Raw genomic sequence first — 57,671 nt, 5'->3', positions numbered from 1 at the left:
GCTCATCGCGTTGACTACGGACATCCGCTGCTGGGCGGCGTAGGCGCGGAGTTCCTCGGTGCTGCCGGCGGTGCGCGCCACCAGCACGTCGAGCATCCGGGAGAGCACCTCGGCGGTGTCCTCGGTGGTCTCGCCGGTGTTCTCCTGGAGGTCGTCGGGACCGTAGGTGATCAGCCGGGCGCCGAGCCGCAGCGCGCCGGCGGAGAACGCCGTGCGGGTGCGGGTGGAGGTCTTGCGGAACAGCACGCCGACGACGGCGTCGGAGAGCGGCCGGGCGCTCTCGCACTCGCCGGCGGCGTACTGGGCGCCGCGGTACGCGATCCAGCGCAGCTCGCGGTCGGAGAGGTCGTCCAGGGAGACCAGGTGGCGGCGGGGCGGTCGGGGCATCGGGGGTTCCTCCTCGGGTGACTCGGTGACTCGGTGACTCGGGTGGCGGACCGTCAGTTGGCGCGCAGGGCGTCGTGCAGGACGCCGAGGCCCTCGTCCAGCAGCTCGGGCGCGATGGTCAGCGGGGGCATCACCTTGAGGACCTCGTCGTGCCGGCCGCAGCGCTCGATGATCAGGCCGTGGTCGAAGGCGTACCGCTGGACGCGCTCGGCGCGGTCGGCGCCGCCCGCCGGGGCGGTGTCGATGCCGAGCACCATGCCCCGGCCGCGCAGCACCAGCTCCGGGTCCAGCGCGGCGAGCTCCGTCCGGAACCGGTCGAGCCGGGCCGAGTTCCGCTCCAGTCCGGTCAGGAAGGCGTCCTGCTGCCAGAACTCGCAGGCGGCGGTGGCCGCGACGAAGGCCAGCTGGTTGCCGCGGAAGGTGCCGGTGTGCTCGCCGGGCTGCCAGAGGTCCAGCTCGCGGCGGAACAGCGTGAGCGAGAGCGGCAGCCCGTAGCCGCTGAGCGACTTGGAGACGGTGACGATGTCCGGCACGATCCCGGCGTCCTCGAAGCCGAAGAAGGTGCCGGTGCGGCCGCAGCCGGACTGGATCTCGTCGAGGATCAGCAGCACGCCGTACTGCTCGGTGACGCCGCGCAGGCGGCGCAGCCACTCCCGGCTCGCCGGGTAGACGCCGCCCTCCATCTGCACCGGCTCGACGACGACCGCCGCCGGCGGCTCGGTGCCCGAGGACGGGTCGGCCCAGAGCCGCTCGATCAGGTCGATCGAGTCGAACGGGCCGAGCGGGCCGTCCTCGAAGGGCACGAAGGTGACGTCGCCGCCGGTCACCGCGCCGGCCCGGCGGGCGCGGCGGCTGCCGGTGACCTCCAGCGAGCCGCGCGACATGCCGTGGTAGGCGCCGGTGAAGGCGGTCAGCCCGGTGCGGCCGGTGGCCCGGCGGGCCAGCTTGAGGGCCGCCTCCACCGCGTCGGTGCCGGTCGGGCCGGTGAACTGCACCTTGAAGTCGAGCCCGCGCGGCCGCAGGACGATCTCGTTGAAGCGGGTGAGGAACTCGCGCTTCGCGACGGTGTGCATGTCCAGGCCGTGCATCACGCCGTCGGCGGCGAGGTAGTCCAGGACGCGCTGCTTGACCGCGTCGTCGTTGTGCCCGTAGTTGAGGCTGCCGGCGCCGCAGAAGAAGTCGATGAAGGCCCGGCCGTCGTCGGTGTGCAGCAGCGCGCCCTTGGCGCGCTCGAACACCACGGGGAAGGTGCGGCAGTACGACCGCACCTCGGATTCGAGCTTCTCGAAGACGGAGGTGTCGGTGGTGGTGGCGGTGGTCATGGGGGTTCCTTGGGGCGAGGAGGGCAAGGAGGGGTCAGCGGCCCGCGGTCGCGCGGTCCCCGCGCGGGCGGGCGGTCAGCCGGGGCAGCGGGCCGTCCGCGGCCGTCCGCGGGTAGCCGTCCAGGGCCGCGGCGAGGGCGGCGACGGTGGGGTGGTCGAAGAGCGCCCGCACCGGCACGTCCACCCCGAGGGCGGCGCGCAGCCGTACGGCCACCCGGGTGGCGAGCAGCGAGTGCCCGCCGAGCCGGAAGAAGTCGTCGTGGGCGCCGATCCCGGTGCTGCCGAGGACCTCCTCCCAGACCGCGGCGACGGCCCGCTCCCGCGGGGTGCGCGGGGCGGCGGAGGCGGCGGCGGCCGTGCGGGGCTCCGGCACCGGCAGCGCATGCCGGTCGACCTTGCCGCTGACCGCGGTCGGGATGGCGTCCAGCAGCACGAACGCGGCCGGGACGAGGTGGTGCGGCAGCGAGTCGAGCAGGGCGGCGCGCAGCTCCTCGCCGGTGGGCGGCCGTTCGGCGTCCTCCGCGACCAGGTAGGCGGTGAGCTGGCGGCCGCCGGAGCCGTCCGGGGTCGGGTGGACGACGGCGGAGCGCACGCCGTCCAGGGCGAGCAGCGCGGCCTCGATCTCGCCCGGCTCGATCCGGTGGCCGCGGATCTTCACCTGGTGGTCGCTGCGGCCGAGGATCTCCAGCGAGCCGTCCGGACGCAGCCGGCCGAGGTCGCCGGTGGTGTAGAGCCGGCCGCCGGGGACGGTGGCGTGCGGGTCGGGGAGGAAGGCGCCGGCGGTCTGGCCGGGCCGCCCGCGGTAGCCCCAGGCGAGGCCGTCGCCGCCGATGCAGACCTGCCCGGTGCCGCCCTCGGCCACCGGCTCCAGCCGGTCGTCGAGCACCCGGACGCTGGTGTTGTCCACCGCGGCCCAGGTCAGCACCTGTCCGTCGGCGCCGTGGCGGGCCACGCTGGTCCAGATGGTGGCCTCGGTCGGCCCGTAGAGGTCCCACACCGGGGCGCCGCCGGCGGCGAGCGTCGCCGCCAGCTCGGTGTGCAGCTTCTCGCCGCCGGAGAGCACGGTGAGGCCGGGAGCGGGCAGCCAGCCGGTGTCGGTCAGCATCCGCAGCATCGAGGGGGTGGCCTGGACGACGTGCGGGCGGGCCTCGCCGATCAGGCGGATCAGCCGCTCGGGGTCGCGGGCCTGCTCGGTGTCGGCGAGCACCAGCCGGGCGCCGGTGAGCAGCGGCAGGCAGAGCTCCAGCATCGAGGGGTCGAAGGAGGCGGTGGTCAGTCCGAGGACGGTGGCGTGCGGCGGCAGCTCCAGCCGGGCGGCCATCGACCGGAGGAAGTTGGTCAGCGCCCGGTGCGGGATCTGCACGCCCTTGGGCATGCCGGTCGAGCCGGAGGTGTGGAAGACGTAGGCGAGGTCGTCCTGGCCGGTGGTCCGGTCGAGCCGGTCCGGCCGGGTCACCGGGCCGGTCTGCGGGCCGTCGCCGTCGAGCAGCAGGGTGGTCGCGGCGGTGTCCGCCACCCGGCCGGCCAGCGCGCCGGTGGTGACCACCACGGCCGCCCCGGTGTCCTCGACCAGGTAGCCGATCCGCTTCACCGGGTGCATCGGGTCGAGCGGGACGTAGACGCCGTCCGCCTTGAGGACGGCGAGCAGCGCGGTGAGCAGGCCGGTGCCGCGCTCCAGCAGGACGCCGACCCGGACGCCGCGGGCGACGCCGAGGCCGCGCAGCCGGTGCGCCAGGCGGTCGGCCCGGGCGTCGAGTCCGGCGTAGCTCAGCTCGCCGTCCGTGGAGCGGACGGCGATGGCGTCCGGGGTGCTGCGGGCCTGCCGTTCGAAGAGGTCGGTGACGGTGGGGGAGGGCACCTCGCGGGCGGCGCCGAGGCCGAGCGCGAGCCGGCGGCGGCGCTCGCCGGAGGGCAGCGGCGCCAGCCGGGCGGTGGCGAGGGCCAGCGGTTCGTCCGGGGCGGCGAGCACCTCGCGCAGCAGCCCGACGTAGTCCTCGGTGAGGCGGGCCGCCGTCTCGGGGGCGAACAGCGCGGTGGCGTACTGCAGGCGCAGGCCCAGGCTGCCGTCGGGGCGGCCGAGCAGGTCCAGCGCCAGGTCGAACGGCGTCCCGGCGACGGGGGTGGGCACCAGCTCGACGTCCAGGCCGGGCAGCGCGGGCGGTTCGGCCTGGGAGTCGAGGGTCAGGAAGGAGACCTGGAAGAGCGGGTTGCGGCTGAGGTCGCGGTCCGGGGCCAGCTCGGTGACGACGCGTTCGAACGGCGTCTCGGCGTGCGAGAGGTCGGCGAGGGAGCCGCTGCGGACCCGGTCCACCAGCTCGCCGAAGCTGGGCCGGCCCGACAGGTCGGCGCGCAGCACCACGGTGTTGACGAACGGGCCGATGAGGTCCCGGGTGGCGGCCTGGCCCCGGCCGGCGACCGGGGTGCCGACGGCGAAGTCGCTCTGCCCGCTGTACCGGCCCAGCTGGGCCTGGAAGGCGGCCAGCAGCACCATGAACCGGGTGGCGCGCCGGGACCGGGCCAGCCGGTCGGCGCGTGCCACCAGCTCGGCGGGGAGGGTGAACCGGGCCACCGCGGCGGCGCCGTCCCACTCGGCGGGCCGGGCGCGGTCGGTGGGCAGCTCCAGGGGCGGCAGCCCGGCCAGCCGGGAGCCCCAGTAGCCGAGCTGCCGGGCGAGCCGGGGTCCGGTGGTGCGCTCGTGCTGGCGGGCCGCGAAGTCGGCGTACTGGAGCGGGAGGTCCGGCAGGCCGTCGGGGCCGCCGGTGGTCGCCGCGCGGTAGGCGGCCGCCAGCTCGCGGGTGAAGACGTTCCAGGAGGAGAAGTCGAAGGCGATGTGGTGCACCACGACGACCAGCAGGTGGTCGTCGGCCGCGAGCCGGGCCAGGGTGGCCCGCAGCGGCGGCGCGGTGGTCAGCTCGATCGGCCGGTGCAGCACCAGGTCGAGGACGGCGGTGATGCCGGCTTCGCCGGGGGCGGGCGCCTCGACGGTCTCCAGCGGGACCTCGACGGCGGGCGCCACCCGGGCCACCGGCTCGCCGTCGGCGGCCGCGTACCGGGTGCGCAGCACCTCGTGCCGGGCGACCACGGCGGTCAGGGCGGCGGCGAGGGCGGCGGCGTCGACGCCGCCGCGCAGGCGCAGGGCCAGCGGCAGCAGATGATCCGCCGTACCGGGCCGCAGCTGGTCGAGGAACCACAGCCGTTGCTGCGAGAACGATGTCGTCCGGACGTCACCGCGGTCCACCGGCTCACCTCCAAGGGATAGTCAGAACGTCGCGCGCCCCGGGTGGTCGGGGCACAACCGGAGCTTGCCGGTCGGGTGCGGCGGGGGAGTAGGGAAGGAGCGGCAGCGCGGGGCGCCGCTTTTGCTGCGTCAATGTCTCTGTTCGGCGGCTCCGGCCGCGGCGGGCCGGGGCGCCGCCGGGTCAGATCAGCCCGGTGCGGACGGCGTGGGCCACCGCGTGGGCCCGGTTGCGGACCTGGAGCCGGGCCATCAGGTCGTAGATGACGTTCTTCACGGTGTGCTCGGAGCAGGAGAGTTCGCGGGCGATGGCCGCGTTCCCGTGGCCCTCGGCGACCAGGCCGAGCACGGCGGTCTGCCGGGCCGTCAGCGGGGATTCGGGGGCGGGCCGGCGTGGGGCGGGCGCGCCGTCCTCCGCCGGGCCGAGCAGGCCGACCAGGACGCCGTAGGGCATCCGGCCCTCGCCGTGCCGGGCGCAGCGGACGGCGGTGAGCAGGCGTTCCGGGGTGGCCTCGGCGGACTGCAGCATGGCCACTGCCCCGGCCCGGACGGCCCGCCGGACCCCGTCGGCCGTGAAGGTGTCGGCGACCAGCAGCAGCGGGCGGCCGTCGGGCTCCGGCCAGCCGTCCAGCGCGGCGCCGGGCGTCGGCCCGGCGGCCACCCGGACGGTGGCCCCGGAGTGGCCGGCCGCGAGTTCGATGCCGGCCCGGCGCAGGTTGGCGGCCACCTTCTCGCGGGCCGGCCCGCCCGCCGGGCCGAGGTGGACGCGCAGGGCGGTGGCGGGCCGCCGCTCGGTCTCGGGCCTGGTGGCGAGGGCGAGGGCGCTCACAGCAGACCCGCCCGCAGGGCGTAGGCCACCGCGTGGGCGCGGTTGCGCAGCCGGAACCGCTGGGTGATGTCGCGGACCACGGTGGTGACGGTCCGTGCGGAGTAGCAGAGCGCCCGGGCGATCTCGTCGGTCTCGTGGCCGTCGGCCACCAGCCGCAGGACGGCGCGCTCCCGTTCGTCCAGGCCCCAGCCGGGGCCGTGGCCGCGGGCGCCGGGGTGCGGGTCGAGGTCGGTGCCGTGGTCGAGGAGCCCGTCGATCAGGTCGGGCGGCACCGTGCAGTCGCCGCCGGCCACGGTGAGCACCGTCCGGGCCAGCCGGTCGGCGTTGACCTCGCGCCGGCGCAGCAGGCCGCGGGCCCCGGCGTTGATGGCGTCCGCGGCCTCGGCCGGGGACAGGTCGGCGGCGATCACGACGACGGCGGGCCGGTGCGGTCCGGTGCGCGTCGCGGTCACCAGGTCGAGCTCCTGACGGTCCACCCGGTCGACCAGGACGACGGCGACGTCGGCCTTCTCCTCGGGCTGGACCAGGGCGATGTCCGGGTTGCCGGACAGCGCGCTGACGGCGCCGGCTTCCAGCACCGGGTCCAGGGCTACGACACAAAGCGGCAGGGGGTTGCCCATGTGCACTCCTCGGTCAGCGGGGTGAGCCTCTCGGCGAGGAGTCTTCGCTTCCGGTGCGCCGCGCCGCATGGGGCGCGATCACCCGCATTCCCCGCCGCGGGGGGCGCCGGGGCCGGTCCGGACGGCCCCCGTCGCGCGGACGGCGCCGGGCGCCCCGTCCGGATCCGCCGGGGAATCGTCCCGGTCCGTCCGGTACGGGGCGGCGGGCCCGAAGGGTGGGGGCGGCCCGCTGCCGCCCACCGGGGGCGGCGCGCCCGTGCGACCGCGGACCCCCGCCCCCGGCCGCCCCCGCCGCCGCCCCGCCGCGACCGGGTGCGGCGGGTGGCGCCGCGGGTGGCCGCGGGACCGCTCCGCCGCAGCTCCGCGCGGTCCCGGCGGCCCCCGGGGCCGACCCGGCGCCCGCCCCCGCGACCCGTCCGACCACCCGGGCGCGCAAAGCTGGGGCACGTCGGGTACGGCGTCTGGGTAGTCCGCGGCGAAATCTACGGGTGGTGCTCCCCTGTACGGAGGGTCGCGCCGCTGGAAGGGTGGCGGACGTGACCACAACCGACACCGCTTCCCGGGCCTCAGGGCCGGCGCCCTCCTGGTGGGCGCCGGCCGCGACGCTGCGCGAACGGCTGTCGGCCCCGCACCCGCCGGTGGCGCCGGCGGCGGGCCCGACGGCCGGGGCACGCACCCGCTCGGCGGTCGAGCAGGCCTGCGAGGCCGCCCGGCTGGCCCGGCTGGGCGTCGACCCGGGGCTGGCCGCGGCGCTCGCCGCCGAGGCGCCGGAGCGCCTGGCCGGCCGGCTGGCCAAGCCGTCGTGGGCGGTCTTCGCGGAGCGGGCCGTGGCCGGCGCGCCGGAGCACCCCGGGGGCGTGCCGCTCGAAGCGGGCGAGGGGGCGACGGTGTTCGCACCGCTGCTGCGCCCGCTGGTGGCGGCCGCCACCGCCGAGCTGACCGCGCGGGCGCTGGCGGGCGGCGCCGAGCCGGCCGACCTGGCGGTGTTCGCCCCGGCGTACTCGCGCTGGCTGGCCGAGCGCCTCGCCGGCGAGGCGGCCCGGACACTGGTCGTGGAGCTCGCCGCCGCCCGGGACGCGGGCGGCCTGGCCGGCGCCACCGGCGCGGACCGGTTCGCCGACTTCGCGGCCCGCACCGGCACCCGGGCCGGACTGGCCCGGCTGTTCACCCGCTACCCGGTGCTCGCCCGGCTGATGGCCCGGACGTCCCGTCACACCGCCCGCTCCGGCGCGGAGCTGCTGACCCGGCTCGCCGCCGACCGGCCGGCGCTCACCGCGGGGCTGTTCGACGGCCGGGACCAGGGCCCCCTGGCCGCCGTCGAGCTGGGCCGCGGGGACCTCCACCAGCAGGGCCGGTCGGTAACGGTGCTGCGGTTCGCCGCCGGCGCCACCGCGGTCTACAAGCCCCGGCCGATCGGCCAGCACGCGCTCCTGGACGCCATGACGGACTGGCTGGACGCCAAGGTGCCGGGCCTGGCGCCGCGCACCCCGCGCTGGGTCGGCGGGGACGGCTACGGCTGGCTGGAGTTCATCGAGCACCGGCCCTGCCGCTCGCTGGTCGAGATCGACCGGTTCCACCGCCGCCAGGGCGCCCTGCTCGCCCTCGCCTACACCCTCGAAGGGGTGGACCTGCACTGCGAGAACCTCCTCGCGCACGGCGACCAGCCGGTGCTCGTCGACGTGGAGACGCTGCTGCACCCCGTCCTCGGCGAGGGGAGCACCACCCTGCCGGACCCGGCGGCCGCGGCCCACGCCGCCTCGGTGCACCGCACCTGCCTGCTGCCCCAGCTGCTGGTCGGTGAGCTGGGCGCGGTCGACGTCTCCGCCCTCGGCGCCGCGCCGGGCGGGGAGTTCCCCAACACCCGGATGGTCTGGGAGGACACCGGCACCGACGAGATGCGCCTGGTGCGCCGCGGGGCGCCGTTCACCGGTGCCAAGAACCGGCCGTACGGCGTCGTGCCGGGAGCCGGCAGCGCGGACCGGCTCTCCGCGACGCTGGCCGGGTTCCGCGCCGGGTACGACGCCGTCGTCCGGCACCGGGCCGAACTCGCCGACCCGGCCGGGCTGCTGGCCACCGGGGCGGCGGCCGTCGGCCGCCTCGTGGTCCGCCCGACGATGCTCTACGCCACCCTGCTGGCCGAGGCGACCCACCCGCAGCTGCTGGGCGACGGGCTCGACCGCGACGCCCTGTTCGCGGTGCTCTGGGCCGAATCACAGGGCGACCCGGCCCGGCAGGCCCTGATCGAGCACGAGATCGCCGACCTGTGGGACGGCGACGTCCCGGTCTTCTTCCACCGGCCCGGCGAGCCCGCGGTGTTCGCCTCGGACGGGAGCCCGGTGCCCGGCGTCCTGGACACCTCCGGCCTCGCCACCGCGCGGGCGAAGCTCGACGGCATGAACACCGTCGACCGCCACGACCAGGAATGGATCATTTCGGCCACGCTGGCTTCCGTCGGGCCGGACGCCACCGGCCCCCGGCACCGGACGGGTGGGCGCACCCGCCCCTCGCCCGCCGCCGTCCCGGAGCCGTCCGCGCTGCTCGCCGCCGCCTCCGGGATCGCCGACGAGATCGCCGGCCGCTCCGTGAGCGGCCACGGGCGGGTCAACTGGATCGGCCTGGAGGCCGTCGACGAGCACTGGACGGTGCTGCCGATGGGCGCCGGGCTGGCCCAGGGCTACTGCGGGGTGGCGCTGTTCCTGGCCCAGCTCGGCGCGCTGACCGGCTCCGCCCGCCACACCGGTCTGGCCCGGGCGGCGGTCGCCCCGCTGCCCGACCTCGTCGCCGCGACCGCCGGCGACCCGGAGCTGAGCCTGGCGGTGGGCCCGGGCGGCTTCGAGGGCCTGGGCGGCCTCTGCTACTCCCTCGCCCGGCTGGCCGGCCTGGTCGACGAGGGCCTCGCCGACTGCCTGCCGGCCGCTCTGGACGCGCTGGCCGTGGCGGCGCTCGACGAGGAGGCCCGGCCCGGCGTCTCGGCGGGCCTGGCCGGGGCGCTCGCGGCCCTGCACGCGGTGCACCGCGAGCGCGGGCTGGAGCGGGCCGCCGAGCTCGCGGACCGGATCGCCGAGCGGCTGCTCGGCCTGCCGCCGCCCGGTCCGCTCGGCGCCGCGGCGCCGGACCGGGTCGGCTTCGCCTTCGGGGAGGCCGGGATCGGCTGGGCGCTCACCCGGCACGCCCGGTTCACCGGCGGCCCGCGCGGCGCGCGGTTCGCCGCCGCCGGCCGGGCCCGGCTGACCACCGCCCTGGCGGCGGACCGGCTCACCGGCGGCTGGTGCTCCGGGACGGCCGGCACCGTGCTGGCGGCGGCCGACGCGGGCCTGTGCGCCGAGCAGCCCGACAGCCCGCTGCGGGACGCCGTGCACCGGCTCACCGGACAGCCGCCGGTGGCGGACCTCAGCCTCTGCCACGGAGAGCTGGGCACCGCGGAGGCGCTGGCGGCGCTCGCCGAGCGCGGCCACCGCGGCGCGCGCAACAGCCTGACCGGCCGGGCCGGAACGGTCCTCGGACAGCTCCACGACTGGGGACCCCGCTGCGGGACCCCCGGACAGGTGCCGACGCCGGGGCTGCTCACCGGGCTCTCCGGGATCGGCTACGCGCTGCTCCGGCTGGGCTTCGCCGACACCGTGCCCTCCGTCCTGCTGCTGGACGCGGCCCCCGGCCCCCCACCGGCCCCTCCGACCATCTGAAGAGAACCGAAGAGAACCGAAGAGAACCAAACAGGACCGAATAGCACAAGACCACCTGAAACGAAAACAAAACAGCAGAGAACAGCGCCACTTATCACCACGCACCGCTTCCCGAATGGAAAGGAAAGCCCCATGTCCCACTCCCTGTACAACGGTGCTGTCCGCAGCGAGGCCACGAACCAGGCCGCGACCACCCCGGACCCGGCCGGCGAGATCCGCCTGGTCCGCCGGAACGGTGCCTGCGCCCGGACCCGGGCCCTGGCCGGAATGAGCCTCGGCAGCGGCGTGGTCGTGGGCCTCGGCTCCATCACCACCACTGTCTCGGTGCCGTTCTGACCTGCACTCACGTAGGGCCGATCCGAACATGAACACGACGCTCCGCGGGGAGAGCGACTACTATCCGGGGCTATGCGTGTGCGGGCAGCCCATCTCATCGGCCGTGATGCCGAAGTCGCCGGACTCGGCGAATCACTGCGGGATCTCCGCCGCTCGCGCGGCTGTACCACATTCCTGGTCGGCGAGGGCGGAATCGGTAAGTCGCGACTGGTCGCCGAGCTGATCGGCGAGGCGGTCGACGCAGGAGTCCGCGTCCTGCGGGGCCGGAGCAGCACCATCGGACCGATGGTGCCGCTCCGGCCGCTCACCGAGGCGCTGATGCCGCTCTCACGCGGCGGGGAGACGCCGGACGAAGCGAGCCTCGGCCCCTACCGCCCGGTGCTCGGCCGGCTCATCCCGGACTGGAGCACCGGCACCCCGGACCAGGGATCGACCGTGGTGCTCGCCGAGGCCGTCCTGCGGCTGCTCGCCTCCGCGGGCCGCGACCAGGGCTGCCTGCTGGTCCTGGAGGACCTGCACGACGCCGACACCGAGACGCTGGCCGTCGTCGAGTACCTCGTCGACAACCTCGAACAGCAGCCGGTCATGCTGGTGGCGACCGTCCGGTCGGAACCGGGCGAGGCACTCCTGCTCGCCGAGTCGGCCGGGCGCCGCCGCAGCGGAACGGTCTTCCGGCTGGCGCCGCTGGACGACGACGAGGTGAACCGCCTGATCGCCTCCTGCCTGGACACCGAGCCGGGCCTGGTGCCCGCCGAAGTGCTGACGCAGATCCGGGAGGACAGCGCCGGCATCCCGTTCCTGGTCGAGGAACTCCTCCAGGGCGCCGTCACCGGCGGCGCGCTGGTCCGCGAGAACACCGCCTGGCGGGTGGCCGGGAACCTGCGCCGCAACGTGCCGAGGGCGCTCCTCGAAGGCGCCATCCACCGCATCGACGAACTCGGCCCGCAGGGGCAGACCCTGCTCTCCGCCGCCGCCGTGCTCGGCCGGCGCTTCCCCCTGTCGGTGCTCCAGCTGATGACCGGCGCCGACGACCGCAGCCTGCTCAGCCACCTGCACGCCGGTGTCACCGCCCGGCTGGTCGCGGCCGACGAGCCCGCCCCCGACTGGTACGCCTTCCAGCACCCGCTGACCGCCGAGGCACTGCTCGCCCAGCTCACCCCGACCGCCCGGGCCGCCCTGTCCCACCAGGCCGCCGACGCGATCGAGGCCCTCCACCCCGACCTCCAGGGCGACTGGTGCCCGCTGGCCGCGACCCTGCGCGCCGACGCCGGCGACCCCGTCCGGGCCGGCCGGCTGTTCACCGAGGCCGGCCGCCGGGCCCTCGCCAACGGCACGGTCGGCTCCGCGGTCACCCTGCTCGACCGGGCCGAGACCCTGCTGGCCGGGGGCACCGACTCGGCCGCCCGCGCCGAGGCCCTGGAGGCCCTGCTGCCCGCCCTCGCCGAGACCGGCGAGCTGACCCGCGCGCTCAGCCTCGCGAGCAGCCTGCGGGAGCTGGTCGGCGCCGGTCTGGGCGCGCCCCGGCTGGCGGCCCTGCACACCCGGCTGGCACAGGTGGCCTACATGGCGGGCCGCTGGGCCGACGGCAACAACCAGATCGAGCGGGCCCGCGCCCTGCTCGGACCGGACCCGGACGAGGCGCACACCGCGCTGACCGACGTGGTGGAGGCCTACCTGTGCCTCGACACCCCCGGCCAGGACCGCACCCAGCGGGCCGAACGGCTGGCCCGCGCCGCGATCGACACCGCCGAGAGGCACGACCAGCCGCTGGTCGCCTGCCAGGCCTGGGAGCTGCTGGGCGTCGTCGCCCGCGAGCGCGACCCGGCCGAGGCGGTCACCTACCTGGAACGGGCCATGAACACCGCCGAGCGGCACAGCCTGCCGCTCCAGCGGATGTACGCGCTCACCCGGCTCGGCGGCAGCCGCTGGCTGGCCGACGGCGGCACCGCCACCCTGGACGAGGCCCGGACCGAGGCCCGCCGCCTGGGCGCCGTCACCGTCGTCTACACCCTCGACGGCATCCTCGCCCTGCACGACGTGCTCTGCGGCCGGTTCGCCGAGGCCCGGGTGCTGGGCGACGAGGCGCTGACCATGGCGGCCCGGCTGCGGCTGACCCCGGTCGCCCGCTACCTGCTGATGACCCGCTCCGTCCTGGCGGCCCATCAGGGCGACCGGGCCGCCATGGAGGAGTCGCTCACCGAGTTCGGCCGCTGGGGCGGCAGCGGCTCGCCCGAGGAGCCGCTCGCCCTCGGGCTGGCCCGGGTGTTCTGCGCCCTCCTGGAGGAGGACCGGGACCGGGCCGCCCGGGACATGGCCGGCCTCCAGGCCCTGGAGGCCGAGAACCCGAGCACCTTCCACCTCGGCGGCCGGCACGGCCTCGGGCTGCTGCTCGACCTGCTGGACGGCCGCCTCGACCGCGGCCGCCTCGACCGGGTGGCCGCCAGCTCGGCCGGCCGGATGCGGTGGAACCGGCACTTCGTCCTGCTCGCCGACGCCGTGCTGCTCGGCCGCGAGGGCGATCCCGAGGCGGCCGGCCGGGCCGCCCAGCTCGCCCAGGAGGTCGGTGCGCCCTACCCCACCGCCCGCCACCTCGGACAGCGGCTGATCGCCGAGGAGGCGCACGCCCTGGGCTGGGGCGACCCGGAGGGATGGCTCCGGGAGGCCGAGCACCACTTCCGGGAGACCTCCGCCACCGCTGTCGTCGGCGCCTGCCGGACGCTGCTCCGGGCCATCGGCGCGCCCGTCCGCCAGCACCGCACCGGCAGCAACCGGATCCCGGCGCAGCTGCGGCTCAAGGGCATGACGGTCCGTGAGTACGAGATCTTCCAGCTGCTGGCCGACCGGCTCAGCAACAAGGACATCGCCGCCCGGCTCTACATCTCGCCGCGCACCGTCGAGAAGCACGTCGCCAGCCTGATCGCCAAGACCGGGCTGCCGAACCGGTCCGAGCTCTGCGCGCTGGCGGCGCAGCAGTCCTGAGGGCGGGCGGGGCCGGCGGGGGCGCGGGCGGGGTCCGCGGGGCGCGGTCGGGGCCCGGCGCCCGGCGCGCAAGTGGTCGGTTGCTGCCGCCCGGAACCGGCGCCCGGGGCGGTTTCCGGCCGGGCCCGGCCGGGCGGAAGCGGCCGGACCGGGCGGAACGGGCCGGTTCATGCCGGTGCAGGTTTCGGCCACCGGCCGGCCCGGGACAACGGCCCGCCGGGAGCAGCACACTGGCTGCGCGGCGCCTCACCGGGACCGGCCGGCCGAGGTCCCGCGGCGCCCGCCCCACGACGGCATCCAGGAAGGGACCGACCCCCGATGACGAAACCCGCCGCCTGGCCGGAGCGGAACCTCTGGACGGACTCCGCGCAGGCGCGGGCCGACGCCTACCTCGACCACGCCCGGAGCATCCGCGGCGAGGTCCGGTTCGACCTGGTCACCCGCGCGCTGGCCCGGCACCTGCCGCAGCGCCCCTGCCGGGTGGTGGACATCGGCGGCGGCTTCGGCCGGCAGGCGGTCCTCCTGGCGCGGGCCGGGCACGAGGTGACCGTGGTGGACAACGACGAGACGCTGCTGCGGGCCGCCGCCGACCTGGTCGCCGCGGAGCCCCCCGAGGTCGGCCGGCGGGTGACCCTGGTCCAGGGGCTGGGCGAAGCGGCGCCCGACCTGGTCGGGACGGGCTTCGACCTGGTCTGCTGCCACAGCGTCCTGCTCTACCTCACCGACCCGGGCCCGATGCTGGACGCGCTGGTCCGGCTGGCCGCGCCCGGCGGCCTGCTCTCGCTGCTCACCGTGAACCGCGACTCCCAGGCGATGCGCGACGGGCTCCAGGGCGACTGGCGGGGCGCGCTGGCGACCCTGCTGGAGTCCGGCGAGCGGGGCGGGCAGTACCTGCCGACCCGGCCGGACACCCCGCAGGACCTCGGCCGGCGGCTGGCCGGGCTCGGCGCTCCGACGGTGGAGTGGTTCGGCGTGCGGGTCTTCTCCGACCACCGCCGTGACGAGCCGTCACCGGAGGAGTTCGTGGACCTCTGCGAGCTGGAGTGGCAGGCCGGACTGCGCGATCCCTACCGCGGGTTCGCCCGGCTCTTCCACCTGGTGGCCCGGCGCGGCGCCGCGGCCCGGTAGCCGTACCGCTTGGCGGCCGTGCGGGGACCGAAGCGCGCGGGGCCGGGAGCACGCGGGGCCCGCACCGCGCGGAGGCCGGAAACGCGGTGGTGACCCCCGCCGGCCGGGGCCGGCGGCCGACGGTGGTGCGACAGGGCGCCGGGCGCGTGACCGTGCGCCGGTACCGGAGTGAGTGCGCCGGAGCCCGTGCCGGTGCGCCGCGGCCCGGCCGGAACCTGCCACCGGGCGTCCGGGCCCGCCACCGGCCCGCCCCGGGCGCGGCCGAGGACCGGCCCCGGAGCGCCGCTGACCCGCGACGATGCCGGACGGGCCGCCGGACCGGGCCGCCCCGGGGCGGGCGCGGCGGGGGGCGCACCGGCCGCCGGCGCCGCCGCCGTCGGCCTGCCGTCGCAGGCTCACTTGTGGGTGGCCACGTCAAGTGCCAGTCTGTGAAAGTCAATTGCCGGACTCAGTGCGTGCACGTCGAGAGCAGGGGTTGTGCGCCGACGTCAGCCGCCGGACCGAGTCAGGGCATGTCCGGAATTCGCGCCCCGCCGGGACGGTCGACCCGCGTCCCGGCGAGCCGGTCGGACGAGCCCTGGAGGGAGTGGTCAATGTTCGAAGGGCTTGGGCTGAGCAGCCTCGCCGAGTCCGTGTACCTCGCGATGCTCCAGCACCCGGACGAGAGCCTCGACGTCCTCGCCCGCCGGCTCGACGTGGACCACGCCCAGATCCGGGTCGCGCTCGACGAGCTCACCGGCATCTCGCTGCTCCAGGTGTTCCCGGGCCGGCCCGGGCCAAGAGCCGTCCGGCCGGAGATCGGACTCTCGGCGCTGGTGGCCCGTCAGCAGGCCGAGATGGCCCGCCGGCACCAGCAGATCGAGGAGGGGACGGCCGCGCTGTCCACCCTGCTGGCCGAGCGCGCGGAGAGCCGCCCGGCCGAGACCGAGCCGGGCATCGAGCGGCTGTCCGGCATCGAGGCGATCCGCGACCGGCTGAGCGAACTCGCGCGCAGCTGCGAGTGGGAGGCCAGCTCCTTCATGCCGGGCGGCGCCCAGTCGGAGGAGAACATCAACGCCAGCCGGGCGCTGGACGCCGAGGCGATCGACCGCGGGGTGCGGTTGCGCACGGTCTACCAGGACAGTGTCCGCAACCACCGGCCGACGCTGGAGTACGCCCAGTGGCTCAGCGGGCTCGGCAGCGAGGTGCGCACCACCGCGTCGCTGCCCCTGCGGATGCTCATCGTCGACCGGCGGGTGGCCGTGGTGCCGCTCGACACGGCCGACGAGCAGGGCACCGCGGCGGTCGTGATCTCCAGCGTCGGGATCATCACGGCCCTCACCGCGCTGTTCAACTCGGTCTGGCGGTCCGCGACCGTGCTCGGCGCCGCGCGCCGGCGCGACGACGTCGGGCTCTCCGGCCAGGAGCGCCAGGTGCTCAGGCTGCTGGCGGCGGGCCTGACCGACGAGGCGATCGCCCGGCAGCTGGGCGTCTCGGTCCGCACGGCCCGCCGGGTCGCCTCGGACCTGCACACCAGGCTCGGTGCGCGCAGCAGGTTCCAGGCCGGCGCCCAGGCCGTCTCGCGGGCCTGGATCACCCCGGACGACCTGGAGTAACGCGGTCCCCGGCGGCCTCAGGGCCCCACCTCGGTGGAGCGGACGGCCCAGCTCGGGCAGGTTCCGGCGCCGGCCATGGTCCGGCAGCAGAGCTGCTCGGCCACCCGCGCCGCGTCCAGCAGGTCGCGGGCCTGCACATAGAGGTTGAACACCACGAAGCCCTCGTGGACGTCGATCCGCGCGTGCTGGAGGCAGTCGGTGCCGGCCCTGCTGCACAGCAGGTGCCGGTGCAGCTCGCGCGCGGACTGCGGCGCGGCGCCCGGGGTGTCAACCGTGGTCTTGGTCAAGTACATGGGTGGACCCGCTCCCGGCCGGGGCGTGCGGTCCGGTCCGGGGGGCTCGGGCGCCGTCGCGCCCCGGACCCCTTCCGGCCGGCTGGTCAGACCTCACGCGTCGCGTTCTCACGCCGACCCCTTCACGTACGTCGTTGCGAGCCGGTCCCGGGCCGGTTCCGCCGCGCGGTCACCGCGGCTCCGAAGAACCGGAACCGCGGTAGGTGGGCGGCCGGACCGGTACCGGGGGCCGGAGTTCAGGGCCCGGCCCCCGGAGCCGGCCCCCGGGCGGGAGCCGGCTCCCGAAGGACCGTCAGAGGATGATGGGCGGATCCGGGGCCCACCGGGTCAGGGCCCAGCGGACGAGTTGCGGGCCCAGTGCGGCGGCCATCACCGCGAACGCGGCGATCATCGCCCACCGCGTCCCGAAGGCGACGGCCAGGGCGCCGCCGACCGGCACCCCGATCAGGCTGGCGGCCTGCAACAGCACGAAGGCCATCGCCATCACCTGGGCGATCCGGTCCTTCGGCGCCGCGGCCTGCAGGCTGCCGAAGACACTGGCGATCAGCAGCGTCCCTCCGAAGCTGCCCGCGAGTTCCAGCAGCACCAGCCCGGCCATCGCGCTCGGCCCGGAGGCGGCGAACGGCAGCAGGGCCAGCGAGAGCAGGCTGACGGCGGTGCCCAGGGCGAGCGTGCGGCCCGACCCGAACCGCTTCTGCGCGCGGCCGACGAGCATGCCGCCGGTCACCCCGCCGACCGCGCCGAGTGCCAGCAGCGAGCCGATCAGCGACGGCCCCATGTGCACCGCGTGCACGAGGAAGAGCACGAGCACCGGCTGGGTGACCCCGTTGACGAAGGACACCGTGACCACCGCCCGGACCCCGGACTGCCGGCCCATCGCGAGGGCGAGGCGGACGTTGGCGGCGGCGCCGAGCCGCTGCTTCCAGGTCGTGGACGTCTTCGCGGTCTCCGCGGTCTTCACGGGCTCGGCCGGCACGGCGCCTTCGGCGGTTCCGGCGGGACCGGCGGCGCCCGCGGGCCCACCGGCCACCGCGTCGGCCGGCCCGGTGTCGGCGCTCGCGGGCCGGACCCGGGTGAGCAGGGCCGCGGAGGCCAGGAAGGAGAGCGCGTCGACCAGCACCACGTACGGCGCCGCGACCCGGGCGAGCAGGGCGCCGCCGAGCGCGGGCCCGCTGATGTCCGCGACGCTGCGGGTCGCCGAGATCTTCCCGTTGGCCTCCACCAGCTTCGCCTTCGGGACGATCTGCACCAGCAGCGGACTGGACAGCGCGGAGTACACCCCGAGCGCCGCCGAGGCCACCGCGGTCAGCGCCAGCAGCAGCACGATGTGCAGCGCCCCGAGCCACCAGAGCAGCGGTACGGACCCCATGATGGCGGCCTGCACCAGGTTGCAGGCCGCCATCATCGGCGCGCGCGGACGGCGCAGCCCGTCGGACCACGCCGCCGCCGGGAGCCTGATCAGCAGCGACGGCAGCACCTCGACCACCGCCAGCGAGGTCATCTCCAGGGCCGAGGCGCCCAGCGTGACCGCCGCGCACATCGGGATGGTGACGTTGCTGACCGCCGAACCGACCTGGGAGAGACCGGTCGCGGCCCACAGGGCCCGGAACGGCCGGTCGGGGAAGACCGGCGGGTCCGCGGTCTGCTCACCCCCGCCGGCCAGTGCCGTCGTCGTCACGTCGCTCGTCCTTTCACGCCGGTCCTCTCAGAGCGTGGGGATGCGGACGCCCGCGTCGGTGGCTCCCTGGGCGAACCAGGCCGGGAAGCTCTCCGGGTAGCGCATCCGGGCGATCTCGGCCAGCCGGGGGATCAGCCGGGAGACGCCGTTCATCGTCCGCATCGAGTCCACGGCGATCTGGCTCAGGAAGCGGTGGTTGTCGCGCACATGGGGCCGGGCGTAACTGAAGAAGACCCCGAACTTCTCCCGGCCCGGGTCCCGCAGGACGGTGGTGCTGGTGTGCATCAGACGAGCGTTCCACATCACGACGTCGCCCGCTCGGGTATCGACGCGTTCGCGGAGATCCGACTCGCCCACCGTCCGCGCCGGGATGTCGAACTCCGGTTCGGCGGTGCCGTATCCGTCGAAGGACATCAGGTGCGAGGCGCGCACCACGTCGATGCCGCCGCCGCCGACCGGGTCGTTGTCCTGGAGGTACAGCCCGCACTGGACGTGGGCGAACCCGGGCTCCCAGACGTACGAGGCGGTCGGTCCGACGAAGGTCGCGTCGACGTGCCAGGGGACGTACACGTTCTTGCGCGCCGTGCAGTTCGGGTACAGCACGGGGTGGTCCTCGCCCAGCAGTTCCTTGGCGGCGCGCACCACGCGCTCGCGCAGCACGATGCCGGCCAGGAAGTCGTCGGCGAGGAAGTCGCTGGTGAGCATCTCCTGCGAGCCGGTGCCCGTGAGGTAGCCGGAGCACAGGGCCCGGGCGCGCTCGACCTCCGGGGCGTCCAGGACACCGCGCAGGATCACGTAGCCGCGCCGGGCGAAGTCCTCGGCGGAGACCTCGGCGCACGCTCCGGCGGCGGGCGCGGGGGCGACCGTGGCGGTGCCGTTCGCCGCGGTCATCGCTGGACCCGCACCGGGCTGCCGGGGACGACGCACGCGGCCAGGCCTTCGAGCTGGCCGTAGCCCAGGCCGCAGCAGTCGCCGGTGATGTCCTCGTCCAGGGCGTCCGCCGGGTGCTCCGCGTCGGTCGCGGTGAAGGTCTCCAGGTCGATCGGCTCCGGATCGTCGTCGACCCAGACCAGCGCGCCGGCGGTGATCAGGTCGAGGTGGACGTCCGCGATGTACGGGACCTTGCTGACCCGCTGGTTGTGCTGGCCGAAGCCCAGGTGGACACCGCAACGCCGCTCGTTGATGTGCGAGTTGGCGGTGATGAACTCGTCGATGCCCCGGTTGGTGCCCAGGCCGAACTCCCCGACGTTGCGGCCGTAGGGGCTGTTCAGGCAGAGCTGGAACATCGCGTCGAGCTCCGGGTCGGCGCAGGTGAGGGAGACGGCCTGGCCGTTCTCGATCTCCACCCGGACCGGGTTGGCCGCCAGGCTGGCGTTCAGCGGGGTGATGATGTTGGCGTTGAAGGCGCCGTCCGCGACCAGCACGCCGTCGACCGTGACCGGGTACGTCGCGACCTCGCCGGCCGGCAGGATGGTGAAGCCGCCGGGCCGCCAGACGCCCCGGTTGCTGATCCAGTGGTACTTGTCCGCGTCCAGCTCGATCGTCAGGTCGGTGCCGCCCCGGCTGGTGACCCGCACCTTGCGGGCCGGCTTCACCCGCTCCAGCAGCGTCGCGTTGAACCGGGTCAGCTGCGCCGGCGCCAGGTTGAGGGACTTGGTGAAGAACGCGGTGGAGGCGCTGATGATCCGCAGGATCATCGTGCGGTCGCCGCCGAACCTCCGCAGCGCGTTCTCGAAGACGTTGAAGTGCGACATGGTGTCGCGCTCCAGGGTGAGGATCACCAGACGGCCCGGCAGCGTCTCCGGGTCGGGGAGCACCGCCTCCAGGCGCCCGGCGAACTCCGGGTCCTCCAGCTTGCGCATCGGGACGATCGGCGCCGTGAAGCCCCGGTGCCGGAGCGCGAGCGCCAGCCAGGCCGCCGGGTCGCGGCTGTCCGGGGTGTAGGTGATGACGAAGGTGTCGGTGCTGTTGACGAGGACGTAGTCGTCCAGCAGGACCTTGACGCCCTGCTGGACCTTCTCGTCCGGAATGACGAAGTTCATGGTCGAGCTCCTCGGATCGACGGGGACCCGCCGGGCGGATCCGCAGGCGCACATCGCGCACGGACGGTAGGGGTACGGTGCGGCGGACGAGGCAGGGGCACCCGTCGCCCGGCCGGAGGAGGTCCTCCGGCGCGGTGCGGCGAGTGCCCCTGCCGGCACTGCTAGTTGTTGTAGAAGGTCGAGTACGAGACCTTCCACGCCACGTCGCCGAGGCCGTCCTCGTCGACCTCGGCCGGCTCGGCGGCAGCCATCGTGTTGACCAGTTCCTCAAGCTCCTCGAACGCGGACATCGCAGTCTCCTTCGGCTGGTGGTCGTCAGCGGGCTGCTGACTGGTCCCATGCTGTGGCCCGGGTCGGAGCGGGCGGTAGTGGTCACTTCCTGCACCCCCGAAGGCCTGGCCTGAACCGGCCTCCCGGCGCCCGGACGGACTGTCCCTGCCATGTCGGCCCGAGGCCGGTGCAATCTGCTGACCAGCCCGGAAAGCCCCTGTATACAGGTTTCCGACACCCACGCCGCACCCCCCCGGAGGCAGGACCATGAGCAACTTCGCTGGCACCAAGGCCGGTTCGGACATGCGGCGGTCGCCGGCCCGCCTCGTGGTGACCGCCGCCGCCCCGGCCGCCGGGAGCCGCGGGGCCTCGGGCGACGACGACGGCTTCGGCTGGCAGGTCGCGCCGCGCTCCTGAACGCCCGCGGTCCGCACACCTCACGCACGCCTCACGCACGCCGCCCGAGCCCGTCGCGTCGCAGGAAGGAACGAACGGTGACTCACCCCGAATCCGCACCGGAGGTGCTTCGCTACCCCTTCGGGGAGCCCCACCTCCTCGACCTCGACCACCGCTATGCCGGCCTGCGGGAGACCGAGGGGCTCGGCCGGGTCGAGGTCAGGGACCTCGGTTCGGCGTGGCTCTGCTCCCGGTACGCCGACGTCCGCCGGATCCTGACCGACAACCGCTTCGGGCTGACCCCGCCGGCCGACCCGGCCACCCCGCCCGATGGAGCCGGTCCGGCCGCCGACGCGGCCGCGCGCTGCCCGGTCGCCGCGACCGGCGCGAACACGGCGGCAGCACCCGGGCGGGAGCCGGCGCCGACCTCCGCGCAGGTGACCAGGGTGACCAGGGGCGGCCTCAAGCCCCGGCAGATCGAGCGGCTGCGCGGGGCGACCGAGAAGATCGCCGACGAGCTGCTGGACCGGCTGGGCCGGCTCGACCGTGGCGGGCCGCCCGGTGCCCGGGCGACCACCGATCTGATGGCCGGATTCGTCAAACCCCTTGCCGCCGACGTCCTTTGTGAACTGCTCGAGATACCCGCCGGGGAACGCCCCGGGGTGCGGGCCAGGCTGCTGGGAGCGGCCACCACCGCGTCGCCCCCGTCCGGGGCGGACCAGGAGGACCGGCGCGCCCTCGCCCGCCGGCTGGCGGAGCTGATCGCCGCCCGCGACCCGGCCGGGCGGAGCGCCGACGACCTGCTGAGCGCCATGATCCGGGCCCGCGGCGAGGGCGAGGAGCGGCTCTCCGACCGCCAACTGGTCACAGCCGCACTGCGGTTGCTCCTGCCCGGGCTCCAGAACACCGTTCTGATGCTGTCCAATTTCGTACGCGCGCTGATGCACCACCGCTCCGAGCTGGAGCGGCTGCGCCACCGGCCGGACCTCGTACCCTCCGCCGTCGAGGAACTGATCCGCTTCACGCCGTTCCACAGCACCTCGACCTTCCCCCGCTACGCCTCGGAGGACGTCGAGGTCGGCGGCACGCTGATCCGCCGCGGCGAGGTCGCGGTGGGAGCGCTCTGCGCGGCCAACCGGGACGAGCGCGCGTTCACCGACCCGGACAGCTTCGACATCGGGCGCGGCGAGAACGCCCACCTCGGCTTCGGCATGGGAACCCACCACTGCCCGGGCGCCGCCCTCGCCCGGATGCAGCTCCAGGTCGCCATCGCCGCCCTGGCCCGCCGGGTCGACGACCTGTACGTCGCGCCCGTCGCGAACGCCCGGTCGGTTCACGATCCCGGCGGCCGCGTCATCGGCTGGTTCGACCCGCTGCCCGCGACCTGGTCCGCGATCCGGCCCTGACCCCGTCCCCGCCCCCGCCCCCGCCCCCGGGGCCGGACCCGAGTCGGGTCCGGCCCCGGGGGCGCGTCCGTGCTACGCGGCGGCCGGGCAGGTCATGGCGATGGTCGGGCTGCCGCCCGCCTCGATCCACTGCCTGCCCTCGTAGGTCTGCGCGCCCTGCGCGTACTCGTAGTAGAAGTAGAGGACGCCGAAGGCGACGACGGAGGGGCTGTGGCAGTCGGACTCGGGGGTGAACCGGTAGGCGAGCCGCACGCTGCGGCTCTCGCCAGGGGCGATGGGCACGACGGGGGCGGTCATGTTGAAGTACGACAGGGTCTGCTCGAACCCGCACGCGCTGGCGTCACCGGTGCAGGAGACGAACTCCGGACGCGAGCCGGCCGGGGTCGGTGAGGTCTGTTCGGAGGCGTAGGTCGTCACGTAGAGGAACTGCACGTCACTGGACTGGTGATTGGTGAAGGTCACGGTCAGCGTGCCGACCTGGCCGGGAGTCACGACGGGGTGGTCCACGCTCAGGGTGAACGACGGCGGGGGCTCGGCGGCGGAAGCCGGGTGGCCGAAGCCCAGCAGGCCGAGGAACAGGGCGATGACGGCGATGAGGCGCACGCGCCTCAGTGCGGGGGCGGGTATACGCATGACGGTTGAGCGTAGGGAAACGATGCCCGTCGCGGCAGCCCCGCCCGGCGGATCCGGCCATGATCCCGCCCGCGCCCGGAGATGAGTACGGGTACTCAGGAATCCGGCCGGGCGGCTTGGCAGAATCGCCGGATGGACGAGACCCCCTCCCGCCCCGGGCGCCTGCGGCGGCCCGCGCGCACCGGCACCGGGGCCGATGTGGCCCTGGGCCTCCTGCTGCTGCTGCTCGTCGCCGGGGCGCTCGTCGCCCGGCTCTTCGACTCCGGCATGGAGGGCTGGGCCCGGTCGTACGACGGCCCGGCCGGGCAGGAGGCGATCCGCCGCCTGCACCGGCGGGACGGCGACTTCATCGGCTACGAGATGGCCGCCGTCCTCGTCCTGGCGGCCGTGGCCGCCTGGGCCCGCCGCCCCTGGACGGCGGCCCTCCTCCTGCTGGCCACGGCGGGCCTGGTCGCGGCCCTGGTGGCCCAGGCCCATCTGTCGGCGTGACGCCGGGGGCGGGGGCGGGCCCGGGCGAGGGCTACGCGTCCTCGACCTCCAGGCCGTAGGCGACGACGGCCTGGTGCAGTCCTCCCTGGTAGCCGGCGAGGGCGGGGGTGAAGTCCCAGTTCCCGGCGGTGTCGCGGTCGAAGCGGCCCAGGCGCATCGCGGTGTTGGTCTCGGCGCCGTCGGCCAGGTGCACGACGGCCGGGGCCTGGTCGGCGCCGGCTTCGAGGATCAGCGCCGGTCCGGCGAACCCGGCCATGGTGGCGCTCGGACGGTTCGCGGTGTCGGCCGCGGCGACGATGACGAGCCGGTCGGCGTCGGCGGGGAGCGCGTCGAAGTCCACCATCAGACAGGCGTTCGCGTCGCCGTAGCCGGTCACCAGCCGGACCGAACCGTCCGGCGTGGATGCGTTGTTGTAGAAGACCAGGTGCTCGTCCGACAGCGCCCTGTTCCCCTGGCACACCAGGGCGGCGATGTCGTACTCCTCCTCGCCGGTCCAGTGCAGGAGGAGCCGGGCGGGCTCGGTGGCCAGCTCGATCCCGGACAGGCCGTCGCCGCCCTGGTCACCGGCACCGTCATCGGCGCAGTCGCGGTGCGCGGCCGCGAACACCTCGTGGAAACCGTGGTGCTTGAGCAGGCCGACCAGTTCGGCGCCGTTGATCAGGGTGATGGGCTTGCCCGCCACGAACTGGTGCGAGCTCGGGCCGAACCGGCTGGTGGTGACCAGGACGCCCTTCGTCGCGGCCCGGTCGTGCTGGAGCGTGCCGTAGAGGTCCCGCACGGCCGACGGCGTGACGGTGTCCCGGTACCGCTTGACCTGCACGATCACGTTTCCGCCGCGGAAGGGATCCGTGTCGATCCCGCGCACGTCCACCCCGCCGTCCCGCGAGCGGGCGGTGAGCTCGACCTTCATGCCCATGGCCTCCATCAGCCGGGCTATCAGCTGCTCGAACTCGACCGGGTCCATCGCCAGGAGGAGCTGGAGCTCGCGCACCCGTTTGGCCATCCGGCCGCGGTTCGCGTTGGTGTCGTCGCGGAGGTGGCGGAACAGCATCCGCTGGGCGTGCCGCTCGCTGGTGTCGGGATTGCTGAGGCGATGGAGCTTCCGGCTCCGGGGCATACGGTGCTCCCTTGCAGGGGTGGCTGGTGGGGCAGGCGTGACGGTGGACGACTCGCCGACGCGGTGTCAGTCGTGTGTCGCCACCGATAGTAGGGCCTGCGCCTGGACAGCTCCTGCGAGCATGAGCATGACTGGCGGTGATTCAGTTGTCGTGTGGGCGGGAGGAGTTGGACGAGCAGCCCTCGAGCGGCGGGGGCCGGTGGCAGGTCGGCCCGGCCGTGGTGGGGGCAGGTCCTGCCGGACCCGGCCGGGGTGGGTCAGGCGTTGCGCTTCACCGCGAGGAAGCCGGCGGTCTGGCCGGCCGGGGCCAGGTTCTCGCCGGTGCCGTGGGGCTCGGCGCGCAGGACGGTGCCGGCGAGGGTGGTCCGCTGGTTCACCCCCGTGTCCCAGTGGTGCAGGATGATGCCGTCGTAGTCGTAGTGGAAGTCCGAGATCGGGCTGCCGGGCCGGCCCTTGCCGGTCAGGGTGAAGGCCACCGGCGAGGAGCCCGACACCTGGCCGGTCATGACCATGGCCTCGGCCTCGGTGCCCGGCGGCGCCGGGAAGACCAGCAGGCCGCTGACGGTGCCGTCCGGCGCGGCCGTCAGTCTCAGCTCCAACTGCGCGAACCGCAGTCTGTTGAAGTCCTGGACCGGGTCCGGCAGCTCCAGGAAGCTCCGGTAGGTGTAGGTCCCGGTCAGCTCGGCCGCGTCCATGGCTCCTCCTGAACGGTGCGACGCCATTCGGTCCCCCTTCCAGCCTGCCGGGGTCGGCCGGACTCCGCGAGCGCGGCGGGGCGGACCGGGCCGGCCCGGCGGCCGGTCCGGGCGCTCGTCGTCACGGAGGGTGCGGGGGAGCCGGGCGCCCCCGGTCAGCGGCGGCCGGTGCGGCGGGCGGGCGGGGTGATGCGTATCCGCTGCGCGGGGGGCGCGCTCTCCAGGTCGTGGAGCTGTGCGGTGATGGTGGCGCGCAGGTCGTCGTCGTCCTCGAAGGTGTGGTCGTTGAACAGGGTGTAACCCGTCCACATCAGGTTGGCGCAGACCCGGGCCGGTACCCGGCCGGTCCGGGCGCCCATGCCGACCAGGGCGACCGAGCGGATGCTGCCCGGCGTCGCCGTGTTCTGCCGGTGGACGGCCTGGAACGCGGCGGCGCAGGCCAGGGCCACGTTCAGGGTCTCGCTCACGTTCTGCGAGGACTCCTGCATGGTCGGAGCGGAGATCAGGAACGTCGGGTTGGTGGCGCCGGAGGGCACGCACACCGCGCTCCCGACCGGCAGCGCCCCGGCGAAGCGGTCCCGGATCGCCCGCTGCACGCGCAACTGGATGCCGGCGCCCAGGTGCCGCTTGACGGCCGCGTCGACCCCGCCGTCCATCCGGCCGCGGGAGTTGGTCGGGCTGACCCAGGCGTCGACGACCTCGTCGAGGATCGACCCCTGGCGGATCTCGATCTCCGGAGTGTCGGCGAACGCGGCTCGCCAGGCCTCCACGACCGGCGCGTTGAGGTCGGTCAACACGACCCTGAGCGGCGTCTGCGGGCGATCGGTGGTCATGCTCCACTCCCCTTCGGGACACGGTTCCTCGAACTGGTGACGACGCTATCGCCGACCACTGACAGGGCGACAACGGGTGTGTGCCGCACCGGCGGTGCGCGGAAGCGGGCCGACGGGGCCGGACGGCCGACTGTCGGACCGGGCCGGTACAACAGTCGAGTCCGCAGCGGAGGTGACGGGCGCTCACCGAACGACCGCCGGCACCGGTGGTGGTCCGTCCGGCCGCCCCGTCACGTCCGCCGAACCACGGCTGTACGGAGTCACACCACCATGAGCGATGCCCACGCCCCCGCGCCGTCCGCCCCGACCGCCCCGAGCGACCCGCTGGCGCTCGCGGAGCTCTTCAAGGGCGGCGGAGAACCGTGGCTTCCGCTGCTGAGGCCGGTCATCGAGGCCCAGCCGGACGCGGCCGCGTTCATCGGCCCGGGGCGCGGCCCGGAGGTCGTCCCCGTCCGCGAGTTGACCTTCCAGGCGCTCAAGCCCAACGCGCCGCACAAGTGGAAGGTCGTCGTCTTCGGCCAGAACCCCTACCCGCGGCCGGAGAGCGCCACCGGCATCGCCATGTTCGACAACACCTTCCACGACTGGAAGGACAGCCAGTTCGGCCGAGTGGTCAGCATCCGCTGCATCATCAAGGCGGCGGCGATGTGGAAGCACGGCATCCCCAAGAAGACGCCGATCGCCGACATACGCGGGCTGCTGAAGGAACAGGACACCGTGCAGCCGCCGGAGTGGTTCCAGGCGATGCTCACCCAGGGCGTGCTGCTGCTGAACGCGGCGCTCACCGCGAGCAGCGACGGGTCGACGGCGACCGACCGGCACACCGCGTTCTGGCGCCCGGTCGCCGAGCGGATCGTGGAGGAGATCCTCCGGGCCAAGCAGGACGCCGAGGACGAGGAGGACCGGGGCGTCGTCTTCGCGTGGTGGGGCGCGCACGCCCGCAGCCTGAAGAAGGTCGTGCTCCGGCTCCAGCAGAAGTACCCCGGGGTCGAGGTCCGGCACATTGACCACGCCAACCCGGCCGCGCAGGGCGACATCTTCTGCGACGGCGACCACTTCGCCATGGTGAACGCGGCGCTCGCCTCGCTGGGCGCCGAGGGGATCGACTGGCTGCCGGCCAAGGGGTGGAACGAGGGCACGGCGCAGGGCGGCGGGGAGGGCGGCGATCTCGCCGAACGCATGGGCGCGTTCATCACCTCCACCATGGAGCTGCACCAGCTCTACCTGGAGCGGCTCGCGAGCGTCAAGGACGAGGGGCTCGTCCTGCCCGCGATCAGCGGGGTGTTCGACACCCCGCTGATGGACTTCCGCGAGGCCGTCGCCCCGGTGGCCGCGCTGCTGTCCGGTCTGGACCGGCACGTCGAGCGGTCGCACGCCTTCGGCCGCAGGCGGGCGGAGGAGGCGGCGGCCGGCGGGCTCTCCGCCGAGGCCATCTCGGCGCTCTACCTCTACACCTGCGAGTCCGCGTTCTACCGGGAGATCAACGCCATCCTGCGCGCACCGGACCGGAGCCGGGTCGTGCCGTACCTCCCGTACCTACGGCTGCTGTTCTCGGCGGTGTCGCAGCTCCCGGCCCGCACCGAGCCGCTCTGGCGCGGGGTCTCGCTGGACCTGCGCGCCCAGTACCCGCTCGGACGGACCGTCACCTGGTGGGGCGTCTCCTCCTGCACCTCCGAGCTCGGCGTGGCGAAGGGGTTCCTCGGCAGCCGGGGCAGGCGGACGCTGTTCGAGGTGCTCCCCGTCCGGGCCGCGGGCATCCAGCGCTACTCCGCGTTCACCGGCGAGGAGGAGTTCATCCTGCTGCCGGGCACCCAGCTCAAGGTGACGAACGTGAAGGCCGAGCGCGGCGGCCTGTGCACCGTGACGCTGACGGAGCTGGAGGAGCAGAGCCTGGTCTCCTGACCGGGGCCGGGCAGGAGCCCGGGCGCGGCCCCGGGCTTCTGCCGAGCGGCTCCGGAGCGCCGGGGCCGCTCAGGCGCCGATCCGGTGCGCCGCCCAGAACGGGGCCAGGTCCTCCGCGGTGGCGGCCCCGGCGGCGGCCAGGAACGCGGGGGTGCCGCTCACGCCGTACCAGTGCGCGCGGGTGTAGCCGCGGAGCAGGCGGGCCATCGCGTCCGCGCCGATCAGCCGCCGCAGGTCGTGCAGCGCGCAGGCGCCGTAGTCGTAGACCACCACCCCGTACCGGTCGGGGTGCTCGTCCCAGTAGGCCATGCCGTTGGTGATCCGCTCCTCGGGGGCGGACCAGGCGACGCGGCTCCAGCAGTCCGCGCCGTCCCGGCCGAGGGCGAGGTCGGTGGCGTACTCGGCGAAGGACTCGTCCAGCCAGGGCTGGTGGTACTGGTCGTCGCCCACGATGCCGTACCACCACTGGTGCGCGATCTCGTGGACGAGGGCGGTCGTCTTCACCCGGTCCAGGACGAAGCCCGGGTACTCCATGCCGCTGAACCAGAGGTCGTCGTCCAGCACGACGTCCAGCTCCGCGTACGGGTAGCCGCCGAAGGCGCGGGCGTGCGTGTCCAGCGCGGACACCGCGAGGCCGAGCATGGTCCGGGTATCCGCCGCACCGACTCCGGCCACCGCGTGCACGGTGACCCTGACCCCGCCGGCCGAGACCGCGGAACTCCTCTCGAACGGGCCCGCGGACCAGGCGAAGTCACGCACCTGCCGGGCCGTCGCCGTGGTCACGGTCCGTCCGGCGGCGCCCGGGCCGTCGGCCGAGCTTCCGGAGGCCGGGACCCCTAGGGTCGCCGGGTGGTCGAGCACCACGGTGAAGTCGGCGGCCAGCGCGTAGAAGGACTCCCCGGTGTCGGTGAACGGGTCGAGGTGCCAGCCGTCGGCGTCCCGCACGGCGAGCACCGGCAGGGCGTTGCCGAAGTGGCTGTACGCCCCGTGCCGCCCGAACCGCCCGGCCTTGTCCGCGAGTTCCGGTGCCCTGAGGTCGAGGTCGAAGCCGATGCTGTGGCGGCCCCCGGGGTGCAACGGGGCCGGCAGGGCGACCCGCAGCACCGTGCAGTCGGCCGACAGGGTGGCCCCGGCGCCCCCGACCAGGCGCGTCACGGTGACGGCCGGCGCCGGGCAGCCCCCGTGGGCGTTGCCCCACAGCCGCAGGTAGACCTCGGGGAGGGGCTGCGCCGAGACATTGGTGAAGCTCACCCGCTCGTGGCCGGTCCAGCGGGCGCCCGAGGAGTCCCCGGTCAGCGCGACGGTGTAGGCGGCCGCCGCCGGTGTGCCGGCCGGTTCGGCGGACCGCTCCCGGCCGGGCGGGGCGAAGCCCGTCGCGGTGGCGACCAGCGCCAGGCAGGCGAGCAGCGCGGCCAGTAGTCGGGCCGGCGGGCGGCCCGGTGGGCAGTCCGCGGGGGCCGCCCGGGAGCCGTGGCCCAGGGACGGGGCCGGGGACGGGTCTGGGCACGGCCCCACGGACGGGCCCGGGGCGCCGGCGGACGGCGGCCGTCCGGCCGGGCGGTGCGGCGGCACGGCCGGACGGGTCCCGTCCCGGCCCGGGGTGCGGGACGGGACGGGACCGGGAGTCGGTCGGAGGACGGTCACCGGGCGCCGCTGCCCTCCCGCTGCCGCAGTACCGCCAGGTCGACCGCCCGGTCGACGGCCGCCAGGCCGGCGGCGAGGTCCGTGTGAACCACGTACTCCACCGAGGCCACCGTGTGCAGGCCCTGGACCAGGAAGGTGTACTCCCGGTCGCGCTCCAGCAGCAGCACGATCGGCTTGTCGAAGGCGCTGGCCCAGCCGATCTCGATGTGGGTGCCCGGCGAGGCCGGGTGGCCGGGCAGGGCGACGAACACGTCGGCCTTGCGGATCTCGTCCTGGTCGAGCTTCGTGCACTGCTCCGGCCGCATCAGCTCCGCCCCCCAGGCCTCGCGCCGGTGGGCGTTGTGCACGGCGAGTCCCTGCGACTCGAAGTGCTTGATCAGGATGTCGAACGGGGCCCGCGACTCGGCGGACATCTCTCCGGTCTCCGGGTCCAGGAGCTGGATGAACGGGCCGGCGAGGAACACCGACCGGATGCCCAGGTCGGGGCGGGAGCCGTTGGTCAGGGTGATGCTCATGGGGGGAGGTACCTCCGGAACAGCGCCGGTGCGCGGGGTGGGTGGGGGTCGGCCGGCGGGGCGGTCACGGGCCGGACCGGCCGAGGGGGAGTGGTGGACCGGTCAGTCCTTGAGGAAGCACTGGATGAAGGCGTCACCGCTGGTGCCGCCGTGGGTGTACTCGGTGGTGTCGTAGGCGACGAAGGGGTGCCGCTCGACCCGGATCGAGCGGAAGTGCGGCAGGTACTGCCAGCGAAGCTCCGGCTTGGTGCTGAAGAAGGGGATGAACACTCCGCCGGGGCGCAGCACCCGGACGACCTCGGGCATGGTCCTGGCCCACAGCTCGGCGTCGGTCCAGACGTCCATGTCGAGGGCGGGGTCGAAGAACATCCCGTCGATGCTCTCGGACGGCAGCTCGAAGATCCGCTGGAAGAAGTTGCCGCGCTCGATGGCGAGGTTGCCGGGCAGCTCGGGGTGGCGGGCCCGGAAGAGGTCCTCGACCTCGTCGAAGAGCTCCAGCACGGTGTGCCGGCGGGTCGCCGGGTTGCCCGCGATCCGCAGCGCGGACAGGCCGAGGCCCAGCCCCACCTCGTAGAAGTCCTGGCCGTACTCGCAGAGCATGTCCGCGCTCGCCCACATCAGGTCCCGCTCCCAGGCCTGCATGGCCTGCTCGCCGCCGATGCTGAGGGTCACCTCGCCGTTCTGCTCGATCAGTTCGATCGCCGGCTTGGTCTGGCTCTCCATGGTTCTCCTTGGGTTGTGCGGTGGGTCAGGCGCTGCGGGGGACGACCCCGAAGTGGCGCCGGGCCGTCGAGACGGCGAGGTCCTGCACGGCGAACACCGTGAAGTAGTAGGCCTGCGGGGCGGTGTCGGCGGCGAACCGCACACGGAACCCCACCTCCTCGGGCCGGCCGCCGGTCAGCCGGAGCCGGGTGCTGACCGGCTCGACCGTGGTGTCCTCGCGCAGGTAGCTCGGGACGAAGAGGCCGAGGCGGACGGGGCCGCTCCGGGCCGCGGTGACCATGGCCCGGATCTCCAGCACCCCGCCCTGCTCGACCTCGTCGGGGGCGTGGGCGAGCAGCGCGGGGGAGTCCGGGAGCCGGAAGGTGACGTCGCCGCAGCGCATGCAGACGGCGCAGGTGGTGTCCAGGATGTGCGGGAGCAGGCCGCGCCGGGTGAACTCCTGGGCGGGGCGGCCGCAGTGGCAGGTGACCTCGCGCACCTGCGGGTCCAGGCTGCTGCGGTCACCGAAGTGCGCCGGGTAGTTCATCAGTTCGTGCTCGGGGTTGGCCGCGACCTGTTCGGTGATCACGTGGTCGAGGGACTGCAGGTCGGCCGTCAGCGAGCCGTGGATCTGCTCGGGCGACTGGTCGGCGAGATGGGTCGGCCGCGCCACCCAGAGGTCGACCTTCCGGGCGAGCCTGGTCAGCCGGGGCCGCAGCGGGTGGTTGTGCGGCAGCAGCTCCGAGCCGAGGTAGGCGGTGAGCCGGGCGCCCACGGTGAGCAGCAGCGGGTCGGGGCGGTGGTCCGCCGGGGCGGGCGGCGGCGGGGTGTCCTCCTCCGCCGCCGGCAGCCCGAAGCGCATGAACGCCGGGTACGGGTGCGAGCCGGCCAGGCTGGCGTTGAGGGTGTCGACGGAGTCCGCGCCGACCAGGGCGCCGTGCATCCAGGCGACGTTCTCCGGCCGGTCGGAGTCGTGCACCGACACGGCCGAGACCACCGTGCGGGCCGGGCCGTCGAGCGCGTTCAGCAGCAGCTGGTACTTGGGGTCGTACAGCGCGAGGTCCGCGAGCGGGCCGCTGTTGCACGCGCTGAGCACCAGCTCCACGGCCTCCACCCGGTTGAGCGGGACGAGCTTGTCCTCGGGCTTGTAGCAGGGCAGTCCGTAGGCGCAGCGCGGGCCGAGCAGCCCGGGCACGGCCGCGGCCGTGCCGTTGAGGCCGCAGATGGTGAACTCGCCGAGGTTGACGCTGTCGTCCTTGCCGTGCCCCTGGAAGGCCACCCGCCGCCACCGGGTGCCGAGGATCCGGGCCTGGATGTCCTCGCGCTCGAAGTCACGGTCGTCGAAGACCTGGACCCCGGGCAGCCGGGGCGGCCGGTCGGTGTCGGTGAACAGGCCCAGCGCGTCGACGTCGAGGGCCGGTTCGGCGTACTGCTTGGCGATGTTCCAGCCGACCGAGGCGTCGTCCCGGCCGCTCAGCAGCGTCAGCCCGTGCGGCCGGCCGCGGTAGGTGTCCAGCAGCAGGTCCCGGACGGGGTCGAGGGTGAGCCGGTCGTAGCGGCCGACGAGCAGCAGCGAACCGCTGTGCCGCGCCCGGAACGACGCGACGTCCGCCAACTCCTCCTCGGCCACCCATGTCCGGGCGAGCGGTCGGGCCAGCTCGGCGAGCCCCTCGGGCAGCTCGGCCGCGCCGAGGACGATCCCGAAGTCGAGCGGGTGCGGTTGCCGCCGGCCGCCGTACAGCCGGCCGGCGAGCTCGACGCTCTGCGCCAGGTCGGCGCGGTCGTCGGTGGGCACCGGCACCGGCAGGAGCTGCGGGGAGTCCAGGAACTCCCGCACGGCCCGCGGTAACTGGTGCCGGGTGACGGTGCGGAACAGGGCGGCCGGACCGGGCAGGTCGGGCCGTTGGTCAGGCCGTTGGTCGGGCCGTCGGTCGGCGGGGGCGGCGTTCATGGTGGACCACCTCTGGGGCGTGGGAAGGACGGATGGGACGGCGGGTGCGACGGGCCGGCGGGCCGCTGCGCGGGCGGCCGGGGGGCCGCGGCCGGCGGGTCCGGCGGTCATACCGCGCACTCCACCATCGGCGCCGCCCGCCGGGTCAGCAATCCCCGGCAGGCGAAGGCCAGGGCGGCGGCCGCCAGGGCGGTGCCGGTCGCCACGGCGAACACCGCGCGCGGCCCGAGCGGGTCCATCAGCAGCCCGCCGGCCTGCTGGCCCAGCGCGTCACCGAGGACGGTGGCGAGCGAGGCCCAGGTGAACGCCTCGGCCAGGGAGCGGCCGTCGGCGATTGTGCTCACCAGGGTCATCTCGGTGGCGGAGACCAGCGCGATGGGTGCGCTCCCCACGGCCAGCGCCAGCGCGAGACCGAGCTGGGAACCGGCGAGCAGGGTCAGACCCGTCCCGAGGGCGTAGGCCAGCAGCAGCCGGGGGAAGCGCGTCTGCGGCGCCAGCTCGGACTGCGAGCGGCCGAGCCAGAGGGCGCCCACGGCGCTGCCGACCCCCCAGCACGCGTAGACCACGCCGGCGCCGCCGGGAGCCCCGTGCCGGTCGACGAAGGCCGGGATGGCCAGGGTCAGCAGGCCGATGGGCACCGCGGACAGGGCCATCACGGCGGTCAGCGCCAGCAGCGCCGGCTCCCGCAGGGGGCCCAGCAGCCGGCGCGGGTCACTCCGGTCGGCGGGTCCGTCGGCAGCCGGGGACCGGGACGGGCCGGTGTCCTGGTGGGCCGTGCCGGCGCCGTCGGCGCGGGTGCCGGCGGCGCCGGGGCCTTCGGTACCGGCCGCTTCGGAGCCGCGGCCTCCGGTGACCGCGGTTTCGGTACCGGCGGCTTCGGTGACGGCGGTTTCGGTACCGACCGGCAGCCGGGTGTGCGCGAGCCCCAGCGTGCCGAGGCCGCCGATCACGGCGACCGTGGTGAGCGCCAGGCCCGCCGAGCCGACCAGCATCAGCGCCGCCAGCATCAGTGGCGCGCTGATCACCAGCACCTCGGTCAGCAGGGCCTCCCAGAGGTAGGCCGTCTCGCGTTCCTCCTCCCGCAGCGGCAGCCGCGCCCAGAGCGAGCGCATGCAGGCGTTCGCCGGCGGCAGCACCGCCCCGGCGACGACCGCCGCGGCGGGCTGGGCCCAGCCACCGGGGTGGGTGAACCAGACCAGCACGGTGAGCGCCGCCGGGTAGGCGACGGCGGTCGCGGTCAGCACCGCCGCCCGCCCGCGCCGGTCGAGGTGGCGGGCGATCAGCGGACTGCCGAGCGCCATCCCCAGCGTGTACAGCGCGGCCACCAGGCCGGCCTGGGCGTAGCCGCCGCCCTGCTCACGGACCGTCAGGACGAGGGCAAGCGACATCAGGTAGACCGGCAGCCTGGAGACCACGCTCCACCAGGCCGGCCCGGCCACCAGGGGTCGGGTGAGCAGGTCGAGGAAGCGACGGGGCAGGCCGCCGGAGGGGAGGGTCACGCGGTCGGTCTCCGTTCAACAGCCGTAGGGGGCGGCGGAGTCGGGTGCCGGGCCGCTGCGCGGGCGGCCGGCCCGGCGGGGTCAGGTGGGGACGGCATCGGCCTCCCGGGCCGGTACCACCTCGATGGTGAACCGGTCGAGCACCTCGCGCATCCGGGTCTCCACCTCCGCGACCGACTCTCCCACGACATGGGCGTACCCCGAGGCGTTGTGGGAGGCCCGGCGGGCCGCCACCCGGTCACCGGCACCGACCTTGAGGACGGCGTCGACCACCCCGGGCAGGCCCAGGAGCTCCTCCCGGGAGGTGATCCGGCGGATCGTCCCGGACCCGGGCAGCGGCAGCAGCAGGTCGCCCGCGCAGCGGCGCTCGCGGTAGTCGAGCTCCGGCCGGCGGCCGAGGTAGACCGCCAGCGTCGCGCCGAACACGTCGAAGCCGTACGCGTGCCCGTGGTTGGCGGGGATCTCGCAGCCCGCCAGCCGGACACCGATCTCGCCCGCGTACACCTCGCCGTCGATCAGGAAGAACTCCATGTGGGCGTACCCGTGGTCGATACCCATCCCGGTGATGACGTGCTGGACCAGCGCCCGCACGTCGATCGCCGGCCCGTCGCCGGTGCCGACGCTGATGTTGGCGTTCATCGCGCCGTCGACGATGTCCAGCGGGCGGCAGGGCATCGCGCTCGGCCAGGCGTCCAGCACCTCGCCGCCGAGCACGATCGCGCACACCTCCCACTCGGTGCCGCCGAGGTGCTCCTCCACCATCCAGCGCCGGGCACCGAGGTCGATCCCGGCGAGGTCCCCCGGCCCGGCCAGCCGGTAGGTGTCCACGCAGGCGAACGAGTCCACCGGCTTGAGCACCACCGGCCAGCCGTGCCGGTCGGCGAACCGCCCGATCTCGGCGCCCGACCGCACCCGGGCGAACTCCGCCGTCCGCAGTCCGAGTTGCCGGAAGCGCTCCTTCATGACGGCCTTGTCCCGGACCAGGGTCACCTGCTGCTCCGTCAGGTGCGGGAGGCCGGCGAGCGCCGCGAACCGCTGGGCCGCCGCCTGCCGGGGCTCCGACGGGTTGCAGAACCGGGTGGGCGGTACCGGCAGCCCCGCCGCCCACTGCCGGTACCGCTGCGCCTCCTGGGCCGGCGCCGCGCCCTCGCGCACCCAGAAGGCCGGCAGGTGCGCGGTTTCGAGGAGGTAGTCCTCCGAGAGGTCCTGGCGCGTCTCGGCGAACCGCAGCAGGACCAGCCGGTCGGCCAGTTCCCGGGCGGCGTAGCGGGTGAAGGAGGACGGCCGGTCGTCCACCATCAGCAGCACCTCGGTGTCGTTCACACCGACTCCAGCACCTGGCGGACGGCCTTGGCCGCGAGGGCCTGCTCCTCCTCGGGCAGTTCCGGGGAGAGCGGTACGCACAGCGTGCGGTCCAGGACGTCCCTGGTCCGGGCGAAGCCGTCGTGGCTGAGGGCCAGGGGGACGTCGGGGGCGTGGTTCCACGGGAAGCCGTCGCGGTAGAGCGAACGGCGGCCGGTGAGCACCGGGTGGTCGGGCAGCAGGTACTTCCCGAGCGTCCAGTTGGCGATGCCGGCGGCGCTGAGCGCCGCCACCGCGGCGTCCCGCAACTCCCGGCTCTCGCAGCGGAACCGCAGACTGACCTTGACGTCGCCGGCGGCCCGCGGCCGGACCTCCAGGTCGGGCCGGTCGGGCAGCTCGCCCATCGCGATGGCGTACATCCGCTCCAGCCCCGCGAGCAGCTCGTCGAGGTGCCGGAACTGCTGGCACTGGACGGCCGCGACCTGCTCGCTGGTCACGAAGTTCTCGCCGAAGTGGGCGTCCTGGTTCCACGTCGGGTAGTGGCCTGGCACCCGGGCCGAGCCGTGGTCGTGGTAGCAGCGCATGGTCGACCAGGCGTCCTCGTCGTTGGTGACGAGCAGGCCGCCCTCGCCCGAGGTGAGGACCTTGTTGTGGTGGAAGCTGAACGTCCCGGCGTATCCCGCCGTGCCGACCTGCCGGCCGTCGGGGAAGCGGGCGCCGAGCGACTGCGCGCAGTCCTCGACGAGGTACGGCACCCCGGCCGGCAGTGGGGCGACGGTGCCCTCCATGTGGGCGACGATCACCCGCTGCGCGTCGGGCGGCACCAGCGTCGGGTCCATCGAGAGCGAGTCGTCGGCGTCGACGAGCACCGGGATCAGGCCGCAGGACAGCACCGCGCCGGCCACCGCGACGAAGGTGACCGCGGGGATGTACACGAGGTCCCCGACGGCGGGGCGGGTGGAGATCAGCGCGAGCCGCAGCGCCTCCGTGCAGTTGTGGACGGCCAGCGCGTGGCCCGCGCCCAGCCGCTCGGCCACCGTCCGCTCCAGCCGGGAGGCCATGCTCTCGGTCTCGGTCTGGTAGCGGAAGAGGACCTGGTGCTCGATCACCTTGCGCAGCTCCGACATGTCGGACCAGTCGAGGTAGTTCGCGCCGTAGGGCAGGAAGCGCTGCCCGAGCCGCTTGTCGAGTGAGCTCATGCGGTGTCCGACTCCGTGATCGGCTGCGCGGAACCGTCGACGACCATCTCCTGGCCTCGGTGGTTGCGGAGCAGCAGGCCTTCGGGGATCTGGGTGTAGGAGGGCGGCGGGATGGGGATCTTGCCGATCTTCGTGGTGAGGACGTACTGGGGGACGCCGAACCCGGTGATGTGGCCCTGCAGGCCGGCCATGATCTCCCAGCCCTTCTCGACGGACGTCATGAAGTGCGAGACCCCGGTGACGTTGTCGCAGTGGTACAGGTAGTACGGCCGGACCCGGATCCGCAGCAGCTCGGTCATCAGCGTGCGCATGGTGGCGACGTCGTCGTTGATCCCGCGCAGCAGCACCGTCTGGTTCCCGACCGGGATCCCGTGCCGCAGCAGGCGGTCGACGGCCGCCGCGGCCTCCGGGGTGATCTCCTTCGGGTGGTTGAAGTGGGTGTTCAGCCAGACCGGGTGGTACTTGGCGAGCATCGCGCAGAGGTCGTCGGTGATCCGCTGGGGCAGCAGCACGGGGAACCGGCTGCCGATCCGGATGATCTCCACGCTGGGGATCGCCCGCAGACCGGCGATGATCTCCTCCAGCTTGCCGTCCTGGTAGGAGAGCGGGTCGCCGCCGGTCAGCAGGACGTCCCGGATCTCGGGGTGGTCGGCGATGTAGCGGAGGTCCTCGTCGTAGGAACCGCCCTCGTCGTCGCGGAAGTAGGTGCCGTCGACGTCGGTCGTGTGGAACTTGCGGGTGCAGTGGCGGCAGTAGACCGGGCACGCCTCGGTGATCAGCATGATCACCCGGTCCGGGTACTTGTGCACCACCCGGTTGGTCTTGCGGTAGAAGGTGTCACCGACCGGGTCCACCTCGGCGCCGGGGAACTCCATCAGCTCGCCGAGGGCGGGCACCGCCTGCTGCCGGACCGGGCAGCTGGGATCGTCCGGGTCCATCAGCGAGGCGTAGTACGGGGTGACGCTCCAGCGGTACTTGCCCGCCACCCCGGCGATGGCCTTCTCCTCGTCGGGGCTCGGGTTGATCCACTGACGGGCCTTGTCGAGGGTGGTGATGCGCCGACGCATGTGCCAGCGCCAGTCGTCCCAGTCGCTCTCCGGGACCCTGGGACGGATCAGTTCGGGGCGGGTGACAGCCGTGGGTTCGCGAAGGGTGTCGGACATGGCGGCTCCAGTACGACGCGGTCGACGGGTGTGAGGGTGCTGAGGGTGCTGAGGTTGGGGCTGCTGAGGTGGCCGGGACGGGTGGGGCCGGACCGGCGGCCGGACGGGGTGGGGGGGATCAGGACGGGGCCGGCCCCTGGGTGGGGTCCGGGGCGCGGACCGGGGCGGGCGGCGGCTCACAGCGGAGCCAGCGCGAGTTGGCGCAGCGTGCGGGCGACCCGCTGGGCGCCGCGCAGGTCGTCCAGGGCCGGGTCGAGCAGGTGCCACGGGCCCGCGGCGGGTGCGCCGTCGGCGCCGGACTGCGCCCACAGGCCCGGATCCGCGGGATCCTCGGCCGAGGGCAGGGGCAGGACGCCGGCGAGCTGCTCGGCCAGAGCGCGCTGGGCGGGCCCGAGCGCCGGTAGCAGGGCCAGCGGTGCCCGCCGCGCCTGGGCGAGGGCGAGCGCCCCGAGCACCGGGGAGGCCAGGAACACGCCGGCCTCGGCGTGCAGCGCGTCCGGGTCGGTCTCGGCGGCCCGGCCCAGCCGCAGGCCCGGCCGCCCGGTGAGGCCGCCCAGAGCGGATCGCAGCAGGTCGAGCCCGGAGTCGGCGACCACGGTGCAGCCCCCGGTGCGGTGCAGCGCGGCCGCCACCAGGGCGGGCAGCGCCGCCCCGGCGAAGGCCTCCGCCTCGGCGGCGGGTACGCGCCAGAGCGAGAGCAGCAGCAGGGTGCCCGAGCGGGACCGGCTCCGGCCGGTGCGCTGCGGCGCGAGCACTCCGGTGGGCCGGACGCCCCGGGCGGCGGGCCCGGCCGCCGGCAGCCACCCGGGCCGGTGGACCCGCCCCAGGGCGCGCTCCGGCGCCGCGTCGGTCTCCGGGTTGCCGGCCGCGGGGGTGCCGGCCGACAGGTGCTCGGTCGCCGGGCCGCCGACCGGGTGGCCCGAGATCAGGTGCACCACCGGCACGCCCAGGCCCAGCAGGTGCTCCGTCCTCGCCACGTCGTCGCAGACGAGTGCGGCGACCGGCGGCGGATCGACGTCCTCGGCGCCGACCGGACGGAGGTCGCCGAGGTGGGCGGCCACCCGCCGCAGGGCGAGCGTCGAGTCCAGCTGGTCCGGTCGGGCGCTCAGCAGCACGCGGGGGCCGTGCGGCGAGCCGTGGGCCGCCGCCGACCCCGAGCCGGCGGGCGCGCGCCGGGTGGGCATGGCCGGGTCGGTGCCGGGGTCCAGGGGTGCCGGTCGGTCGGGTGCGGCCGGTGCCTGCGGACCGGAGCTCAGTAGTGCCACGGGCCCACCGCCCCCAGTCGCGCCACGTCGTCGCTGTATCCGGCGGCCGTGGTGGAACACCCGTTGCACACCGCGGGACCGCGTTCGCGGAACCACTCGGCGTGGGCCCGGAAGACCGGGGTGTCCAGCTGGATCACCCCCTGTTCCCGCAGCGGGGCGCCACCCGGCCCGTCGTCGCCCTCCCGGTGCGGGATGCAGCTGCACGCGTACATCCGCCCGTACTTGCCGTCGACGTAGATGACGTCGTCCGCGACGTGGCAGAGCGGTTCGGCCGCGCGCGGGGTGACGGAGTCGGCGAAGTACCGCTCCTGCTCCTGCGGGGTGTCGCCGTAGAAGCGCTTGCCCATCGGGACGAGCAGCGCGGCCGGATCGGCGTCGTAGATCGGATCGCAGACGCTTCGGACGTGGTCGGCGTCGGGGTAGGTGATGCTGCGGTCGAGCTTGAGCGCGGACAGCTCCCACTGGCGCACCCCCGCCCCGGTCAGGACCTCCTGCAGTGCGGGCATCTCGGTGTAGTTGTGCGGCCCGACGACGGTGTTGACCCGGGGCAGCACGCCGAGTTCCGCGGCGGCGCGCAGACCGGCGAGCCCGCTGTCGAACATCCCGGGTGAGCGCCGGTAGACGTCGTGGGTGGCGCCCGAGGAGCCGTCCAGGCTGACGATCACCTGCGCCAGGCCGGCCGCGGCCAGCGGGGCGGCCATCCGCGGCAGCAGCGACCCGTTGGTGATGAGGGACATCCTCATCCCGGCGGCGGCGCCCGAGCGGACCAGCTCCACCACGTGCGGGTGCATCAGCGGCTCGCCGCCGGTGAACCGGACGTAGCCCACGCCGGCCGCCCGGGCCTTGGGCAGCAGGTCGTCGAAGTCCTCGCGGGAGAAGCGGAAGGTGTCGCGGGAGAGAGCGAACTCGCACATGAAGCAGTCGGCGTTGCAGGCTTCCAGGATCCGGATGAAGAGGTAGCGATCACGTGCACGCACGGAGGGGGGACCTTCCAGACGACTCACGGGACGGGCGGGGCGGGTGACGGGCGGTGCGCCCGGGACGGGCGGTCAGACGGGCCGGTCCGGTGCGGCCAGGACGCCGAGCAGGGCGTCGGCCACCTGGACCGCTCCGCCGGTGCCGACCGCGGTGGTGAGCGCGCCCCAGTCGTCGACCGCGGTGGACCGGCGCAGCGCCTCCAGGACGCCGTCGCGCAGTGCGTGGCGGACGGCCGGGCGGTCGTCGCCGAGCGCGGCCCGCCCGATCGAGTCGTAGATCAGCTCCAGCGCGCGGTCCTCCCCCTCGGAGCGCAGCGCCAGCGCCTCCTCCTCGACGAGCACGTCCTTGGGCCAGAGCACCCGCAACGGGGCCCCGAGCGCCTGGCCGTGGTAGCGGCCGTTGAAGATCTGGCTGAGGTTCTGCGGCGGCAGGCAGACGGTGGGGACGCGCAGGCCGCCCGCCTCCAGCAGGGTGGTCAGCCCGGGGGAGGTCAGCAGGACGTCACTGTCGGCCAGCCGTTCCAGGAAGGCGCCGTGGCCGAGCGGGCCGGTGGTCGTCCGGGGCGGGGCGACCGACTCGTCGACCAGCCGGCCCGCCAGCTCGGCGGGCAGGTTGCCGGCGATGTGCACCTCCTCGACCCCGTGGGCGGCGAGGGCCTCCAGGGCGGCGGGGACGACCAGGCGCGGGTAGTGCTCCGGATCGCCGAGCGTCGGCGCGCGCAGCCCGCCCAGGCTGACCAGCGCCCTCCGGTACGGGCGGCGGGGGCCGGTGCGGCGGTGGCCGGTCGCCGGATCCGGGCCGCGGGGCCCGGCGATGACCGCCTCGACCCAGCGCAGCGCCCGGGCGTCGGCCAGCACGTCCAGGCACTCGGGCGGCAGCTCGACGCTCTTCTGCGCGCAGTACACCGTGGCGTCCAGCGGCAGCGCGGCCCGGTCGCCCTCGGACCAGAGGAAGGGCAGGCTGTCGACGAACACTGTGGGCACCCCGGCCGCCAGCAGGGCCGTCGCGGCGGCGCCGTCCAGTACGACCAGGGCGGCCCGCACCCCCTGGGACCGCACGAACTCCTCGACGGCCGGGGCCAGTCGCCCGGGATCGGCGGGCAGGTCGTGCCAGGCGGCCACCGCGTGCTCGGCGAGCAGCGGGCGGCCCAGCCCCGAGGCCAGCCCGACGAACCGCAGGGGAGGGGTGGGCCGGTCCCGCAGGGCGGAGAGCACGGCACTGAGCTTCCCCGAGCTGCCCCAGCCGAATTCCGCGCCGACGAGTGCGACGGTGGCCGGACCGGACCGCGAGCTGTGGTGGTCGGAGTGCGAAGCGAGATCGGACGGCATGGGATATCTCTCGCCTTCCTGGCAGGGCCGGCAGGGTCGGAATCGGAAGGAGCGCGGCGGCGCGGACGAACACGGGGAAAGCCGGAGGGAGATCACGCCCGCCCTGCGGTTCCGCTTCCTTCGGGTACAACCGTTCCGCAGATCAAGGAATGGCACAAGGCCTTTATCCGGCATTCCGACTTGCGAGTGAATTGCGCGATCGAGCGACTAACGATGATCTGATGAACGAGAGTTGGTGATCCATCAGCTCGGCCGGGCCCGCTCCGGAGGCATCGCCGAAAATTGATCGCCCACCGAGTGTACGGCCGCTACAATCCGCGCATGGGCTACCTCGAAGCCGCCAGTCTCGGGCATGTTCTCGCCGACGGTCGCGAGCTCTTCCACGACGTCTCGTTCCGTGTACCGGCAGGCGAAACCGTCGCGCTCATCGGCGACAACGGCGCGGGCAAGACCACCCTGCTGCGCATCCTCGCGGGAGAACTCCCCGCGCAGCGGGGGTCGTTCCGCAGCCAGGGCGCGGTCGCGGTGATGCCGCAGTTCATCGGCAGCCTGCGCGACGACCGGACGGTCCGGGACCTCCTGCTCACCGTCGCGCCACCGCCGCTGCGGGCCTCGGCCGCCGCCCTCGACGCGGCCGAGCTCGCGATGATGGAGGCCGACGACGAGCCCACCCAACTCCGCTACGCGCAGGCGCTGGTGGACTGGGGCGAGGCCGGGGGCTACGACTACGAGGTGCTCTGGGACACCGTGACCGTCGCCGCGCTCGGCACGCCCTTCCAGGTGGCCCAGTACCGCGAGGTGGCGACGCTGTCCGGCGGCGAGCAGAAGCGGCTCGTTCTGGAGGCGCTGCTCCGGGGCCCGGCCGAACTGCTGCTGCTGGACGAGCCGGACAACTACCTCGACGTGCCCGGCAAGCGCTGGCTGGAGGAGCAGCTCGCCCAGACCCGGCAGGGCGTGCTGCTGATCACCCACGACCGGGAGGTGCTGAGCCGCACGGCCGGCCAGGTGGTCACCCTGGAGGGCGGCACGGCCTGGACGCACGGTGGCGGGTTCGCCACCTGGGCCGAGGCCCGGGAGGCCCGCTGGCAGCGCGCGGCGGAGGTGCGGCAGCGCTGGAGCGAGAAGCACGAGCAGCTCAAGGAGCTGGTCCGGACGCTGCGTCAGCAGTCCTCGATCAGCGACGAGATGGCCTCGCGCTACCACGCCGCGCAAACCAGGCTGGCGAAGTTCGAGGAGGCCGGGCCGCCGCCCGCGCCGCCGCGCCGCCAGCGGGTCGCGCCGGACCTGCGCGGCGGCCGGACCGGCATCCGGGCGATCACCTGCCAGGGGCTCGAACTCAGCGGCCTGATGCGGCCGTTCGACCTGGAGGTGTTCTTCGGGGACCGGGTCTGCGTGCTCGGGTCGAACGGGTCCGGGAAGAGCCACTTCCTGCGCCTGCTGGACGAGGCCGGCGGGGAGGCGGCCGGTACGGTGGCGCACACCGGCGAGTGCCGGCTGGGCGCACGGGTGCGGCCCGGGCTGTTCGCCCAGACGCACCGGCACCCGGAGTGGGCCGGCCGGACGCCGGCCGAGATCCTGGGCGCCGGCGAGGGCGACCGCCCCGGGCTGGACCTGGAGCGCGCGATGTCGGCCCTGAGCCGGTACGGGCTGGCGGGCGCGGGCCGGCAGAACTTCGAGACCCTGTCGGGCGGCCAGCAGGCGCGGTTCCCGATCCTGCTGCTGGAGCTGGCCGGAGCGACGCTGCTGCTGCTGGACGAGCCGACCGACAACCTCGACCTCATCTCGGCCGAGGCGCTGGAGGAGGCCCTGGCGGCGTTCACCGGGACGGTGGTGGCGGTCACCCACGACCGCTGGTTCGCCCGGGTGTTCAGCCGCTTCCTGGTCTTCCGGGCGGACGGCCGGGTGGTCGAGGCCGACGAACCGGTCTGGGACGAGGGGCGGGTAAGCCGCGTCCGGAGCTGACCCCGGCCGCCCCGCGGCGGCCGCGGCCGGTGGCGCGACCCATCGCGCCCGGCCGACCGGAAGGCCGACGGGACGGCTGACCGGAAGCCCGCCCCGAAGGCTGCCCCGCCGTTGGTCCGCGAGCCCCTGCGACACGCCACCAGCGCGACGGCCGGCGCCGACGGCGCCTCGCGGTCCCACCGGATGGCCGACCTGCCCGACGACCGCCGGGCGCGCGCCGTCCTCGACCTCGTCCGGGTGCAGGCGGCCGCCGCCCTCGGGCACGGCGAGGAGGCGGAGGCCGACGGCGGGCGCGCGTTCCGCGAACCGGGCTTCGACCTAATACTGGACAACGTTATTTAATTGCGAGTACGTTGCCGCCGTGTTTCCGAATCACTCGCAGCCGCTGGTCTCCGCGCCTGCCGAGGCCGCCGTCCTCGCCATGCTGCCGGCCGAGGGCCCGGTCGGCAGGGTCGAACCGGTCCGCCGTACCGGCCTGTCGCCCACCGCCGTCACCAAGGCCGCCAGGCCACTCCTCGTCGTCGGCTACCCGCGCGAACTCCCCCCGGAGCGCACGGCGCCGGAGGCCGGTCGCCCGGTGCACCCGCCGGCCGTCACCGCCGGGCGTGAGTACTTCGTCGGCGTGAAGATCGCTGCCGAGGCACTCCGCGGCACCGTCCGCGACTTCCGGGCCCGGAGGTGCGCCGACACCGTCAGCCGTCCACTGGGGCTCGTTCGCGGCCCCGCGGCCGTCTGCGCGCTCCTGGCCGAGTTGGTCGCCGAACTCCTCGACATCGGAGCCGAGTTCAGGGAGCGTACCCGGCGCCTGGGGATCGCGGGCTCCGGGGACGTCGACCGCCGCCCGGGTCGCGTCCGCTACCTCGTCCTCCCGGACCGGCGCGACGTGCCGGTCGTCGGGACGGTGGCGGCCGCGACCGGGCCGCGGGGCACCGTGGACAACGATGTCAAGGCGTTGACCGTCGCCGAGCACCGGTTCGGCGAGGGCATCGGTACCGGGAACTTCGCCCTGATCACCATCGGGGCGGAGATCGGATCGGGTCTCGTCGTCAACGGTGAACCGCTCGCCGGAGCCTACGGAGTGGCCGGCGAGAGGGGGCACGTCGGCGTCGATCCGTCCGGCCCGCGCTGCCACTGCGGCGCGGTCGGCCGCGTCGAGGCCATCGCCTCCGCCGATGCCATCCTCCGGACCGTCCGACGCGCCCTCGAGGATCCGGAGCCGGACTTCGCCGGCGCCGTGCAGCTCACCCGGGACAGGGACCGGGCCGCGCGGGGAGCCTTCGTCCGGGCCGGTCGGGCCATCGGGGTCGGCATCGCCACCCTGGTGAGCCTCGTCGGGCCCGAGCGCGTCGTCGTCACCGGCGAAGGGCTCGACACCTGCGACCTCTTCGGCACGCACATCAAGGAGGCCTACACCTCGCGCTGCGCAAGGCGGCCGCGAAATGCCCGCTGACCCTGCGTCCCCTCCCCTGGGACGAATGGGCCCGCGGTGGCGCCGTCGTGGGCATCCAGGCGCTCTCCCCTGAGGGTGCCACCGCCCCGCGGGCCACCGGGGCCCGAACACCCGCACCGAGCCGCCGGTGCCCGTCACCGCCGGCCGTGCACGGCGGAAACCGGCCACGTCGGACGACGAGCCGTACTCCGCATCGCCACCACCAGCCGCGCCCCGACACCGGACCGCCCTACGGTCCGGCCGCAGCAATCCACGGTCGCACCACTCCGGGACGCCACCGTCCCCCACCCCTGGAGGGAAGCACCATGAGATCCAGCAGTACGGCTCCTGTTGTCCGGCGATCGGTCAACCGCTTCCTGCCCGCCGCGGTCGCCGCGGCGGCACTCGTCCTCGCGGGCGTGCCCGGCGTCACCGCCGTGCCGGTCGCCGCCGCAGCCGACTCCGCGGTCACCGCCCCGGTGCTGACGGGCCGACAGCTCGCCGCGTCCTGGACGGGACCGCTGAGTACCCAAGGCCGGTACATCGTCGACGCCAAGGGAGACCGCTTCAAGCTGAAGTCGGCCAACTGGGCTGGCGCCCAGGGCACCTGGGAGGGCAGCGGGGACGTCGACGACCCGGCGAACAACCAGGCGGGGCAGGTGTCGCACAACATCCCGCTCGGTCTGGACCGGGTGCCGATGGCCCAGTTGATGTCGGACTTCCACGGCCTGGGCATCAACAGCGTCCGGCTGCCGTTCGCCAACGCGATGATCCACGACACCACGACGGTGCCCGACGCGGCGGTCACCGCCAACCCGCAGCTCAAGGGCAAGACCCCGCTGCAGGTCTACGACGCCGTGGTCGCCGCGCTCACGGCCGACGGCTTCGCGGTCGTCCTCAACAACCACACCACCAGCTACCGCTTCTGCTGCTCCCTGGACGGCAACGAGCGGTGGAACAGCGGTCAGTCCACCCAGCAGTGGGTCGACGACTGGGTGTTCCTGGTGAACCGCTACAAGGCGAACAAGCGGGTGGTCGGCGCGGACCTGCGCAACGAGGTCCGCCGCGACACCTGGGACGACCCCAACTGGGGCTGGGGCAACGACAAGGACCTGTACAAGGCGTTCGAGGACGCCGGGAACAAGATCCTCGAAGCCGACCCGGACATGCTGATCGTCATGGAGGGCATCAACTGGCAGGGCATCCCCCAAGGCATGTTCAGTCACGGCCGCCCGATGCTCACCCCGGTGCGCAACCTCTCCAACACCCTGATCCAGTCGGGCAAGCTCGTGTACGCCGCGCACTTCTACGGCTATACCGGGCCCAACCACACCGGTGCGAGCGGTGGTTGGCAGAACGGGGAGACTAACGACCCCCGGTACCAGGACCTCAGCCCCGAAGAGCTCGTCAAGGTCGTCGGCGACCAGGCGCTGTTCGTCACCGAGGCCGGTCAGCACTTCACCGCCCCGGTGTGGATCAGCGAGTTCGGCGCCGCCGGCCGCGGGTCCGACAACGCCAAGGAGAAGGACTGGTTCGACCGGTTCACCGACCTCCTGGCGAGCCACGACACCGACTTCGCCATGTGGCCGCTGGTCGGCTGGACCGACGCCAACGGCAAGCCGAACGACAACTGGGCCCTGATCTCCTACGACGCCAAGGGCAAGCGCTACGGCCTCCAGGACGGCGGCGACTGGCGGGTCGACGACTGGAACAAGATCGTCAACGCGCAGGGCAGGACCGGTACGGTCGACCAGGTCGACCACTGGAACATGCTCAGCCTCTCGGGCGGTGACCAGAACCTCTCGATCACCATGCGCGCCAAGTCCGACTGGTCGCCCGGCAATTACAAGGCCGCCTGCCCGGACAGCGAGCGCCTGATCGCCCTCGGGCGCGGCAACAGCAGCGGTCTGTGCACCGACGCCGACGAGCCCGCCGCCGGCAGCGGCGACTGGACCGTCGTCAACAGCGAGAAGTACGTGACCAGTGACTGGGCCTGGGGCTACAACAAGATCCAGTGCCCGGACGACACCTTCGCCGCCGGCTACAGCGCCAACGGCTCGATCGTCGCCCTGGTCTGCCGGCCCTCCGCCGCGCCGCTGCCGACCGGCGGCCGCACCATCTGGTTCGACCACGGCGACAACCGGCCGACCACCGGCGGGTCGGTGCAGAGCGACTGGGCGGCCGGCTACTACAAGGGCCAGTGCAAGGACGACGAGTACATCGCCGGCGTCGCGATGACCTGGAAGTGGAACGAGCACGGCGTCCCCGACGCGCTGCTCTGCCGCCCGCTGAAGTGATCCGTCCGTCGGCCCCGCGCCGGGGCTGATCGGCTCCATCGACGCTCGGGACCTCCGTCCCCCGGACCCTCCGTGCCCCCCGGCCCGGAGACTTCCGGGGGCGCGGAGGTCCTGCCGTTTCCCGACCTCTCCGCCGTCGCCGAGGGCCCGCGCCCCCGGCCGCGGCCGGATCCGGACGTGTGGGACGGTCCCGGGTGCCCACCCTTCGGCAACGTTATCTACGCTGGTGGAGTTACTGTCCGGCTGGTAGCACCCAGGTCCAGGAAGAGGCGGTCACGTCATGCCAGTGGGAGCGGAGCGCGTCAGGCCGGAACCCTCCGGGCGACCGACCATGAAGGACGTGGCGGCCGTCGCGGGCGTGGCGCTGAAGACGGTGTCACGCGTGGTGAACGGTGAGCCGGGCGTGAGCAAGGAGACCGAGGCCAAGGTCCGCGCGGCGATCGAGCAGCTCCGCTTCCGCCGTCACGACGGTGCCCGGATGCTGCGACAGGGCAGCCGGACGCGGTGCGTCGGCCTGATCCTGGAGGACCTCGCCGACCCGTTCTACGCACAGCTCGGCCGGGCGGTCGAGGAGGTCGCCCGCGCGCACGACTCGCTGCTGCTGACCGCCTCCTCCGTCGAGGACCCGGTTCGGGAGGAGGAGCTGGCCCTGGAGTTCTGCGAGCGCCGGGTCGACGGGCTGATCATCGTGCCGACCTCGGCCGACCACGGCTACCTGGCCGGCGAGCTCGCCGCGGGTACGGCGGTGGTCTGCGTCGACCGCCCCGCCGCGGGACTGTCGGTGGACACCGTCCTGGCCGACAACCGGGGTGGTGTGGCGGACGGGGTCGGTCACCTGATCCGCCAGGGGCACCGCCGGATCGGCTACCTCGGTGACGCCCCCGGCATCTACACCGCCGCCGAGCGGCTGGCCGGCTACCGCGAGGCGATGGCGGACGCGGGGTGCGGGACGGGGGAGCACTGGGTGGCGATGGGCCGGCCCGACCCGCTGGGCATCCCCTTCGCCCTCGACCGGATGCTGGCCGGCCCCGAGCCGGTGACCGCGCTGATGTGCGGCAACAACCGGGCGACCGTCGCCGTCCTGCGCGACCTGGCCACCCGCGGGACGCACCCGGCGCTGGTCGGCTTCGACGACTTCGAACTCGCCGACATGCTCCCCGTGCCGGTGACGGTGGTCGCGCAGGACCCGACCGCGATGGGGCGGATGGCGGCCGACCTGCTCTTCCGGCGGATGGACGGCGAGCAGGCGCAGCCCCAGCGGCTCCGGATCCCGACCCGTCTGATCCAGCGCGGCTCCGGAGAGCTGCCCCGCTGACGCCCTGACGCCCTGACGCCCTGACGCGGTGCCCGGTTCCGGCGGCCGGGCCCGCAGCCGGCGAGGTGTGGGACGGTCTCCTCTCCCATCGATTCCGCCATCGGCTGACACCGTTGTCATCAGTTGCCCAGAAGGGCACGCAGGGTGAACGGTGCCCCTGTTCACGGCTGTGCTCTTCGAGGAGGACGATGTCAACCGAGCCTCCGGGGCGTGCGGGGTGGCGCGCCGTCACGTCCTACTCGCTCGGGTCCCAGGCGGCGAGCTGCTCGAAGACGCCTCGGTCGCCGTCGAGCTCCAGGGAGTCGATCGGGATGCGGTTGTGCAGGATGAGGACCAGCTCGTTGGCCGTGCCCCGGATCGAGAGGGAGTCGGGAGCCGCGTCCGGGTCCTGGCCGTCCGCGGTGGCCGGCTGGGTGCCGGGCTCGGCGAGGCGGACGGTCCGTGCGCCGTCGGCGGAGAGCGAGAGGCGCCAGGAGCGACCCTCGGAGGCGTGGAAGTCGATGGCGGCGGGCTTGTGGGGCCAGGCACTCGCCGTGGCGACGCAGGTGGACAGGAACTCCTCGACACCGTCGAGCGCCACCTCGACCGGCAGCGGCCGCGGGGCACCGACGGTGATCTCGGCGTCGTACGTGTGCACTGCCATCTGCTGGAGCTGGTGCCGGGCCACGGCACCGGTGGTGTGCGGCGACTGCAGCGTCTCCCACCACGACCAGCAACCGCGATCCGGGCCGGCCTTCCGCAACGCGTCCACCAGCTGCTCCGTGGACTCCGCCAGCCAGGCCAGCAGGGCCTCGCGCTCCCGGGGCGCGGCCGGGGCGCCCTGCGCCGCGGACTTGGCCGGAGCGGGCCCCGCGGCGACGGTGGCGGCCCAGTCGCGGCGCCCCTCGCCGATGTGCTGTGCCAGATCGAACAGCGTCCACTCGGGGCAGGTCGGTACCTGTGCGTCGAGACTGGGCGCGGAGGCGATCGCGGCGCGGAAGGCGGTCGACCGTTCGTCGATCAGTCGCAGCAGAACGGGGAACTCGAGTGTCATGATCACCCCGAGTTTCTATCACCGTGCTCCGATGATCCGACAGTGATTATTCACAGCGCCCTCACGGGCGGACCTGCGCCACCGCGGCGAACCGACGGCGGACGTCGCGGACGGGAGACGGCAGGTCAACCGGGGGCGGGCCGCAGATTGCCCATCAGCAGGCTTCAGCGCCACGTCCCGGCCGAGCACCTCGTCCTCGGTCCGCCAGGCCGTCCCGATGCCGCCGGCCCGATGTGTTCGGCCGGCCGCTACCACCCGCCGACCAGCCGACCCCGGTCCGACACGACGCGTACCTCCGCTCGCCCCGCCTGCGGGAGGGAACTCTCGACAACGTGGGACTTCACCCCGGTCGGCGGAGCGGAAGCGGGTGAGGAATCCCGCTTCGGACACCACCGCACCGGTCCGTGACCGCCGCTTCGCGTGCCGTGGCCACCCGGTGACCGGGGGCGTCATCGGGATGTCATCGGTCGGTGCCACGGTGGTCCGGTGACCTGGGCCGACCGCGGACCGCACCGGAGTGCGGACGCGTCGGCGCCAACTGCGTAGGAGGATCGAATGCGAGCACGAAGGATCGCGGCCGCGTCGGCCGGAATCCTGCTGACCGTCGGGCTCACGGCGGCACAGGGCGCCACGGCACAGGCGGCCACCACGCGGGTGACCGCCCCGTGCGAGGGCACCTACACGATCGTTGTCGGGGGCACCGGCAGCTCGTGGAACAACGACGGGTTCTACGGCAACATCCAGCAGCACGTCGGGTATCCCACCCAGATCCCCAACGGTGCGAGCGCCCGGGCGGGCGTCAACGAGCTGAACCGGCTGGTCCGCGACCAGCGCGCCGCGTGTCCGGGCCAGCACGTCAAGATGGCCGGGTACTCGCTGGGAGCCGGCGTGGTGCACACCTGGGTGAGCGAGAACTGGAACACGTTCGACAACGTCAACGCCATCCTCGTCGCCGACCCCAAGCGCCAGGGCCCGCCCGGTGCCAACGGCGGCGCCGTGCCCTTCGGCGGCCTGATCGGCCCGCCGCTCGCCGGTGCCGACCGGAACTTCGGCAACGTGCCCGTCAAGACGATCTGCCACTGGGACTACGTCTGCGACGAGTCCGCCGGCATCTGGACCTACCCGAACAACCACGTCAAGAACTACCCCGAAGACTTCAACATGGACCACCACAACGACAGCGCCAGCGAGCAGTGGCACAACGGCGCCTGGTACCCCTGGTAGCCGAAGAACGCTCACGCGGGCCCTCCGTCGGCCCCCGGTGGCCGGGACTCCCCGGCCACCGGGGGCCGACGGCCCACCGGGCTCAGCGCCCGGTGAGGCCGAGACCGGCCTCGTCCCCGCGCAGGACCATCTGGAACGTCCGGCGCAGCATCCGGCTCGGCGGCACCCCCAGGTCGCCGGCCAGCCGGCGGCGGGCGCGGTCGAACACGGCCAGGGCGTCGGCCTGCCGGCCGCTCCCGTACAGCGCGCGCATCAGCATCGCGGCCACCAGCTCGTTGAGGGGGTGCTCCGCGGACAGCGCGAACAGCTCGGCGATCGCCTCGCAGTGCCGGCCCAGCCGCAGCTGCCACTCCAACTTCCGCTGCGCGACGGCGATCCTGCGCTCGGTGAGGCGCAGCCGCTCCAGTTCGGCGAGCGGGCCCGGCAGGCCGGCCAGCAGCTCCCCGCGGAACAGGTCCAGCGCCTGGGAGCAGAGCCGGACCGCCTCGGCCGGGTCACCCGCCCGATGGGCCGTCCTGGCCTCGGTGACCAGGCCCTCCATCCGCGCCAGGTCCACCTCGGCGGCGCCGGGGGCGAGGCGGTAGCCGCACCGGCCGTGCTCGATCACCGCGTCCGGGCCGCCCCCGCCGCGCAGGGTCTTGCGCAACCGGTAGACGTGGACCGGCACCACGTTCGAGAACGGCGGCTCCGACCCCCACACGCCGTCGAGCAGCTCCTGCTGACTGACCGTCCGCCCGCCGCGCAGCGCCAGCGCCGCCAGGACGGCCTGCTGGCGCAGGTGCCCCAGGTCCAGGGACCGCCCGTCGTACCGGGCCCGCAGCGGCCCCAGCACGGAGATCTGCACCTTCGCTCCGGCCGCCCGGCCGGCGGAGCTCCGCGGCACCGGGCCCGCCACCGGCGGGCGGGGGCCGCGGCCCGGGGCGACCAGTCCGCAGTCGAAGGCGTGGACGATGGCGGCGGCCCGGTCGCGCAGCCCGAGCTTCCCGAGGATCCGCGCGATGCGCCCGGCCACGGCTGCCTCGGAGACGGCCAGGGCGGCGGCGATCTCGTCGTCCCGCAGGCCGCAGCCGACCGCGTGGAGCACCTCGCGCTCCTCGTGCCCGAGGGCGGCGGCGCTCGGCCGGCGGGTGGTGGCGGTGGTCGGCATCGCTGCTCCCTGGACGCTGGGCCGGCCGGACTGGCGGACGCCGTCGAAACGGTAGAAGAAGCGGCGCCGGCCGGGAACCCGGAACGATCCGGAGTGTTGCCCCCGGCGGAACGGCGGAACGGCGGAACGGCGGAACGGCGGGTCAGGGACAGGGGAGGAGCACGGGGCGGTCCCTGGTGCGGACGGCCGGGAGCCAGCCGGTGGTGGGTCCGGGGAGGCGGATGCGGTACCAGAGCGTGGAGGTGCGGTCCTCCTCGTCGATGACGGGGAGGCCGGTGGAGAGCTGGCAGTCGACGTCGAGGACGTCGTCGTGCCAGACGCGGGTGGGGACGACGTTCTCGGCGGTGTAGGGGTGCCGGGGGTCGACGGCCAGGCCCAGGCTGCACTGGGGGTCGCGGTCGGTGCGGTCCTGGCAGCCGCGTTCGGCGTTGAAGACCCGGATCTGGGACGGGTGCGCGGTCGGCCGCGGGTGCGGCCAGAGGGCGGCGGCGGTGAGGGCGGCGGTGGCGCAGGTGGCGAGGGCGAGCAGGGCGGTGCGCGGTCGTGGGCGGCGCGGACGGCGGCCGGACCGGTGGGCGCGGACGCGGGCGAGCAGGCTCTCGGCGGTGTGCGGGGCACGGGCGGCGTGGGTGGGGGCGAGGCAGTCGGTAGCGAGGGCGCGCCAGAACGGCGGGACGGCGGGGGACAGGCGCAGCGGGGCGCGGCCCTCGGCGTACTGCTGGGCGGCGGCGCTGCGGGTGGTCGGCGTCGCGCCGGGGAAGGGCGGGACCCCGGCGGCGAACACCTCGTGGATCACCACGCCGAGCGCCCAGATGTCCGCCGTGGTGCGGATCTTGACGCCGTGTTCGCCGAGCGGTTCCTTCCAGCGTTCCGGCGGGAGGTAGTCGGGGGTGCCCATGGGGGCCGAGTGGCCGTGGGTGCCGGTGAGTTCGATGGCGAGGCCGAAGTCGGAGAGGCGGACCTCGCCGTCCCGGCCGATCAGGACGTTCTCGGGCTTGAGGTCCATGTGGACCCAGCCGGAGCGGTGCAGATGGGCCAGGCCCTCGCAGACGCCGGCGACGATCCCGGCGCCCCGGGCCTCGTCGACGCCGGTGGCGAGCAGGTCGCGCAGGGTGCCCCGGGCGCGTTCCATGACCAGGACGATCGCGCCGTCGAGCGCCGGGTGGCCGGGGGCGGCCAGGGTGAGGGTGTCGAGCAGCCGGATCAGCCGGGGGTGCGGGGCGGTCCGGGCCAACTCGGTTTCCCGGCGGGCGGCTTCGGCGACCTGGCGGGCCTGGCGGGGGGCGAGCCCGGCGACCGGCAGCACCTTGAGGGCGACCGTGTCGTCGGTGTCGGCGTCGGCGTCGGTGTCGATGTCGTCGGAGCCGGGCGGGCCGGCCGGGTCCCCGGCGCGGCGGGCGGCGTAGACGGTCGCCCAGCCGCCCTCGCCGATGACTCCGGTGACGGTCCAGTCGCCGACCCGGTGGCCGGGCGGCAGCAGTTCCCCGTCGTCTCCGCCGAAGGCCTGGTCGCGCACCACGGCGCCCCTCCCTAGCGTGCCGGCTCGGCGGTCTCGGGGCGCGGCAGGAGCCCGAGGTGCTCCTCGCGAACGATGCCGAACTTCAGGGCGACGCCGACGACGGCCTCGCGCTTGCCGCTGCGGCGGTCCGAGCGGTCGGTGTCGTCGGGCAGGTCGACGCGGAGCTTCTCGTCGGCGAGGTAGTCCAGGTGCGAGCTGACCGCGCGGGCGGTGAGCCGGGCGCAGGCCGGGTGGCCGCGCAGCCGGGCGACCACCTGGGGGGTGGTGGGCACGGCCGCGGGAGAGCGGTCGCGAAGCCACGGTTCGCAGAGCGCGACCAGCACCAGGAAGTAGGTGGCGGTCTCGTCCAGCGAGTACGCCGTCATGGTGCGGCTCTCCCAGGAGCCGCCGCCGCGGGCGTGCGGGTCCAGGTAGACGTGGTCGGGCGCGAACACCTGGAAGGACAGCGGGGTCTCACGCCGCGAGGGCAGCACCACCCGGGCGAACTCGAACGGGATCGGTGCGCCGATCCGCCGCGGCGGCACCCGCAGGTACTCGCCGGCGCCCTCCGGGTTCTCCACCAGGTAGGCGTGGGTGCTGCTGAGGTTGCTCAACTGCCAGTGGTCGTCGGTCGCGTGGATCTCACCGGCGAGCCGGGAGACCGTCTCGTCGCCGAGCCGGAGCTCCACCGGCGTGCCGGCGGAGCCGCGGCCGAAGCGCGCCCGCTCTCCCGGACCGAGCCGCAGGGTCACCGCGTCGTCGCCGTTCCCCGCCGGCAGGTGGACGAGAATCCCGCTCACCGTTCCCCCGTTTCGCATGCCGACCATTGCCAGACGGACGAACGTTACCTCCTTGCGCATGACAATAAACCGTATGGTGGCGCAGGCCACGTGACGGAGGGTCGGGAAGCGGCGGGGCGGGATCGGTGGGCCGGGGGCGGTGGGTGGTCGTCGAGGGGGCGGACGGCTCGCGGGCGGGAGCGCTCGCGCTCCCGCCCGCGGCATCTGTCCCCTCAGGTGACGGCGGGGCCGGGGGTGGTGTTCAGCCAGCTCCATGGGGACCAGGTGGCGAAGCCGGTCTGCCAGCGGTGGTGGACGCCGGCGGCGCTAGTGCCGAAGACCTCGATGCGGCCGTCGGCGTTGGCGGTCGCGACGATCTCGGTGCCGGCGTCGCCGAAGGCCGTCCACGGCCCGTAGGGCGCGTTGACACCGGTCTGCCAGAGGTGTTCCGCCGTACTCCCGTTGATGGCGAACACCTCCACCCGGCCGTCCGGCGACCGCTCGCTGGTGAGCTGTGCGTTGGCGGGTCCGCCGGTGGGTTCCCAGCCGGACCAGGTGGTGGGGTCGGTCTGGTAGCGGTGGAAGACGCCGACGGGGCCTGAGGCGAAGACTTCGAGGCGGCCGTCCTGGTTGTGGTCGACGGTGAGGTCGTGGCCGCCGTCGCCGAAGGTGTCCCAGCTGGACCAGGTGCCGTTGACGGCGGTCTGCCATTGGTGTTGGAAAGTGGTGCCGTTGAGGGCGAAGGCTTCGAGGCGGCCGTCGGGGGCTTTGCCGAGGGCGAGTTGGCTGTCGGCCGGGCCGCCGCCGGTGGGTTCCCAGCCGGACCAGCCGCTGTTGGGTGCGTTCTGGTAGCGGTGGAAGACGCCGACGGGGCCGGAGGCGAAGACTTCGAGTCGGCCGTCCTGGTTGGGGCCGACGGCGATGTCGTGGCCGCCGCCGCCGAACTCCTCCCAGTTCGACCAGTTGCCGGAGGGCTGGAGTTGGTAGCGGTGCTGGAAGGTGGTGCCGTTGATGGCGAACACCTCCAGGCGGCCGTCCGCGTTGGGGGCGATGGCCAGTTCGGCGCCGCCCGGTCCGCCGAGGGTCTCCCATTCCGACCAGGCGCCGCTGACCGCGGTCTGCCAGGCGTGCGAGACCCCGTTGGCCCCGGCGGCGAAGACCTCCAGCCGGCCGTCCGCCGAACGCGCGGACACCACCCGGCCGGACTGCGCCGGGTACACCAACGGCGCCGGACCGGGGCCGTGGTGGCCGAGCCGGTCCGCGGCGGCCTGTGCCTCGCCCAGGTACCGCAGGTGGACCCGCGCGTTGGAGGTCGACCAGGGCTGCCAGTCGGTGCCGCCGTTGGAGATCCTGAAGGCCGCGTCGGCGTTGCACTGGGCGTCGTAGGCGCAGGCGTCGTCGACCTCGGGGTGCCAGTAGCTGTTGATCTCCCACAGACCGCGGTCGGTGGACGGCGGGGTGTTGTTCTGGACGTTGGACGCCAGCGGGTTGCAACTGGACTCGGCGAGGCCGACGGCGATCGCGGTCACCAGGGCGTCGCCCCGGAATCCCGCGCGGTAGCCGACCTCGGCACAGAGATCGCTGCCGGTGGCGGCCGGCGCGGGCGTGGCGCCGACCATCAGGCCCGCTGCCACGCCCAACGAGACGAGGGCGGCCAGCAGGACGCGGCAGGGCTGCGTGCTGATCACGTGACGACTCCTCAGGTGACGGCGGGGCCGGGGGTGGTGTTCAGCCAGGTCCATGGGGACCAGGTGGCGAAGCCGGTCTGCCAGCGGTGGTGGACGCCGGCGGCGCTGGTGGCGAAGACCTCGATGCGGCCGTCGGCGTTGGCGGTCGCGACGATCTCGGTGCCGGCGTCGCCGAAGCTGTCCCACGCGGTGTACCGGGCGTTCAGGCCGGACTGCCAGGTGTGCTGCGCGGTGGTGCCGTTGATGGCGAACACCTCGACGCGGCCGTCCGCGGTGGGCTGGCTGGTGAGCTGTGCGTCGGCGGGTCCGCCGGTGGGTTCCCAGCCGGACCAGGTGGTGGGGTCGGTCTGGTAGCGGTGGAAGACGCCGACGGGGCCGGAGGCGAAGACTTCGAGGCGGCCGTCCTGGTTGTGGTCGACGGTGAGGTCGTGGCCGCCGTCGCCGAAGGTGTCCCAGCTGGACCAGGTGCCGTTGACGGCGGTCTGCCATTGGTGTTGGAAGGTGGTGCCGTTGAGGGCGAAGGCTTCGAGGCGGCCGTCGGGGGCTTTGCCGAGGGCGAGTTGGCTGTCGGCCGGGCCGCCGCCGGTGGGTTCCCAGCCGGACCAGCCGCTGTTGGGTGCGTTCTGGTAGCGGTGGAAGACGCCGACGGGGCCGGAGGCGAAGACTTCGAGTCGGCCGTCCTGGTTGGGGCCGACGGCGATGTCGTGGCCGCCGCCGCCGAACTCCTCCCAGTTCGACCAGTTGCCGGAGGGCTGGAGTTGGTAGCGGTGCTGGAAGGTGGTGCCGTTGATGGCGAACATCTCCAGGCGGCCGTCCGCGTTGGGGGCGATGGCCAGTTCGGCGCCGCCCGGTCCGCCGAGGGTCTCCCATTCCGACCAGGCGCCGCTGACCGCGGTCTGCCAGGCGTGCGAGACCCCGTTGGCCCCGGCGGCGAAGACCTCCAGCCGGCCGTCCGCCGAACGCGCGGACACCACCCGGCCGGACTGCGCCGGGTACACCAACGGCGCCGGACCGGGGCCGGTGCCTGGGGTGCAGGGCATGGCGATGCCGCGATCCGCGAGGTAGGGGACCGGGTCGGTGCGCACGGTCGCGTTCGCGTCGGCCCAGACCCGCAGGTGCAGGTGCGGGCCGCTGGAGGTGCCCTCGCTGCCCATCCGTGCGATCAGTTGCCCGGCCGTCACCTGGTCACCGGTGGCCACCTCCCGCTCCCGCATGTGGCCGTACTCGGTGATCGTCCCGTCCGGGTGCAGGACGCGGATCCACTGGCCGTAGCCCTGCGCCGGGCCGGAGACCAGCACCCGGCCGTCGCCGACCGCGTAGATCGGGGTGCCGTAGTCGTTGGCGATGTCGATGCCGTTGTGCTCCTCGGTGTAGCCCTGGGAGATGTACCCGGAGGCCGGGCAGGAGGCCGTGAACCCGGCGGCCTCGGCGGGGGCGGCCGGTACCGCGACCGGCAGCAGCAGGGCGACCGCGGCCAGGGCCAGGTGCGCGGTGCGGCGGGAGAGGGAGGGGAGCACCGGAACGCCCCTCACGCCGTGTGCCGGCGGCCGAGGACGCCGCCGGAGGCGAGGGTGTTCCTGCGGGTGAGGTGGTGCGCGGTCAAGGTGACCTCCTGAGGGCGCGTGACGGCGGCCGGTCCGGACCGCCGGGTGTGGAGCGGTTGGGACGGTAGCCGCGCGCCGCGCGCCGCAGTACCCGGAACCATCCGGACTGACAGGAGCGGACCGGCCGCCGGGACCGGCGCCCTTCGGGGCGGCGCCGCCCCGGGGCACCGCCGGGCGGTGCCGCTCCACGGCCACCGTGGGACGGACCGCTACCCGCCGGCGGACCCGGCCGGCGGGACCGGCTCGGCGTCGGTCAGGACGTAGGCGACGAGCTGGCGCCT

At 74.5% G+C, this 57,671-nt stretch carries 47 protein-coding genes (2 of these 47 running past the window's edge); 15 read left to right on the top strand and 32 right to left on the bottom strand.

Annotation, left to right across the window (positions count from 1 at the left end; translation table 11 throughout):
• The 5 genes from ACIF6L_RS21660 to ACIF6L_RS21640 all read right to left on the bottom strand — a co-directional run.
• On the bottom strand, positions 1-387 hold the 5' portion of the coding sequence (locus tag ACIF6L_RS21660; protein ID WP_329486311.1) for an ornithine carbamoyltransferase. The gene continues 561 nt to the left of window position 1, outside the view; the window shows 387 of its 948 coding nt (coding positions 1-387); its start codon is at positions 385-387; its stop codon lies beyond the left edge, outside the window.
• 53 nt (positions 388-440) lie between these two features.
• The gene (gene ectB / locus ACIF6L_RS21655; RefSeq protein WP_396486568.1) at positions 441-1,709 is read right to left on the bottom strand and encodes a diaminobutyrate--2-oxoglutarate transaminase; all 1,269 of its coding nucleotides are present in this window, start codon (positions 1,707-1,709) and stop codon (positions 441-443) included.
• A 34-nt stretch (positions 1,710-1,743) separates the two neighbouring features.
• Positions 1,744-4,947 (bottom strand): amino acid adenylation domain-containing protein, encoded by a 3,204-nt coding sequence (locus tag ACIF6L_RS21650; RefSeq protein ID WP_396486567.1) that lies wholly within the window; start codon positions 4,945-4,947, stop codon positions 1,744-1,746.
• Between the two features lie 181 nt (positions 4,948-5,128).
• A complete protein-coding gene (locus ACIF6L_RS21645; RefSeq protein WP_359803974.1) occupies positions 5,129-5,773 on the bottom strand; it encodes a response regulator transcription factor in 645 nt (214 codons plus the stop codon).
• Positions 5,770-6,393: a response regulator transcription factor gene (locus tag ACIF6L_RS21640; RefSeq protein ID WP_329486306.1), complete on the bottom strand. Its 624-nt coding sequence runs from the start codon at positions 6,391-6,393 to the stop codon at positions 5,770-5,772. Before ACIF6L_RS21640 ends, ACIF6L_RS21645 begins: the two co-directional genes overlap by 4 nt.
• A 536-nt stretch (positions 6,394-6,929) precedes the next feature.
• Here ACIF6L_RS21640 and ACIF6L_RS21635 point away from each other — a divergent pair.
• The 5 genes from ACIF6L_RS21635 (at position 6,930) to ACIF6L_RS21615 (ending at position 16,114) form a co-directional block, all read left to right on the top strand.
• Positions 6,930-10,076, top strand: a complete 3,147-nt coding sequence (locus ACIF6L_RS21635; protein WP_396486566.1) for a type 2 lanthipeptide synthetase LanM family protein — start codon at positions 6,930-6,932, stop codon at positions 10,074-10,076.
• A 132-nt stretch (positions 10,077-10,208) separates the two neighbouring features.
• Positions 10,209-10,412, top strand: a complete 204-nt coding sequence (locus ACIF6L_RS21630) for a hypothetical protein (RefSeq protein ID WP_329486304.1) — start codon at positions 10,209-10,211, stop codon at positions 10,410-10,412.
• A 72-nt stretch (positions 10,413-10,484) separates the two neighbouring features.
• Positions 10,485-13,391, top strand: a complete 2,907-nt coding sequence (locus tag ACIF6L_RS21625; RefSeq protein ID WP_396486565.1) for an AAA family ATPase — start codon at positions 10,485-10,487, stop codon at positions 13,389-13,391.
• Between the two features lie 318 nt (positions 13,392-13,709).
• Entirely contained in the window at positions 13,710-14,519 is an 810-nt protein-coding gene (locus ACIF6L_RS21620; protein WP_359833688.1) for a methyltransferase, read from the top strand.
• Between the two features lie 593 nt (positions 14,520-15,112).
• Positions 15,113-16,114 carry a LuxR C-terminal-related transcriptional regulator gene (locus tag ACIF6L_RS21615; protein WP_352291388.1) on the top strand — a complete coding sequence of 334 codons (1,002 nt, stop codon included), beginning with the start codon at positions 15,113-15,115 and terminating at the stop codon, positions 16,112-16,114.
• 17 nt (positions 16,115-16,131) lie between these two features.
• On the opposite strand, the gene ACIF6L_RS21610 is transcribed toward ACIF6L_RS21615, so the two are convergent.
• The 5 genes from ACIF6L_RS21610 to ACIF6L_RS21590 all read right to left on the bottom strand — a co-directional run bounded on the left by ACIF6L_RS21610 (position 16,132) and on the right by ACIF6L_RS21590 (position 20,417).
• Complete coding sequence (locus tag ACIF6L_RS21610) at positions 16,132-16,407, bottom strand: hypothetical protein (protein ID WP_329486300.1); 276 nt, start codon at positions 16,405-16,407, stop codon at positions 16,132-16,134.
• A gap of 292 nt (positions 16,408-16,699) precedes the next feature.
• Positions 16,700-18,085 carry an MFS transporter gene (locus ACIF6L_RS21605; protein ID WP_396486564.1) on the bottom strand — a complete coding sequence of 462 codons (1,386 nt, stop codon included), beginning with the start codon at positions 18,083-18,085 and terminating at the stop codon, positions 16,700-16,702.
• Positions 18,086-18,112: 27 nt separating this feature from the next.
• A complete protein-coding gene (locus tag ACIF6L_RS21600) occupies positions 18,113-18,976 on the bottom strand; it encodes a phytanoyl-CoA dioxygenase family protein (protein WP_396486563.1) in 864 nt (287 codons plus the stop codon).
• Positions 18,973-20,127: a hypothetical protein gene (locus ACIF6L_RS21595; protein WP_329486297.1), complete on the bottom strand. Its 1,155-nt coding sequence runs from the start codon at positions 20,125-20,127 to the stop codon at positions 18,973-18,975. The genes ACIF6L_RS21600 and ACIF6L_RS21595 overlap by 4 nt, the downstream gene beginning before the upstream one ends.
• Positions 20,128-20,288: 161 nt before the next feature.
• Entirely contained in the window at positions 20,289-20,417 is a 129-nt protein-coding gene (locus ACIF6L_RS21590; protein WP_329486296.1) for a hypothetical protein, read from the bottom strand.
• A gap of 247 nt (positions 20,418-20,664) precedes the next feature.
• On the opposite strand from ACIF6L_RS21590, the gene ACIF6L_RS21585 reads away from it, so the two are divergent.
• Both ACIF6L_RS21585 and ACIF6L_RS21580 read left to right on the top strand, forming a co-directional pair.
• Complete coding sequence (locus ACIF6L_RS21585) at positions 20,665-20,814, top strand: hypothetical protein (RefSeq protein ID WP_396486562.1); 150 nt, start codon at positions 20,665-20,667, stop codon at positions 20,812-20,814.
• 77 nt (positions 20,815-20,891) lie between these two features.
• Positions 20,892-22,199, top strand: coding sequence for a cytochrome P450 (locus ACIF6L_RS21580; protein WP_396486561.1), 1,308 nt, complete (start codon positions 20,892-20,894; stop codon positions 22,197-22,199).
• Between the two features lie 72 nt (positions 22,200-22,271).
• On the opposite strand, the gene ACIF6L_RS21575 is transcribed toward ACIF6L_RS21580, so the two are convergent.
• Complete coding sequence (locus ACIF6L_RS21575; protein ID WP_396486560.1) at positions 22,272-22,832, bottom strand: hypothetical protein; 561 nt, start codon at positions 22,830-22,832, stop codon at positions 22,272-22,274.
• A gap of 132 nt (positions 22,833-22,964) precedes the next feature.
• Between ACIF6L_RS21575 and ACIF6L_RS21570 the strand changes: the two genes are divergently transcribed.
• Positions 22,965-23,321 carry a DUF6234 family protein gene (locus tag ACIF6L_RS21570; RefSeq protein WP_396486559.1) on the top strand — a complete coding sequence of 119 codons (357 nt, stop codon included), beginning with the start codon at positions 22,965-22,967 and terminating at the stop codon, positions 23,319-23,321.
• 31 nt (positions 23,322-23,352) lie between these two features.
• Here the strand turns inward: ACIF6L_RS21570 and ACIF6L_RS21565 are convergent, their stop codons facing one another.
• From ACIF6L_RS21565 to ACIF6L_RS21555, 3 genes are all read right to left on the bottom strand, one after another.
• Entirely contained in the window at positions 23,353-24,438 is a 1,086-nt protein-coding gene (locus ACIF6L_RS21565) for a restriction endonuclease (RefSeq protein ID WP_396486558.1), read from the bottom strand.
• A 257-nt stretch (positions 24,439-24,695) separates the two neighbouring features.
• Positions 24,696-25,133 carry a hypothetical protein gene (locus tag ACIF6L_RS21560; RefSeq protein ID WP_396486557.1) on the bottom strand — a complete coding sequence of 146 codons (438 nt, stop codon included), beginning with the start codon at positions 25,131-25,133 and terminating at the stop codon, positions 24,696-24,698.
• 155 nt (positions 25,134-25,288) lie between these two features.
• A complete protein-coding gene (locus ACIF6L_RS21555) occupies positions 25,289-25,966 on the bottom strand; it encodes a macro domain-containing protein (RefSeq protein WP_396486556.1) in 678 nt (225 codons plus the stop codon).
• A 270-nt stretch (positions 25,967-26,236) separates the two neighbouring features.
• Between ACIF6L_RS21555 and ACIF6L_RS21550 the strand changes: the two genes are divergently transcribed.
• Positions 26,237-27,868, top strand: a complete 1,632-nt coding sequence (locus ACIF6L_RS21550; RefSeq protein WP_396486555.1) for an ADP-ribosyltransferase domain-containing protein — start codon at positions 26,237-26,239, stop codon at positions 27,866-27,868.
• A 69-nt stretch (positions 27,869-27,937) separates the two neighbouring features.
• On the opposite strand, the gene ACIF6L_RS21545 is transcribed toward ACIF6L_RS21550, so the two are convergent.
• The 11 genes from ACIF6L_RS21545 to ACIF6L_RS21495 all read right to left on the bottom strand — a co-directional run bounded on the left by ACIF6L_RS21545 (position 27,938) and on the right by ACIF6L_RS21495 (position 41,414).
• Complete coding sequence (locus ACIF6L_RS21545) at positions 27,938-29,383, bottom strand: M1 family metallopeptidase (RefSeq protein WP_396486554.1); 1,446 nt, start codon at positions 29,381-29,383, stop codon at positions 27,938-27,940.
• A 125-nt stretch (positions 29,384-29,508) separates the two neighbouring features.
• Positions 29,509-30,027: a nucleoside 2-deoxyribosyltransferase gene (locus tag ACIF6L_RS21540; protein WP_329486286.1), complete on the bottom strand. Its 519-nt coding sequence runs from the start codon at positions 30,025-30,027 to the stop codon at positions 29,509-29,511.
• A gap of 102 nt (positions 30,028-30,129) precedes the next feature.
• Positions 30,130-30,750 (bottom strand): class I SAM-dependent methyltransferase, encoded by a 621-nt coding sequence (locus ACIF6L_RS21535; RefSeq protein ID WP_359803989.1) that lies wholly within the window; start codon positions 30,748-30,750, stop codon positions 30,130-30,132.
• Between the two features lie 25 nt (positions 30,751-30,775).
• The gene (locus tag ACIF6L_RS21530; protein ID WP_396486553.1) at positions 30,776-32,680 is read right to left on the bottom strand and encodes a hypothetical protein; all 1,905 of its coding nucleotides are present in this window, start codon (positions 32,678-32,680) and stop codon (positions 30,776-30,778) included.
• A gap of 107 nt (positions 32,681-32,787) precedes the next feature.
• Positions 32,788-34,179, bottom strand: coding sequence for an MFS transporter (locus ACIF6L_RS21525; protein WP_396486552.1), 1,392 nt, complete (start codon positions 34,177-34,179; stop codon positions 32,788-32,790).
• An 81-nt stretch (positions 34,180-34,260) separates the two neighbouring features.
• A complete protein-coding gene (locus ACIF6L_RS21520) occupies positions 34,261-35,502 on the bottom strand; it encodes an ATP-dependent carboxylate-amine ligase (RefSeq protein WP_396486551.1) in 1,242 nt (413 codons plus the stop codon).
• Entirely contained in the window at positions 35,499-36,680 is a 1,182-nt protein-coding gene (locus ACIF6L_RS21515) for a DegT/DnrJ/EryC1/StrS family aminotransferase (RefSeq protein ID WP_329486281.1), read from the bottom strand. The genes ACIF6L_RS21520 and ACIF6L_RS21515 overlap by 4 nt, the downstream gene beginning before the upstream one ends.
• Positions 36,677-37,843, bottom strand: coding sequence for an arginine 2,3-aminomutase (blsG, locus tag ACIF6L_RS21510; protein WP_329486280.1), 1,167 nt, complete (start codon positions 37,841-37,843; stop codon positions 36,677-36,679). The genes ACIF6L_RS21515 and blsG overlap by 4 nt, the downstream gene beginning before the upstream one ends.
• 176 nt (positions 37,844-38,019) lie before the next feature.
• Entirely contained in the window at positions 38,020-39,108 is a 1,089-nt protein-coding gene (blsF, locus tag ACIF6L_RS21505) for a CGA synthase-related protein (RefSeq protein ID WP_396486550.1), read from the bottom strand.
• A complete protein-coding gene (blsE, locus tag ACIF6L_RS21500) occupies positions 39,096-40,085 on the bottom strand; it encodes a cytosylglucuronate decarboxylase (RefSeq protein WP_329486278.1) in 990 nt (329 codons plus the stop codon). Before blsE ends, blsF begins: the two co-directional genes overlap by 13 nt.
• 72 nt (positions 40,086-40,157) lie before the next feature.
• A complete protein-coding gene (locus ACIF6L_RS21495) occupies positions 40,158-41,414 on the bottom strand; it encodes a hydroxymethylcytosylglucuronate/cytosylglucuronate synthase (RefSeq protein ID WP_396486549.1) in 1,257 nt (418 codons plus the stop codon).
• Positions 41,415-41,735: 321 nt separating this feature from the next.
• Between ACIF6L_RS21495 and ACIF6L_RS21490 the strand changes: the two genes are divergently transcribed.
• The 5 genes from ACIF6L_RS21490 (at position 41,736) to ACIF6L_RS21470 (ending at position 48,417) form a co-directional block, all read left to right on the top strand.
• The gene (locus ACIF6L_RS21490; protein WP_396486548.1) at positions 41,736-43,376 is read left to right on the top strand and encodes an ATP-binding cassette domain-containing protein; all 1,641 of its coding nucleotides are present in this window, start codon (positions 41,736-41,738) and stop codon (positions 43,374-43,376) included.
• 111 nt (positions 43,377-43,487) lie between these two features.
• Positions 43,488-43,718, top strand: a complete 231-nt coding sequence (locus ACIF6L_RS21485; RefSeq protein WP_396486547.1) for an acyl carrier protein — start codon at positions 43,488-43,490, stop codon at positions 43,716-43,718.
• 19 nt (positions 43,719-43,737) lie between these two features.
• On the top strand, positions 43,738-44,826 hold the full coding sequence (locus ACIF6L_RS21480; protein ID WP_396486546.1) for an ROK family protein: 1,089 nt from the start codon (positions 43,738-43,740) through the stop codon (positions 44,824-44,826).
• Between the two features lie 305 nt (positions 44,827-45,131).
• Positions 45,132-47,102: a glycoside hydrolase family 5 protein gene (locus ACIF6L_RS21475; protein ID WP_396486545.1), complete on the top strand. Its 1,971-nt coding sequence runs from the start codon at positions 45,132-45,134 to the stop codon at positions 47,100-47,102.
• Between the two features lie 280 nt (positions 47,103-47,382).
• Positions 47,383-48,417 carry a LacI family DNA-binding transcriptional regulator gene (locus ACIF6L_RS21470; RefSeq protein ID WP_396486544.1) on the top strand — a complete coding sequence of 345 codons (1,035 nt, stop codon included), beginning with the start codon at positions 47,383-47,385 and terminating at the stop codon, positions 48,415-48,417.
• Between the two features lie 235 nt (positions 48,418-48,652).
• On the opposite strand, the gene ACIF6L_RS21465 is transcribed toward ACIF6L_RS21470, so the two are convergent.
• Positions 48,653-49,456, bottom strand: a complete 804-nt coding sequence (locus ACIF6L_RS21465) for a maleylpyruvate isomerase N-terminal domain-containing protein (RefSeq protein ID WP_396486543.1) — start codon at positions 49,454-49,456, stop codon at positions 48,653-48,655.
• Between the two features lie 549 nt (positions 49,457-50,005).
• On the opposite strand from ACIF6L_RS21465, the gene ACIF6L_RS21460 reads away from it, so the two are divergent.
• Positions 50,006-50,674 carry a cutinase family protein gene (locus ACIF6L_RS21460; RefSeq protein ID WP_396486542.1) on the top strand — a complete coding sequence of 223 codons (669 nt, stop codon included), beginning with the start codon at positions 50,006-50,008 and terminating at the stop codon, positions 50,672-50,674.
• A gap of 82 nt (positions 50,675-50,756) precedes the next feature.
• Here the strand turns inward: ACIF6L_RS21460 and ACIF6L_RS21455 are convergent, their stop codons facing one another.
• The 6 genes from ACIF6L_RS21455 to ACIF6L_RS21430 form a co-directional block, all read right to left on the bottom strand.
• Positions 50,757-51,821: a BTAD domain-containing putative transcriptional regulator gene (locus tag ACIF6L_RS21455; protein WP_396486541.1), complete on the bottom strand. Its 1,065-nt coding sequence runs from the start codon at positions 51,819-51,821 to the stop codon at positions 50,757-50,759.
• A gap of 142 nt (positions 51,822-51,963) precedes the next feature.
• Complete coding sequence (locus ACIF6L_RS21450) at positions 51,964-53,340, bottom strand: serine/threonine-protein kinase (RefSeq protein ID WP_396486540.1); 1,377 nt, start codon at positions 53,338-53,340, stop codon at positions 51,964-51,966.
• Positions 53,341-53,351: 11 nt separating this feature from the next.
• Positions 53,352-54,119, bottom strand: a complete 768-nt coding sequence (locus ACIF6L_RS21445) for a serine/threonine protein kinase (RefSeq protein ID WP_359804001.1) — start codon at positions 54,117-54,119, stop codon at positions 53,352-53,354.
• Between the two features lie 212 nt (positions 54,120-54,331).
• A complete protein-coding gene (locus ACIF6L_RS21440) occupies positions 54,332-55,717 on the bottom strand; it encodes a hypothetical protein (RefSeq protein ID WP_396486748.1) in 1,386 nt (461 codons plus the stop codon).
• 80 nt (positions 55,718-55,797) lie between these two features.
• Complete coding sequence (locus ACIF6L_RS21435; protein WP_396486539.1) at positions 55,798-57,303, bottom strand: peptidoglycan DD-metalloendopeptidase family protein; 1,506 nt, start codon at positions 57,301-57,303, stop codon at positions 55,798-55,800.
• 296 nt (positions 57,304-57,599) lie between these two features.
• Positions 57,600-57,671, bottom strand: the 3' end of a protein-coding gene (locus tag ACIF6L_RS21430) for an amino acid adenylation domain-containing protein (protein WP_396486538.1). It continues 1,320 nt past the right edge of the window; 72 of the gene's 1,392 nt are visible here — the last part of the coding sequence; its start codon lies off the right edge, out of view — the gene reads right to left on this strand; the stop codon is at positions 57,600-57,602.

The sequence above is a fragment of the Kitasatospora sp. NPDC086009 genome (assembly GCF_044540385.1).
Lineage (GTDB): Bacteria > Actinomycetota > Actinomycetes > Streptomycetales > Streptomycetaceae > Kitasatospora.
This window is presented reverse-complemented; position numbering and strand designations above follow the sequence as displayed.

Coding starts and splice junctions, on each gene's coding strand:
- ectB (WP_396486568.1), bottom strand. CDS start 1,709: ATGACCACCGCCACCACCACCGACACCTCCGTCTTCGAGAAGCTCGAA.
- ACIF6L_RS21640 (WP_329486306.1), bottom strand. CDS start 6,393: ATGGGCAACCCCCTGCCGCTTTGTGTCGTAGCCCTGGACCCGGTGCTG.
- ACIF6L_RS21630 (WP_329486304.1), top strand. CDS start 10,209: ATGTCCCACTCCCTGTACAACGGTGCTGTCCGCAGCGAGGCCACGAAC.
- ACIF6L_RS21625 (WP_396486565.1), top strand. CDS start 10,485: ATGCGTGTGCGGGCAGCCCATCTCATCGGCCGTGATGCCGAAGTCGCC.
- ACIF6L_RS21620 (WP_359833688.1), top strand. CDS start 13,710: ATGACGAAACCCGCCGCCTGGCCGGAGCGGAACCTCTGGACGGACTCC.
- ACIF6L_RS21615 (WP_352291388.1), top strand. CDS start 15,113: ATGTTCGAAGGGCTTGGGCTGAGCAGCCTCGCCGAGTCCGTGTACCTC.
- ACIF6L_RS21610 (WP_329486300.1), bottom strand. CDS start 16,407: ATGTACTTGACCAAGACCACGGTTGACACCCCGGGCGCCGCGCCGCAG.
- ACIF6L_RS21600 (WP_396486563.1), bottom strand. CDS start 18,976: ATGACCGCGGCGAACGGCACCGCCACGGTCGCCCCCGCGCCCGCCGCC.
- ACIF6L_RS21595 (WP_329486297.1), bottom strand. CDS start 20,127: ATGAACTTCGTCATTCCGGACGAGAAGGTCCAGCAGGGCGTCAAGGTC.
- ACIF6L_RS21590 (WP_329486296.1), bottom strand. CDS start 20,417: ATGTCCGCGTTCGAGGAGCTTGAGGAACTGGTCAACACGATGGCTGCC.
- ACIF6L_RS21585 (WP_396486562.1), top strand. CDS start 20,665: ATGAGCAACTTCGCTGGCACCAAGGCCGGTTCGGACATGCGGCGGTCG.
- ACIF6L_RS21575 (WP_396486560.1), bottom strand. CDS start 22,832: ATGCGTATACCCGCCCCCGCACTGAGGCGCGTGCGCCTCATCGCCGTC.
- ACIF6L_RS21570 (WP_396486559.1), top strand. CDS start 22,965: ATGGACGAGACCCCCTCCCGCCCCGGGCGCCTGCGGCGGCCCGCGCGC.
- ACIF6L_RS21565 (WP_396486558.1), bottom strand. CDS start 24,438: ATGCCCCGGAGCCGGAAGCTCCATCGCCTCAGCAATCCCGACACCAGC.
- ACIF6L_RS21560 (WP_396486557.1), bottom strand. CDS start 25,133: ATGGACGCGGCCGAGCTGACCGGGACCTACACCTACCGGAGCTTCCTG.
- ACIF6L_RS21555 (WP_396486556.1), bottom strand. CDS start 25,966: ATGACCACCGATCGCCCGCAGACGCCGCTCAGGGTCGTGTTGACCGAC.
- ACIF6L_RS21550 (WP_396486555.1), top strand. CDS start 26,237: ATGAGCGATGCCCACGCCCCCGCGCCGTCCGCCCCGACCGCCCCGAGC.
- ACIF6L_RS21540 (WP_329486286.1), bottom strand. CDS start 30,027: ATGAGCATCACCCTGACCAACGGCTCCCGCCCCGACCTGGGCATCCGG.
- ACIF6L_RS21535 (WP_359803989.1), bottom strand. CDS start 30,750: ATGGAGAGCCAGACCAAGCCGGCGATCGAACTGATCGAGCAGAACGGC.
- ACIF6L_RS21530 (WP_396486553.1), bottom strand. CDS start 32,680: ATGAACGCCGCCCCCGCCGACCGACGGCCCGACCAACGGCCTGACCAA.
- ACIF6L_RS21515 (WP_329486281.1), bottom strand. CDS start 36,680: ATGAGCTCACTCGACAAGCGGCTCGGGCAGCGCTTCCTGCCCTACGGC.
- blsG (WP_329486280.1), bottom strand. CDS start 37,843: ATGTCCGACACCCTTCGCGAACCCACGGCTGTCACCCGCCCCGAACTG.
- ACIF6L_RS21495 (WP_396486549.1), bottom strand. CDS start 41,414: ATGCCGTCCGATCTCGCTTCGCACTCCGACCACCACAGCTCGCGGTCC.
- ACIF6L_RS21490 (WP_396486548.1), top strand. CDS start 41,736: ATGGGCTACCTCGAAGCCGCCAGTCTCGGGCATGTTCTCGCCGACGGT.
- ACIF6L_RS21475 (WP_396486545.1), top strand. CDS start 45,132: ATGAGATCCAGCAGTACGGCTCCTGTTGTCCGGCGATCGGTCAACCGC.
- ACIF6L_RS21470 (WP_396486544.1), top strand. CDS start 47,383: ATGCCAGTGGGAGCGGAGCGCGTCAGGCCGGAACCCTCCGGGCGACCG.
- ACIF6L_RS21460 (WP_396486542.1), top strand. CDS start 50,006: ATGCGAGCACGAAGGATCGCGGCCGCGTCGGCCGGAATCCTGCTGACC.
- ACIF6L_RS21455 (WP_396486541.1), bottom strand. CDS start 51,821: ATGCCGACCACCGCCACCACCCGCCGGCCGAGCGCCGCCGCCCTCGGG.
- ACIF6L_RS21440 (WP_396486748.1), bottom strand. CDS start 55,717: ATGGTCGGCGCCACGCCCGCGCCGGCCGCCACCGGCAGCGATCTCTGT.